This window comes from Donghicola sp. XS_ASV15 (genome assembly GCF_041224595.1).
Taxonomy (GTDB): Bacteria; Pseudomonadota; Alphaproteobacteria; order Rhodobacterales; family Rhodobacteraceae; genus Donghicola.
The window spans coordinates 1-43,806 of sequence record NZ_JBGFGN010000150.1; the positions used below are offsets into that span (position 1 = coordinate 1).

Sequence of the window (43,806 nt, forward strand, 5' to 3'; positions counted from 1 at the left end):
CCTCACAGAATTGGCCTGACGGCCAATGCGCCTTGGACCGGGCTTGCTATATGAGGGCCGCACGCTCCAAGGCGCTCGCCCCAAACTGGCCGACTTTTGCTCCGCCACAATGGCCGAATTTTACTCCGCCGTTGACAGCTCTATACTATGCAAGCAGAGCGTGACCTGCATGATGGCTTGCTTGCGAGCTACGTTGCCAGCCCAGAGCCCGCACCGGCACCCAAAGCCGAAGGGCCCGCATCGAACTTCGATATGTTCGAGACACCTGCCGCAGCTCCTGCACCTGCTGCGGCAAAGGCAGAGGGACCGGATCTAACGGACATTCTGTTCTGATCAGAGCATCAGTTGGTCATCGCGCTTAGCACGGTGACAGGAACCATAGCGGCGGTTGCCATCAAGGCTGCCGCCGTTGCTGCGAATAGCCCATCACGCGTCAAAAGCGCGGTCGCAATCAAGAGTGTGGCAAGGCCCAAGATCGACGACGAAAAAGGGACCAGTTCCAGAAACGGCATAATCCCGCCGCATAGGATGCAGAGAAACTCCAGCAGCTTGCGCATCGGGCCGCGCACCATAAAGAGCAGCCGCCGCTCCGCCTTGTTGTCGAGCCAGTCTGCCGCCTTCCGCATCTTCAACAATGCCGCGCACATTTTCTCGCCGCTTACCGTTTGCCGCATAATGAAGTCCGGCAGCCACAAGTGATCAACGCCCCAGAACATTTGGGCAGAAACAAATGCGATGGTCAGACCACAGAGCGACGAGAACAACGGGATTCCGCTGAGCGGCGAAACGATCAGCAAAGCCACGGCCATAATCACCGATAGGAATGAGGTGGGGCCAAAACCTTCTATCACTTCGCGCAGGGTGACCTGCTGTTTCTCGGCATGCACAGAGAGCCGTTCGACCACGTCGCGCACGGGGCCGTTCGCACTCTCGGGTCGCAAGAATGGCCGAGGGAAATAAACGCGCGAGAATGCCTTGGGGGCCATGAGCCGCTCCAACAAATAAATGCGATGAAAAGGGGAGCAGCCTGTGAGGCCGCCCTCGAGCGCTCTTATTGTTGCGCTTCTTCAGAGGCACTGCTGATGGCTTGGCCAGCATCCTCGATGTCACGGCCGGCGCCCTCGATTGTCTGGCAAGCTGCCAAGCCGAACAGAACCAGAATTGTTGCTGTCACCTTGCTCGAGTTAAACATGAAAAACCCCTTCGTGTTTCGATATAGACTCGAACGCGAAGGGGGTGGTTTTGTTCCCGGATCAGGCTGCTTCGTCCTCGACATCTTGGTCATACATGATGTCAAACGTCACATGAATTCCGTAGCGTTCCGGCAGGTCCTCGATCTCGATCCGCCCCTGCAATTGCGAGGCAAACGACTGAATCAGGCTTCGGCCCAAAGATGGTTCATCCCGAATATCGGTCATCTTCTCCGAGCCTTTGGAGTTCACGATCGAAAAGCAAACCTCGTCATCGCCATTGTCCGCGAGAACCAGCGAAATCCAACCTTCACCGCCCTGCCCTGCGCCAGAGTATTTAACCGCGTTCGTAATCGCCTCGGTCACCAACAAGGAGAGTGGCACGGACTGCTCTGGCGTGATTTCGATAGGCGCGAAATTCGTGCTGATTTTGACGCGGCTATCACGGCGGTCCATGCCTCCGATGACGACCATCTGGCTGATAATATCCTCGAGCAACAAATCGGCTCGCACCATCGACAGCTTCCGCGCGGTATACAGGTAACGGTGTACAGCGGCCAACGCCATCACACGCTCTTGCACGCGGCGCAGCAGCCGCTTGGCCTCGTCGCTGCGGGCGTTGCGCACCTGCATATTCATGATGCTGCAAATGAGCTGGAGGTTGTTTTTCACACGGTGGTGAACCTCTTTCAGCAGGGTTGTTTTTTCGGTCAGGTCTTCGGCGCGTTGACGCTCTTGCTCGCTCAGGCGCTGAGCCATCTCGCGGAAGGCTTGTGCCACGGCTTCCAGTTCCTCGGGCGCGTTGTCCAAGCGGGCACTGCCAACCTCGGATCGGCCCGCCGCATAAAGGCGCATCCACACCCGAAGTCGATGAATATGGCGGATCACCAGTCGATGCGTGCCAAAATAGGCGACAAGAATCCCGATGCCCCACATCAGCAATGGAAAGTACAGCGCCATCACGCGACCCATCAACGGGAATGGCGCTATGTCTTCGGGTTCCCAACTGCCCATTACAAAGGCCTGGTCTTCCATGATTGGCACGACCGCAAACTGACGCTTCTCGGCGTTTTGGTTTGGACCAGTGTACAGCTGCCGGTTCGGCTGCACAAAATCGGACAGGGACCGCCCCTCGGGCAAGAACGAGACCAACTCCTCTTCGGTGAAGTCAGCAGCCAAGACCGCGCCAGTTGCATCAAAGATCACGAGGTCCACATCGTTAGATCCGCTCTGAAGCATGATGTTGGCCAGTGCGTAGGGGATCGAAATCCAGACATAGCCCTGACGTGCGCTCTGGGAACCAACTGGAACAGCGAGGCTAAGTGCCGCCTTGGGGCCCGTGGAGGTGTTGGACCAGAATTCCGCAGCAGGATCGCTCTGTTGGATCTTGGAATACATGTCGCGGCCAACGCGCATGATTTCATCTGTCGCCTCGGACGCGCAGGCAATGCGGCCAGAACTCGTGATGTAGCCTGCCATCGAGTATGTGTTGTCGCCTCGCACAAGGCTCTGCAGCACCCCGTTACACAGGTTGGCATCTTCGACCATCACGATCTCGGTTTCAGCCAAGGCTTTGGCGGCGCCAATCGCTTGCTGGATCAATTCGCGTTCCCGCGATGCAGCGCGTTCTGTCCGATCGAGAAGAACTGTCTCAGATAGGTTGTCAGACTCCTTCATCACTTGGGCGGTTTGATAGAAAGAAATTAACGCCAGCGGGAGGATCGCCAGCGTTAACACACCAATCAGGCGCAGCGCCAACCCACCGGTTGCACTGCGCCTTATCCCAAGCTTTGCATCCATCATGCGGCAGGCTTCCCCGAAAGAACCGCCATTGTTTTGCCGTCTGTCACCTCGAAGGTTTCGTTTTCATCGATCCCCATCAACTCGGCCAGACGTTTGCGCGCACGATTGGTCCGGCTTTTGATCGTGCCCACGGCGCACTCGCACATTTCGGCCGCTTCTTCGTAGGAAAAGCCTTCTGCCCCAACCAGTGTCAGCGCTTCGCGTTGCTCATCGGTAAGCTGCGCAAAAGCTGTCTGGAAGTCACGCATGGCCAAATTGCCATCGTGGCTAGGTTTTACAGAAAGTTGACCCGCCATTACGCCATCGGGGTCTTCGACCTCGCGGCGGCGCTTACGGTGCAGCGAGTAGTAGGTGTTTCGTAGAATGGTAAAGAGCCATGCACGCATGTTGGTACCCGGCTGGAAGCTATCGAAGTTCGACCAAGCTTTCACCAAGGCATCCTGAACAAGGTCATCTGCTGCCGCACCATTGCGCGCAAGACTCAGCGCAAAGGCACGCATCGCCGGCAGGTGGGTTACCAGTTCATCTCTGGGATCACTCATAGAAGCGCTCACGCATCAGCCTCGCTGTTCGGCTTGTCACCCTCTGCTTTGCGCAGCTGGTCGAGAAGCTGGGTGAAACGATCCGGCACGGGCTCGCTTGCGGCGGTTTGATAAACGCGGCGCAAGTTTTCGTCGATTTGCTCGTCCAACCGGTTTTTAGGCTTTTTGGACATCCTGTATGACCTATTAAATTTTTCACTCTGTCGGGAACCAAACTCCGTTCGTTGCATTAGGTTCCAAACAAGATCAGTTTTTTTGAGGACAGAATGACAAGCTCTGCAGCGCCCAACGACATTTCGACTACCATCGCAGCGGACCTCCCTTATCTGCGCCGCTATGCTCGTGCTTTGACCGGCACGCAGAGCACTGGTGACAAGTATGCAATTATCACACTCGAAGCGATCTTGGCCGATCCAGAGATTTTCGACCGCACCACTTCGCCCCGCGTGGCACTGTTTAAAGTGTTCAACTCGATCTGGATGTCGTCGGGTGCTCCTATCGAGCAAAGCGAAACGCCAGCTGGTCCCGAAGCGCGCGCCCAAATGCGCCTGTCCCGCCTGACTGCAAACACACGCGAAGCGCTTCTGCTTCAGAGCATCGAAGGCTTCACAGCCGACGAGATCGGCGAAATTGTCGGTGTCTCTGGCGAAGAAGCCGCGAACCTGCTCGAGATCGCGCGGGAAGAGATGAACAAAGGCATTATGGGCAATGTCATGATCATTGAGGACGAAGCGATCATCGCGATGGATATCTCGGAAATTGTTGCCCAGATTGGACACGAGGTGACAGGCATCGCGCGGACCAAAACTGACGCAGTCGAACTGGCGCGTCAGAGCCCGCCAGACATGATCCTTGCCGACATTCAACTGGCCGACAAATCTTCGGGCATTGACGCGGTGAACGAAATCCTCGCTGAACTCGGAGATCGTCCGGTTGTCTTCATCACAGCCTTCCCCGAGCGCCTGCTCACCGGCGAACGCCCCGAGCCGGCCTTCCTAATCACCAAGCCCTACTCCGAAGATCAAGTCCGCTCTGCGGTCAGCCAAGCGATGTTCTTTACAAGCACAGAGACTCTTCTCGCTTAAGTGATCACTTGATTTAGCAAAACGCCCCGGTGCTTCTGGCACCGGGGCGTTTTTTGTTGCGGGTAACACGTGCGATCACTCGGCAGCGATCGAACGAAGCATCCAAGCCGCTTTTTCGTGAAATGCAGAACGCTCGGTCGCCATGTCCTCGGTCACCGGGTCGCTCGACTTCTCGGAAAGCTCGACCAATGCATGCATGCGATGCGCGACACGTTCGTGGTCTTTGGACAGTTCTTCGACCATTGCGCGCGCGTCAGGCGTGCCCTCGGCATCCTTGATGACGGAACGTTCGCAAATTTCTGCGAGTGTCAGAGGGGCCAGCGCACCCAGAGCACGAATACGCTCTGCCAATTCATCCGCAGCCTCGAATAGGTTCTCGTACTGCTCTTCAGTCAAATGGTGCAACGAGTAAAACAGCGGCCCTTCGACGTTCCAGTGATAGGCATGAGTTTTGTACATCAGGCGGTAGGTGTCCGCCAAAACGTCTGCCAACCCTGTGGCCACAGCTTCGGGATCGCTGACGCCGGTGTTGATCTCTTGGGTTTGCGGTGTGGTTTGCAAAATATCTTTCATGTCTTTTCTCCCGTTAAAATCTTGTCGGAATTGCTCAAAAACAGGGGTGGGCGCGAGGTTAACCGCGCACCAGTCGAGCAATCAAAGTGACGACGAACAGCACAAGGAACAGGAAGAACAGAATTTGCGCGATGCCCGCCGAAGCAGACGCGATACCGCCAAAACCAAAGACTGCTGCAACCAGTGCAACAACAAAGAAAATTACGGCCCAGTAGAGCATTTTTTCATCCTTTCATGGAAAGCAATCAATCTGGCCAATCAACACTCAGCGCGGGAAATGGTTCCAGATTTATCGCCCCCAAAAGTTTTCAGAAGAAAAGTGTTCTGATTGGAACCATTTCAGCATCTGCGCGTTCTACCTCCGAACAATTTACTCACCGTATGAGGTTTCCAATGGCTACCCCCAAAACAGCACCCGACATGCAGGATCTTTCGGCTCAGATCGAAGCTTTGAAAGCGGACATCAGCGCGATTACATCGACCTTGACCGAGATGGGCACCGCACGCAAAGACGCCGCAGTTTCGAGCGCCCGTCAGCAGGCAGAGGACCTGAAGGCCGAGGGCTCACGCCAGTTGGAGATGGCTCAACTCACCGCCGAGGATTATGGCGCACAAGCCGCTGATGCGATCCGCCGCCAGCCAGCCACCGCCGTCGGCATTGCTGTCGCTGCCGGCTTCCTCGCAGGTCTGATGACTGGCCGCAAATAATGTCAGCGATGCTTCACAGCCTGCAGCACTCGGTACGCCGAGCGGCGGGACGCGCAGCGCTTTCTACACTTGCTGGACTGATGGTGGTTGTTGGGCTTGGATTCCTGACAACCGCCCTCTGGATTTGGATCGCCACCACGCACGGTTCGCTTTTCGCCGCCGCGATCATCGGAGCGCTCTATTTTGGCCTTGGACTGATCCTGTTGGCAGTCGGAATGCCCTCAAAGCGCCGACACTACCGGGCCCCTCCTCCGCCGATTGACCCAACGGCCGCCGTCATTGCCCAAGTTACCGAAGGGTTCCTGACAGGCATGAGAGCAGGCCGCGCAACGCGCCGCTAAGTCAGCACCTGCTAACAAAAAAAAGCCCCGCCAAAAGGCGGGGCAGTTCCCGTTTCGGGATTGGGACGAGCCAGTCAAAATCATAGGGATGAAGACCCTGACCGTGGCGGGTACAAGGGATACGCCCGCCGCTCGGAACATTAACGCACCAAACCCCGCTCTGGTTTCATTGATTTTGACATTTTTATCGACGCGACCGCGGACCTGCGATCAACCAGACAATAAAACCAACCACGGGAAGGAGCAGAACCAGCAGAACCCACAGCACTTTGCTGCCCGTTCCGCGGTTCGATCCAACGATTGAAATCAATGCCCAAATATCCAGGACCAGAATAATAAGTCCGCCGATTCCGCTGATTTCCAGCATCTCTTGTCTCCTATCAAAAACCGCCGAAACGCGGCAACAAACGCGCACGACATCGGAACCAAACCAAGCGCTTCACGTTGAGTATTGAATGCTTTCGCAGCCACAAGGTTCCCCCGATGCACATGCAGACTGCTCTCGAAGACACCGAAAATGAACGTGTGGCCACGCCCTCCAGAAGTGAGGATGTGTGCATCATTCTCAACCCAAAATCCGGTAAAAAGCAGACAAAGCCATCAGCCGAAGAGCTATGCAGAATGATGCAGCGGTCGTTCGGCGCAGACTGCACGGTCAAGCAAGTCGGAAAAAACGCATCACCCACAAAGCTTGCAAAAGATGCCCTACAAGAAGGCTACGGAACGATTGTGGCCGCTGGCGGAGACGGCACGATCGCCGGCGTGGCGGCCGCGCTCATGGACACGAATGCGACGATGGGTGTGCTGCCAATGGGAACATTCAACTATTTCTCGCGTGGACTGGGATTGCCAGAGGATTTGAACGGCGCCGTCGAAACGCTGGGACAATCAGAGCCCACACCTTTGCACGTAGGCTGCGCAAACGGCGAAATCTTTTTGAACAATGCGAGCCTTGGGGTGTATCCCCGCATTTTGCGCGAGCGCGAAACGCTCTATCAAAAGTGGGGCCGCAGTCGGATCACCGCATATTGGTCGGTGTTTCTGGGCCTCGCAGGGTTAAAGCGCCCCTATTCCCTGACCGTGACCGTTGATGGCGAGACCACGATCCATAAGAAAACGGCGCTGGCTTTCGTGGCGAACAGCTCCTACCAGCTCGAGGCCTTCGGGCTAGAGGGTGCAGACGACGTCAGACAAGGCAAGCTCGCGCTGTACCTGACCAACGCGCATAGCTGGCGCGAGATGGCAGCGCACGCCATGAACCTGTTCCGGAACACCACGGAAAAAGGGCGCGAGTTCGAGCTGCTGACCGGAGAAGACATCAAGATTACAGTCGAGAAGAAGAAACGCATGTGGATTGCCCGCGATGGTGAGAAAGAGCGTATGACCGCTCCGTTTCATTTCACCCTGCACAAGCGCGCTCTGAATGTGATGATGCCACCAAGCGCATGAAGACCCTCTACCACATCTCCGATCTACATTTCGGCAAAGACCGCCCCGAACTCATCGCACCGCTTCTGAAAGAATTGGAAAAGGCGGATGTCGTTTCTATCTCGGGCGATTTGACCCAGCGCGCGCGCTCCTCGCAATTCTTGGCGGCGCGGAACTTTATCGAGAGTATTCAAGCGCCGACACTCGTCGTTCCGGGAAACCATGACGTCCCACTCCACAACCCGATCCGCCGTTTTTTCACACCCTACCGAAACTACAAGCGCTTCGTGACACAGGATTTCTGCCCAGAAATTTCGTCACCTGAGATGACGATTATGGGCCTAAACACGGTGGCCCCATGGCATTGGCAACAAGGTTCCATTGCACACCGGCACATCCGGCGCCTTTGCCGACGCCTGCCCGAAGCACAGGGTTTGAAGATTTTGGTCGCACACCATCCCTTCGAACAGCCCCCAAACAGTTCAAAGAGCATGATGCGCGGCGCCCGCCAAGCCTTGGGGCGACTGGCCAATGCGGGTTTGGATATGGTGCTGACCGGTCATCTGCACCAGTGGCGCGATGACCCTTTTGTCGCCAAGGACAGCGGTCGCAACGTTATCCAGATCCATGTGGGCACAGGGCTTTCGTCGCGGCTCCGCAACGAGCGGAATGATTTCGCGGTGATCCGGACGGACGGGGATCAGGTAGAGATTACGCGCATGTCCGAAGCGGACGGGAGATTTAAGCCCGCTCTGACCCGCGCGTATCGCAGGTCAGAGCGGGGATGGCAAAGCGCTGACCAGAGCGGCTAAGAGTCAGTGGCAATTCAGCCAGCTTTACCAGAGTTGTCCTATTGGTCTGAATGTATACGGAAGAGCGTCTTTGCAAGTTTCAATAGAGTACAAAAATTTGAAAGCGCTTCTGACATTTTGAATGCTACGCGCAACTTTTGGCACCGGAACTAACAGCCGGAAAGAGAAAGCCCGACCTGTAGTGACAGATCGGGCTCGTCTTTAGAGAAAAGTCGGGAAGAGTCGCTTAGCTGATGCTCTGCGCCGTCTCTTGCCGATCGACACCCAGACGATAGACGACGACCAACGTGATGAGCGTCGAAACCAGAGTTGCGACAAGCACAAGCAGCAGGATCGAGACAAGCCCCTGAAAACCTACAATAATCCCGTAAACGACCAGAACGCTCAACGGGACGTGAATACCAACGAATGCGACCGCCATGAGTTGGAAGGTCACTTTATCAATTCCTTGAATAAGTGATTGCATTGCGGTGGTCTCCCTTGCTGTTATGAACCTACAAAGTTCCTAACGGACCATAGGCTCGCGAATGTATGATCAAGTCTCTCACGAAATCGCCCGCATGGCTACGGGGGAACGCGCGGCACTTGATCGTCTGTATAGAATAACCTCTGGCAAGGTTTTTGCGATACTTTTAAAAATTCTTCGCGATAGGGCTGACGCAGAAGACGCCTTACAGAACGTATACGTGAAAGCATGGCGTGGAGCGCCTCGTTTCGATCCATCACGGAGTGGCGAGGCGTGGATCGCGACCATTGCGCGTAACGTAGCGATTGACCATATCCGCAGCAGTCGGCGGAATGCGTCAGACTCCGAAGGATTAGACATGGTAGCCGACCCGGTGCAAACCTCGAGCGACCAGTGGCAAATGCGCAAAGATCTGGTACACTGTCTGGAGACATTGCCAGAAGAACAAGCTCGCGCCGTTGTCCAAGTCTACCTTCACGGCCTCTCTTACCAAGAGGTCGCTGATATATTGGGGTCACCGTTAAACACGGTTCGTACATGGCTGCGAAGAAGCTTGTTAAAGCTTCGTTCATGTTTAGGAGGCGAAGATGACGACGAATGATCGTCAAATCATGGCTGCTGAATTTGCGATGGGTTTGCTCGATAGCGACGCAGCCTATGACGCTGAGCGCCTGCGCCGAAGTGATCCCGACTTCGACGATGCCGTCTGGTGGTGGGAAGAACACTTGTCCGGAGCCATCTCTGGGGTGAAACCCGTGGCACCGCCCCGCAAATCTCTTGCGGGCATTCACGACACCCTCTTTGGCAAAGAGGTGAAGACACCGCAGACCAAACTGCGTTGGAAACCGATCGTGGGCGGCATTGTCAGCGTCAAAGCCGCTTTGCTGTCTGCTTACCTCGTATCGCGCGCAGTGAACACCGAGAGTTACGTGGTCGAAACGCGGTACGGCGAGGCGACAGTCAGTTGGAATGCGCGCGCCGGAACTCTACAGTTGCGTAGCGATGGCGCGACGACCCTGCACGCATGGAAGAAAACGGCTGATGGCTTCAGCTATCTTGGGGCGAACGGTACCAAGATCACGGCCGGTTTTGTTGCAGGGGATATTATTATCCTGTCTGCGGATGGCCCTCTCTCGGCGGCACCGGAACCGATTGGACAAACCGTCCTCGTACCAGAATAAGAAAGGGGCCCTTTGGCCCCTTTTTCAATTCCAGAGTGCGTCCATCTCATCGAACGCATTTCGCAGAGCTTGGCTCCATCCTTTGGAAAGCGCATCGAACTGTGGGTCATCCGCTTCAATTCGGCGATGGTCCGACACGCAGAATTCTTCGGCGCGCAAAACCGTAAGATCCAAGGGCATCCCGACCGACAGATTCGAGCGCGTAGTCGAATCCATAGAGAGCAGTGCGGCCGTCACCGCCGTCTTCAACGGTGTCTCGCGCGTTATCACACGGTCGATGATCGGCTTGCCGTACTTGTGCTCGCCGATTTGGAAGTATGGGCTATCTTCGGTCGCTTCGACAAAGTTGCCGGCCGCGTAAATGTGGAAAAGACGTTGACGCCCGCCCTTGCGCTGTCCGGCGACAATAATCGACGCCAAGGAACTCTCGCCCATCTGTGCCAATGCTGTGCCGTGACGCTGCTGGATCGTGCGCATCGCATCACCAACAATTTCGGCAACACGGAACATGGACTGCGCTGACAGCAGCGTATCGATCCCGGGCTGGGCTTCGTCGATATTTTCCTGCAACAGACCGATCACAGCTTGGGTGATTGCCAGATTACCAGCAGTCATCAAGCAGATCGCACGATCGCCTGGAATTTCCCAAGTAAAGCTCTTGCGGAACTTTGATATATTATCGAGACCCGCATTCGTACGGGTATCAGAAAGACACACGATACCTTCGTTCAGAAGCATCGCCAGACAGTAGGTCAAAGCAGTTCCTCCAGAGGGACAGACACTCCTTCAAGTATCCGTGCCTATCCCTGTCCACAAGAGGCTCTTTTTAAGGAGCGCATACCTCAATATTGCTAGCGTCGGCTGCGTCCTCTTCGGTTGCATCACGATCAACTTGGGAGAAAAAGCCGTAGCTCTCCCCTAGCGTGTTCGCCAGCTCGTTCGTGGCTACGATCATATCCGTCAGCCATTCGTGCAACCCGTAATCAATGATGGAATGCGCATCAGCTGTGCGCAATTTGTCGCGGTTTTCTCGTGCAATATCAGCGACCACGCGCTGCGCTTTGGTATGGACCCCAATATTGTCCAGATTGTCGCAGATCGCCTCATACGAGTACCGCAGGGAACGGGGCGACTGGCTGTTTACAACCAAAAGATCGACCACGCGCGGCGCGCTGATTTGCTCACGATACACATGTCGGAACGCACGCAGCGCGTTGGCTGCGCGCAAAATCTGCTGCCATTGTAGCAAATCGAGGCCCGCGCCCACTTCATCGGCCTTGGGCAACAGGACGTGGTACTTCACATCCAAGAGCCGCGCAGTCGCATCGGCGCGCTCAATATGCTTGCCTAGCTCGATGAACCACTGGCGCTCGTCGCGCAGCAGTGTCGAATTGATAGCGCCACGGAAGGTGAAGCTCGACGCCAAAACAGTTTCGATAAAGTCGACGTAGCGCCGCTCATCGACGTCAGCCATCGTCTTGGTCCGGAATTCCGCCCAAGTGCTATTTATCGCTGTCCATACCTCAGAGGTTATTGCGCCGCGCATGGCTCGCGCATTTTCTCGCGCGGCGTGGAAGCACGATAGGATGCTAGAAGAGTTTTCCTGATCAAAGGCCAAGTGATACGTTGCCTTCTCCCGATCAGCCTCTTCCAACCCCTCGCCAAAGGTCTCGCGGCAGCCCGCCGCGATGATAATTGATGGCCATTCCGTATTTCCGGCAGCCTCCGCGCCTGGCAGACCTTCGATCCGGCGGCCAGCGTCCAGCAAACGGGCGTTGTTTTCGGCGCGCTCGACGTAGCGCGACATCCAGTACAGTCCTTGTGCGGTACGGCTCAGCATTACAAACGATCCCCTCGCAAAACCCACGTATCCTTAACGCCGCCACCTTGGCTGGAGTTTACCACAAGCGAGCCCTCACGCAGAGCCACGCGGGTCAAACCGCCCGGAATGAGCTCTGTTTTGCCCTTACCCGAGATCACAAACGGGCGAAGGTCCACATGGCGCGGAGCGAGTCCTTCTTCGCTGAGCGAAGGGACGGTCGACAGTGCCAAGGTGGGCTGCGCGATGTAGTTACCGGGGTTCGCCTTGATCAGGCCTTCGAACTTCTCGATCTCGGCCTTGGTCGATTTCGGGCCAATCAGCATGCCGTAACCACCCGAACCGTGGACTTCTTTCACCACCAGTTCAGACAGATTATCCAGCACGTATTTGCACTCGGATTCGTCCGCACACTGCCACGTCTCTACGTTCGGCAAGATCGGCTCTTCGCCAAGGAAGAAGCGGATCATTTCCGGCACATAGACATAAGTTGCCTTGTCGTCCGCTACGCCCGCGCCAGGGGCATTGACGATGGTCACACCGCCGGCCGCATAGGCCCGCATCAGACCTGGCACACCCAGCATACTGTCGGGATTAAAGGCTTCGGGGTCCAAGAATGCATCATCGATCCGGCGATACAGAACATGGATTCGCTCTGGCCCGCGGATGGTCCGCATAAAGAGCATGTCGTTCTCGACGAACAAATCCTGCCCTTCGACCAGTTCGATGCCCATAATATCAGCGAGGAAGCTATGCTCGAAATAGGCCGAGTTATAGTGGCCAGGCGTCAGAATCGCCAAAGTGGGGCGACCGTCGCAATCGTCGGGGGCGACGGACTGCATCGCGGCGGCCAACATATCGCCATAGTGATCGACCGGACGAACCTGTCCGCTGCGGAACATCGACGGCATGATCCGCTGCATCACTTCGCGGTTCTGCAACACATATGAAATGCCGGATGGCGTGCGGCAGTTGTCCTCGAGTACGTTAAATTCGTCAGGTCCGGTACGTACCAAATCGACGCCAATGATATGCGAGAAGATGTCACCGACCGGCTGAATGCCCTGCATAATCGGCTCGTAGGCGGGGTTACCTTCGACCAGACGGGCGGGTATCTTACCGGCTTTGATAAACTCGCGCTTACCGTAAACATCGGTCAAAAAGGCGTTCAGCGCGCGAGCGCGTTGGATCGAACCGCGTTCAATCACGTCCCATTCGCTCGAGGAAAACACGCGGGGCATCAAATCAAACGGGATCAGTCGCTCGGGGTCTCCCCCCTCTCCGTACACCGCAAAAGTAATACCATTTCTTCGAAACAGACCTTCCGCCTCGTTCTGGCGAAGTCGCAGATCCTCAGCGGTTGTCGCCTTGGCCCATTCGGCCACATCGGCATATGCTGGCTTAATTCCTGCGCGGTCTTTCATTTCATCGTAATACGCGACCACATAACCCCCCAATAACTCTAGCTATCCAACTGTGAGTGGTGCAGGTTTACACCAGAACTTCAAGCGTATCGCATACCATTTGCTTACCAAACGTACGGACTGCCTAAAATTATGACAATTACTGTCTCGCTCAAACACCGCACCACTTACTCATATGACAAGCTGGTCGGTCTTGGGGCTCATATCGTCCGCCTGCGGCCTGCGCCTCATACGCGGACACCGATCAAGAGTTACGATCTACAGATCACCCCGTCAGATCACTTTATGAACTGGCAGCAAGATGCGTTCGCGAACTGGCAGGCCCGTCTGGCCTTTCCGGAGAAGGCCAAGGAGTTAAGCGTGACCGTCACGCTGGTTGCCGAAATGGTGGCGATCAATCCGTTCGACTTCTTCCTCGACGACTCTGCAATGGAAATGCCGTTCGAGTACGAGCGGGAGCTGCGCGTCGATCTGGCCCCCTATCTGGCGCAGGTCGATCAGGCGAACGACACAGCCGAGCACCGCGAAGCGTTTGAAAAGGTGATGAAGGATGCGCCCCAGCCCGAGGGCGTGACCATCGATTGGCTCGTGGCTCTGAACAGCTATCTTCAGCAGTCCATCGCCTATACCGTCCGCATGGAACCCGGAGTCCAGAAACCGGGCGAAACGGTCAGCAAAGCGCTCGGCTCTTGCCGCGACAGCGCATGGCTCATGGTCGCGATGCTGCGTCGTTTCGGGTATGCGGCGCGCTTTGTGTCCGGCTACCTGATCCAGCTTGCCGCGGACCTGAAGGCCGTGGATGGCCCCTCTGGGCCAGAAGAAGATTTCACCGACCTGCACGCGTGGTGCGAAGTGTACCTGCCCGGCGCGGGCTGGGTTGGGCTTGATCCGACATCCGGTCTGTTCGCAGGCGAAGGACATATCCCGCTGGCCTGTACGCCCTCGCCCTCGTCCGCAGCACCCATCACCGGCGCGCACGAACCGGCAGAGGTTGCCTTTGACTTCGAGATGTCGGTCACCCGCATCGCCGAACCACCGCGCATCACCCGCCCGCTCACCCCGTCGCAGTGGTCAGAAATCGACCGCGCGGGCAAGATTGTAGACAAAAAGCTACAAGAAAATGACGTGCGTCTGACTATGGGCGGCGAGCCGACCTTTGTGTCAGAAATGAACCGTGACGCCGACGAATGGACCATTGGCGCGGTTGGGCCGACCAAACGCGATTACGCCGACAGACTGATCCGCAAACTCCGCGACCGTTTTGCGCCCGGCGGTGTCATTCAGCACGGCCAAGGCAAGTGGTATCCCGGCGAGCCCCTGCCCCGCTGGGCCTTTGCGCTGATCTGGCGCGGCGATGGCAATCCTGTGTGGTCCGACATCAGTCGCATCGCCGAGGAGAAGCAGACCAATGCCGACCACAAGTCGGCCGAAAACTTTATGAACCACCTGACCCAAGCGCTTGATGTCGAGACCGAGGCAGCCATGCCTGCCTACGAGGATCCGCTCGAGTTCATGGAGATGGAGCACAAGCTGCCTGCCGACCTGTCGCCCGCTGACAACCGGCTGGAAAATCCAGTGGACCGTCAGCGACTGGCCCGCGTCTTTGACAAGGGTTTCAAAGACCCCGTCGCCTATGTCCTACCCCTGCAGCTCGCGCAGGCCGAGGACAAGCGCCCAAAGCGACGTTTCCGCTGGCAAGCCACCCGATGGACAACGCGACGCGGCCAAATTTTCCTGATCCCCGGTGACAGCCCAGCAGGTTTCCGTCTGCCTCTGACTGCACTGAACGCCTATCCGGCGGCTGATCCCGAAATGTATCGTGATCCTATGACCCAGCCCCGCGAGCTGGAGCCGGAAACCGAGAAAGACGTCGATAAAAAAGCCGAGGAAACCTTGCGTCAGATGCGCATCCGGTCCCAGCAGGATTGGGTCGGCTCTGGTTCGCTGGTTTCCTCGCCCGGCAACTACGCGCGCACCGCACTGTCGGTCGAACCACGTGATGGCAAGCTGACGGTCTTCCTGCCGCCGACCCCCTCGGGAGAGGCCTATATCGATCTGATCGAGGCGATCGAGGAAGCCTCGGCAGCCAGTGGCGAACCCATTCGCATCGAAGGCTACGAGCCGCCCCACGATCCGCGCCTGAACGTCATCAAAGTAACCCCCGACCCCGGCGTGATTGAGGTGAACATCCACCCTGCACAAAGCTGGGACCAACTGAGCGAGATCACCGAAGTCCTCTACGAAGAAGCACGTCAGTGCGGGCTGGATTCAACCACCTTCCAGATTGACGGCCGGCCCGTGGGCTCGGGTGGCGGCAACCACATCGTCGTGGGTGGCAACACCCCCGCGGACAGCCCGTTCTTGCGTCGCCCCGATGTTCTGGGGTCGATCATCCGCTATTGGCAGAACCACCCGTCGCTGTCTTACTTGTTCTCTGGCCTCTTCATTGGCCCGACCTCTCAGGCCCCACGCCTAGACGAGGCGCGGCACGATGCGCTCTATGAAATGGAGATTGCGCTCAAGGAACTGGACCGTCTGGGCCAAAACCCGCCCCTGTGGCTGGTGGACCGAATCTTCCGCAACCTGCTGGTGGACAGCACCGGCAACACCCACCGCGCCGAGATTTGCATCGACAAGCTCTACTCGCCCGACGGTCCCACCGGCCGCTTGGGTCTGGTCGAGTTCCGCGGGTTTGAAATGCCGCCCCATTGGCAGATGAGCATGGCCCAAGCCCTGATTATCCGCGGCCTGATCGCGTGGTTCTGGGAAGAGCCTTATCGCGGCTCGCTCAAACCGATGGGCACCCATCTGCATGACAGCTACCTGTTGCCGACCCCGCTATGGGACGACTTCAAAACTGTCCTGAATGACCTGTCCAATGCCCACGGCGTTCCGTTCGACATTGAATGGTACAAGGCGCAGCTAAACTTCCGCTTCCCCGTCGCGGGACAGTCCAAGGTTGGCGACACGACCATGACCATCCGCAACGCCATCGAACCTTGGCTCGTCCTTGGCGAAGAAGGCGTGCCCGGCGGCACCGCCCGCTACGTGGACAGCTCGGTCGAGCGAGTCGAGGTTCAGCTTCAGGATTTCGATGCCAGCCGCTATCAGCTGCTATGCAACGGGGTCGTTGTGCCGGTGACCAAGATGTCTGATGGCTCTCACGTGGCAGGCATTCGGTTCCGGTCGTGGCAACCGTGGAAAGCGCTTCACCCGACGATCCCCGCACATGGGCCCCTACGTTTGGTGATCTACGACCCCTACAATGGTGTCTCCGTCGGCGGCGCGACCTATCACACGTTCCACCCTGGCGGACGGTCGCACGACAATCGTCCGATCAACGCACTCGAGGCTGAAGGCCGTCGTATGGCGCGCTTCTTCCCGGGGGCGGACTTGGCGCCAGGCCAAACGCCATCATTCCTCGGCACGCATCCGGACTTCCCGATGACTCTTGATATGCGTCGCACATAATTTACGCAAAAGCGCCCATGAAATAATCACACCGCCAAGCAACCCGTTGTTTGGCGGTGATTTCACGCAAAGATGAGTGTCGCTTTGCCTAACAGACAGGCAGGACTCGCAGGACTGTCTGACAAAGTGCGAGTGCCATGCCTCCCGAAGCAAGCCCCCTCTCCATCGTGCTGGTTGAGCCGGACAAGAACCGCGCCCTCCAAATTATCGACAGCCTGAAGGCTGCTGGGAACTACGACATCCGCGTCATCGCCGAGAGTACAGGGCTGGCCCGCGCAGTCGCATCCTTTAATCCTGATGTGGTGCTGGTCGATCTGGCCAACCCCTCGCGCGATATCATCGAAGAGTTGTCCGTCGCCTCGACGCCGCTGGAGCGGCCGGTTGCCATGTTCGTGGACCAGTCCGACGACGCCATGACCAAGGCCGCGATCGAGGCGGGTGTCTCTGCTTATGTAGTGGATGGGCTGCGTGCGGATCGGGTCAAGCCGATCCTTGATGCCGCGATCACCCGCTTTCACATGTTCAGTCGTGTCCGCAAAGAGCTGGAGACAACAAAGCGCGCCCTCGAAGAGCGCAAAGTCATCGACCGAGCCAAAGGCTTGCTGATGAAGGCCCGCGGGATTGATGAAGATGCTGCATATAGCCTTCTGCGCAAGACCGCGATGGACCAGAACAAGCGTGTGGTCGATGTCGCCTCTGCCCTTGTTACAGCAGCGGGGCTTCTGGGATGAGAAAAGCTGAGCTCAGTCTGGGGTATATACCGCTCGTGGATTCCGCGCCCTTGCTCGTGGCGCAGGAAATGGGGTTCGCCGCACAAGAGGGGCTGGATTTGAACCTCGAAAAGGCGCCGTCTTGGTCCAGCCTTCGGGATATGGTTGCGTTTGGGCGCGTCCACGCCGCCCACATGCTCGCCCCTGTCCCTGTTGCCTTGGCGCTGGGGCTTGGAGGCGCGCTGCCGCCCCTGCATGCAGCGATGACCACTTCGGTGAACGGCAACGTCATTGGCGTCAGCATTTCGCTGGCGGAAAAGATGCGTAGCAACGGCGCGACGCTCGACTTCCGCGATGCGACCAGCATCGGCCATGCAATGATGAAGTCCAAGGCCGAGCGCCTACGGATCGGTGTGCCCTTCCCATTCTCTATGCACGCTGAGCTGCTATATTACTGGCTCAGCGCACTGGGGTATGCTGCCCCACAAGGGCTAGAGATCAGAACGGTCCCGCCGCCACTGATGGCGAACGCTGTGGCGAGCGGAGAGATTGATGCGTTCTGCGTGGGCGAGCCATGGGGGTCGATCGCAGTGGAACGCGGGTACGGGGAATTGATCCTACCCACCTCTGCGATCTGGAACTTTGCGCCTGAAAAGATCCTCGCTATGCGCAAGGATTGGATTTCGGAACGCCCCGAGTTGGCCCAGCGGTTGACCCGCGCGGTCTGGCGCGCCGGCCGTTGGCTGGCCGACCCCGAAAGCCACACCACGGCTACAGAATTACTCAGCCGAAAAGACGTACTGAACGTTTCACGTGAAGTCATCGACCGCACCCTATCCGGTCAGTTGATCGTGAATCAGCGCGGCGAGGAAAGGCACGTCCCCAACTTTATCGAGTTCCACAAAGGCACGGCAACCTTCCCATGGAAGTCCCAAGCCGCATGGATCGGATACCGCATGGCGACGCGCCTTGGCTTTGAGCCTTCGGGGGCAATGAGCGCGGCCCGCGACGTGTTCCGCACTGATCTTTACCGCAGAGCATTGGCCGAAACGACCGCGGCTCTGCCTGGAGCCTCCGAGAAAGTCGAGGGGGCCATCGACCAAGCAGAACCCGCTGCGAGCGCAAAAGGCACTTTGATTCTTGAGCGGGACCGTTTTTTTGATGGCGCGATTTTCGACCCCTACAAGGAAGACCGCTCATGAATTGTGCAACTGCGGCATTCCTGGGAAATAATCTGCGGCAAAAAGGAACGTTCTGAATATCAGGCCTTCCAGACTCACCAAACAAGGCCCAGTAATGATCCCAGATGCAGCAAAGACGCTACGTCTGATACAGAATTCTCCCATTGATCGGGAAAATCTTTGAGCAAAGCCGCTCGACCCGTCGCGATCCTCCCTTCGCGATGCGTGTCAGCGGCTTTTTGCGTTTTGCCGGAACGAACGGCACCTACCAACAGAGGAAGTAAAGAATGAAGAAATTCGTGATGGCCCTCGCTGCGAGCACCGCCCTGACCGGCGCGGCCTACGCACAGAGCATGGACCTCGAGAAAGACGAACTGACCTTCGGCTTTATCAAGCTGACTGACATGGCGCCCCTCGCGGTAGCATACGAACAGGGCTACTTCCTTGACGAAGGTCTGTTCGTCACTCTGGAAGCGCAAGCGAACTGGAAAGTTCTGCTGGACGGCGTGATCGACGGCAAACTGGACGGTGCGCACATGCTGGCCGGTCAGCCTCTGGCGGCGACCATCGGTTTCGGCACCGAAGCCCACATCATCACCCCCTTTTCGATGGACCTGAACGGCAACGGCATCACCGTTTCCAATGAAATCTGGGAAGAGATGAAGCCCAACATCCCCGTTGGCGACGATGGCAAGCCCGTACACCCCATCAGCGCGTCGGCTCTGAAGCCCGTTGTCGAGAAGTACAAGTCCGAGGGCAAGCCCTTCAACATGGGCATGGTTTTTCCCGTTTCGACCCACAACTACGAACTTCGCTACTGGCTGGCAGCAGGTGGTCTGGAGCCCGGTTACTACAGCACCGACAACATCTCGGGTCAGATCGCAGCAGACGTCCTGCTGTCCGTGACTCCTCCGCCCCAGATGCCCGCGACCCTCGAGGCCGGCACCATCTACGGTTACTGCGTGGGTGAGCCTTGGAACCAGCAGGCCGTGTTCAAAGGGATCGGCGTTCCGGTCATCACCGACTACGAACTGTGGAAGAACAACCCCGAGAAGGTTTTCGGCATCACGAACGAGTTTGCCGAAGAGTACCCCAACACCACCAAAGCGGTTGTGAAGGCCCTGATCCGCGCGGCCATGTGGCTGGACGAGAACGACAACGCCAACCGCCCCGAAGCGGTGGAAATCCTGTCGCGTCCTGAATACGTCGGCGCTGACTACGACGTGATCGCGAACTCGATGACCGGCACCTTCGAATACGAAAAAGGTGACAAACGCGAAGTTCCCGACTTCAACGTGTTCTTCCGTTATAACGCGACCTACCCCTACTACTCGGACGCAATCTGGTACCTGACCCAGATGCGCCGCTGGGGCCAGATCGCCGAAGCCAAGCCTGACAGCTGGTACGACGAAGTCGCGAAGTCGGTCTACAAGCCCGAGATCTACCTCGAAGCGGCCCGCGCGCTGGTCGACGAAGGTCTGGCAAACGAAGCTGACTTCCCCTGGGACAGCGACGGCTACAAATCCGCGACCCCTGCCGAAGACATCATCGACGGCATTCCCTACGACGGCAAAGCGCCTAACGCCTACCTCGAGAGCCTGCCCATCGGCCTGAAAGGCGACCAGAAAGTCGTTGGCACCGAAATCCAAGGCTAACTCCTGAAACTTCAGGGGGCGTTCATCGCCCCCTGCTTTTCTCCCTGTCCACTCATTCCTCTTCTCTTCCGCAGCCGCAGGAGCCCCGCATATGACCATCGCTGATCCTGAGTTTGCAGCCGCACAGGCCCGCGAGGCCCGCCGCGCCAAACTCTTTACCCGCATCAATTCCGCCGACAAATGGCTGACCGTTCTGGGTCTGGGCTGGATCACCCCGATCCTGCGCGCCGCTGCCGGTGACAACCCCCAAGCCCAAGCCAAAGAAATCTGGCGCTTGTTGGGGACCCCAGTTCTGGCCATTCTGGCCTTCCTCGTGCTGTGGGGCACGCTCGCACCTCAGGTTCAGACCTCGCTTGGCGCGATCCCCGGCCCCGTCGCCGTGTGGGAAGAAGCCGTCACCCTGCATGAAGATGCCGAAGCCAAAGCCGCCAAGAAAGCTCAATTCGAAGAGCGTCTGGCCGCCCGCAATGAAAAACTGATCGCCGCCGGTCAGGCCGACAAGGTCAAAGTGATCGAGTACACTGGCGCTCCCAGCTACTACCAGCAGATCTGGACCTCGATCAAAACCGTCTTCTTCGGCTTCCTGCTGGCGACTGTCGTTGCTGTTCCTCTGGGGATCATGGCTGGTCTGTCGCCCTATGCGAACGCCGCGCTGAACCCGATCATTCAGATCTTCAAGCCCGTTTCGCCGCTGGCATGGCTGCCCATCGTGACCATGGTCGTCTCGGCCACCTACACCACCACCGACGGCTGGTTCGACAAAGCGTTCCTGACCTCGGCGATCACCGTGACCCTGTGTTCGCTGTGGCCAACCCTGATAAACACCGCGCTGGGTGTGGCCTCGATCGACAAAGACCTGATCAACGTGTCCAAAGTTCTGAAAATGAACACCTACACCAAGATCACCAAGCTGGTTCTGCCCTCGGCTCTGCCCCTGATCTTCACCGGCCTGCGTCTGTCGCTGGGTGTGGGCTGGATGGTTCTGATCGCGGCCGAAATGCTGGCCCAGAACCCCGGTCTCGGCAAATTCGTCTGGGATGAATTCCAGAACGGTTCGTCCAGCTCGCTCGCTCGTATCATGGTAGCTGTGTTCACCATCGGCATCATCGGCTTCATGCTCGACCGCCTGATGTACGCGATCCAAGCTGCCTTCACCTTCTCGAACAACCGGTGATCGATATGGCTGTCATCGAATTCAAGAATGTCTCCAAAAGCTTCGGCACGGGCGAACACGCCACCCACGTTCTGAAGAGCATCAACCTGAATGTCGAAGAGGGCGAGTTCCTCGTTCTCCTCGGCTTCTCGGGCACCGGCAAGACCACCTTGATCAACCTGATGGCGGGTATCGAAAAGCCCACCACCGGCGGTATCACCTACAAAGGCAAGGAAATTACCGGCCCCGGCCCCGAGCGCGGCGTGATCTTTCAGAACTATTCGCTGATGCCTTGGCTGACTGTGCATGGCAACGTCATGCTGGCGATGGACACCGTCTTCCCCAAGATGCCCAAGGCTGAAAAGGAAGAGAAGGTTGCCCATTACATCAAGATGGTTGGCCTGAGCCACGCAACCACCCGCCGCCCCGCCGAACTGTCCGGCGGTATGCGGCAGCGTGTGAACGTCGCCCGCGCTCTGGCGATGAACCCCGATGTTCTGCTGTTGGACGAGCCTCTGTCCGCTCTGGACGCCCTGACCCGCGCCAATCTGGGGGACGAGATTGAGGCGATCTGGAACGAGGACAAGAAGACCTGTGTTCTGATCACCAACGACGTGGACGAAGCCATCCTTTTGGCCGACCGCATCATCCCGCTGAACCCCGATGGCACCTTGGGCGACGAAGTGCGGGTTTCCATCCCTCGTCCCCGTGACCGGATGGCGATGAACCACGACGAAACCTTCAAGCAACTCCGTATGCAGGTGACCAACTACCTGATGGATGTCGGCATCGAGGCCAAAGTCGAAGGCACCCGCCAACTGCCCGACGTCACACCGATCCACGGCGTTCCGACTGTGGTCAAGGACGCGCAAGAGGGCCTGATCGAAGAGCGTTTTCTCGACTTCAGCCAGCTGCATAAAATCTACCCCACCCCAAAGGGTCCGCTTACCGTGGTCGAGGACTTCGACCTCAAGGTAAACCGCGGCGAGTTCATCAGTCTGATCGGCCACTCGGGATGTGGTAAATCCACGGTTCTGACCATGGCGGCTGGTCTGAACGACATCTCCAAGGGTGCGATTAAACTGGACGGTCGCCACGTCGAAGGCGCCGACCCCGAGCGTGCGGTTGTGTTCCAGTCGCCCAACCTGTTCCCCTGGCTGACCGCCAAGGAAAACGTGGCGATCGGCGTGGACAAGGTCTATCCCCGCGCGTCTCAGGCAGAACGTCAGGACGTGGTCGAGTACTACCTCGAGCGTGTGGGTCTGGCCGATGCGATGGACAAAGAAGCCAGCTCCATGTCGAACGGCATGAAGCAGCGCGTCGGTATCGCCCGTGCGTTCGCATTGTCGCCCAAGCTGCTGCTGTTGGATGAACCCTTCGGGATGCTCGACTCGCTGACCCGCTGGGAACTGCAAGAAGTGCTGATGGAAGTCTGGTCGCGCACCAAGGTGACCGCGATTTGTGTGACCCACGATGTCGACGAAGCAATCCTTCTCGCTGACCGCGTGGTCATGATGACCAACGGCCCGCAGGCCACGATCGGCAAAATCGTCGATGTGGATCTGCCCCGTCCGCGCACTCGCAAGGCTCTGCTCGAACACCCTGACTACTACACCTACCGTCAGGAAGTTCTCGACTTCCTCGAGGAGTACGAGCACGGCGCCAAACCAAAACCCAAAGCGCCAAAGGCGATCGCTGCGGAGTAAAAATGACCCCCTTTGCCATCAGTCTCGTTGAAGAAACCTTTGCCAAGATCGAGCCTCAGTCAGAGGAATTCGCGCGGCACTTCTACGATGATCTGTTTGCTACGGCACCCGAAGTCCGCCCCTATTTCGAAGGGGTCGACATCGAAGCGCAGAGCAAGAAGCTGATGGAGACTTTGTCCTTGATGGTGAAGGGGCTCAACGACCTCGAAACGACCATCCCTATGGTGGAAGAGCTGGCAAAACGGCACGTGGACTACGGCGTACAGCCCGACGATTACGACAAGGTCGGTGCCTCTCTGATGCGAACGATCGCACGCGCTCTGGAAGAAGAGTTCCACCAAGAGGCCGAGATGGCCTGGGATGAAACCTACAGCACCATGGCCACGGTGATGAAGATGGCCGCTTACGACACAAGTGGACGGGGCTTCAAATCCAAGCGCCCCGCTGGACAGAAACCCTTTTGGAAGTTTTGGTGATGACACAAAAACTCGTTGTGATCGGTGCTGGTATGGCCTCTGGCCGTGCACTCGAGCACCTCTTCGAGGCAGGCGCGGACTGGGATGTAACCCTGTTCAACGCCGAGCCCCGCGGGAACTACAACCGCCTGATGCTGAGCCCCGTTTTGTCGGGCGAAAAGACCTACCAAGAAATCGTCACGCACGATGAGGCATGGTACCAACAGCACGGCGTGGACACCCATTTTGGCACCCGCGTGACCGAGATCGACCGCGCTGCCAAAATCGTGCGTGCGGACGACGGCTCCGAAGTCAGCTACGACAAGTTGGTGTTCGCAACTGGCTCTAACCCCTTCATCATCCCAATGCCCGGTCACGATCTGGAAGGCGTCATTGCCTACCGCGATCTCGAAGACACCGAGCGCATGATGAACATGCCCGCAGGATCCAAGGTCGTCGTGATTGGTGGCGGCCTGTTGGGCCTCGAGGCTGCAGCAGGCATGGCCGCGCGCGGCATCGACGTGACCGTGGTGCACATCATGGGCCACCTCATGGAACGCCAGTTGGACGAGCCTGCGGGCTACTTGCTGCGCCGCGCCCTCATGGACAAGGGCATCACCGTCAAATGTCAGGCGAACTCCAAAGAGATCCTGGGTGAAGACGGCAAAGTCCGCGCCCTGCTTCTGGACGATGGCACCGAACTGCCCTGTGACCTGCTGGTCATGGCGGTTGGCATTCGCCCTAACACCAAGCTTGGCGCGGAATGCGGTCTGGCGGTCGGTCGTGGCATCCATGTCGATGACCAGATGATCACCTCTGACCCCGATGTTCTGGCGCTTGGCGAATGTGTCGAGCATAACGGCGCTGTCTTTGGTCTGGTTGCTCCGCTTTATGACCAAGCCAAGGTCGTCGCCAAAACCCTGATGGGCGAAGAGGCTGCCTTCCAGCCCCGCGAAACCTCGACCAAGCTGAAGGTCACCGGTTGCGATCTGTTCAGCGCAGGCGACTTTGCCGAAGGGGACGACCGCGAGGACATCGTGTTCCGTGACCCTGCCCGCGGCGTCTACAAGCGCGTTGTGATCAAGGACAACAAGATCATCGGCGCCGTGATGTATGGTGACACTGCCGACGGCAACTGGTTCTACGGCATGATGAAAGACGGCACCGATATCTCGGAGATGCGAGAGACGTTGATCTTTGGTCCGGCCTACCAAGGGGGCGCCTCTGTGGACCCTATGGCGGCCGTTGCAGCCTTACCGGCTGACGCAGAAATCTGCGGCTGCAACGGCATTTGTAAAGGTCAGATCGTTGACGCAATCAATGCGGGGGCCCAAGACTTGGCGGGCATCCGCGCCACGACCAAGGCCAGCGCGTCCTGCGGGACCTGCACAGGATTGGTCGAACAGGTTCTGGCGGTCACATTGGGCGACGATTTCGTCATGCCCGCGGCGCAGTCGGTTTGTGGCTGTACCGACTTGTCCCACGAGGACGTCCGCCGCCTGATCAAATCGCAGGAACTGCAATCCCAACAAGCCGTCTGGCAGGAACTGGGCTGGAAAACCGTGAACGGCTGCCACGTCTGCCGTCCGGCAATCAACTATTACCTGCTGGCCGACTGGCCGGTGGAGTATCAGGACGACCCACAGTCTCGCTTTGTGAACGAGCGCAACCACGCGAACATCCAGAAAGACGGCACATATTCGGTCGTGCCGCGCATGTGGGGCGGGATCACCACCCCCGACGAGCTGCGCGCCATCGCCGACGCCGCCGAGAAGTACAACGCCAAGACCGTCAAGGTTACCGGCGGCCAGCGCATCGACCTGCTTGGGATCAAGAAAGAAGACCTGCCCGGCATCTGGTACGATCTCAATCAGGCGGGCATGGTCTCTGGCCATGCATACTCCAAAGGTCTGCGGACAGTAAAAACGTGTGTAGGCACCGACCACTGCCGCTTTGGCACACAGGATTCGACCGGTCTGGGGATCAAGCTGGAAAAGGCTCTGTGGGGGTCATGGACTCCGCACAAGGTTAAACTGGGTGTCTCTGGCTGCCCCCGCAACTGTGCCGAGGCGACCTGCAAGGACGTTGGCATCATCTGCGTCGACTCGGGCTACGAGGTCAGCGTTGCTGGCGCAGCAGGCATGGACGTGAAGGAAACCGAACTCCTTGCCAAAGTCCCGACCGAAGAAGAAGCGCTGGAGCTGACCTGCGCCTTTGTCCAGATCTACCGCGAGAACGCGAAATATCTGGACCGCGCCTATAAATGGGTCGCCAAAGTCGGCCTCGATTGGGTCAAGGAACAGGTTGTGGACGATCTAGCCAACCGCAAAGCGCTGGCAGACCGTTTCGAGCTGTCCCAATCCATCTACCGCAAGGATCCGTGGGCGGATCTCGCAGAGCCGCAAAAGGCCGAGCGTTTCGCCCCTGTCGCAGATTTCACCTTGGAGGCTGCAGAATGAGCTGGACCGATATCGCCGCTCTCGAAGACATCCCCGTGCGCGGCGCACGGATCGTGAAAACCCGCGCGGGCTGCATCGCAGTCTTTCGCACTGCGGATGACGAGGTCTTTGCGACCTCGGACCGCTGCCCCCACAAGGGCGGCCCCCTGTCCGAGGGCATCGTGCATGGAAAATCAGTGACCTGCCCCCTGCACAACTGGGTGTTCAGTCTGGAAACCGGCGAGGCTCAGGGCGCTGACGAAGGTCAGATCGCCACCTATCCCGCCCGTGTCGAAAATGGCCGCGTCCTGATGGACCTGAGTGAAATCAAAAAGGTAGCAGCATAATGGATGGTGCAGATCTTCCCCACTCCGTTCCCCGCCGTTCCGGCCCGATGGCGGCTGGCGCGACGGTCTGCACCACCTGCCCCTATTGCGGCGTTGGCTGCGGCGTTCTGGCCACACCCGACACCGCTGGCGGCCTGAGCATCAAGGGGGACCCCAATCACCCCGCGAACCTTGGCCGCCTGTGTTCCAAGGGTTCTGCCCTTGGGGAAACGGTTGATCTGGATGGCCGTCTGCTGGCGCCCAAATTGCACGGCAAAGACGTTCCGTGGAATGACGCTCTCGATCTGGTTGCCCAAAAGTTCAAAGATATAATTGATCGGTATGGCCCTGACTCTGTGGCCTTCTACGTCTCGGGTCAGCTGCTGACCGAAGACTACTATGTGGCCAACAAGCTGATGAAAGGTTTCATTGGCTCGGCCAACATCGACACCAATTCGCGCCTGTGCATGGCCTCTACCGTCGCGGGCCACAAGCGCGCCTTCGGCACCGACACCGTTCCAGGCGTGTACGAGGATCTGGAGCAGTGCGACCTGTTGGTTCTGGTCGGCTCGAACCTCGCGTGGTGCCACCCTGTGCTGTACCAGCGTGTTGCTGCGGCCAAGGCCGAAAACCCGAATATGCGCGTGATCACCGTCGATCCGCGCCGCACGGCGACCTCTGACCTCAGCGATCTGCATTTGGCGTTACAGCCGGGTACCGACGTGGCCCTGTTCAACTACTTGCTTGCTGAGATCGCAGAGCGCGGCGCCGTGGATCAGGACTTTGTGGACAGCCATGTCGAGGGCTTCGACGATGCGCTCCAGTCCGCGATGGCGAACAACCCCGCGATCACGGGCCTGTCCGCCGCGGACCTCAAGGCCTTTGCCGACATGTGGATCGGCACCGAAAAGGTCGTTACCGTTTTCAGCCAAGGCGTGAACCAGTCCTCATCGGGCAGTGACAAGGTGAACGCGATCCTGAACTGCCACCTTGCCACCGGCCGCATTGGCCGCGAGGGCATGGGTCCGTTCAGCGTCACCGGTCAGCCCAACGCCATGGGCGGGCGCGAGGTTGGCGGTCTGGCCAATATGCTGGCCTGCCACTTGGACATCGAAAACGCCGAGCATCGCCATGTGGTGCAGACCTTCTGGAATGCGCCAACCATGCCGGAGAAAGCGGGCCTCAAGGCTGTGGACATGTTCCGCGCCATGTCCGACGGCAAGATCAAGGCGCTGTGGGTCATGTGCACCAACCCCGCCGTTTCCCTGCCTGAAGCTGACGCTGTGGCGAATGCCATCCGCGACTGTGACTTCGTCGTCGTCAGCGACCTGACAGATCAGACCGACACCGCAAAGCTGGCCGATCTGGTCCTGCCCGCCACTGGCTGGGGGGAAAAGGACGGCACGGTCACGAACTCTGACCGCACCATCAGCCGCCAGCGCGCTGTTCTGCCTGCGCCCGGTCTGGCGCGTCACGATTGGGCGATCATCGCCGACGTGGGCCGCCGCATGGGCTACATAGAGGCGTTCGACTACGAATCAGGCGCCGAGATTTTCCGTGAATACGCAGCGCTGTCAGGGCTGGCCGCAGATATGGGCCGCGACTTTGACATCTCTGGCCTGCGCGACATCAGCGACGCCGAATACAACGAGATGAAGCCCCAGCGCTGGCCCGTGACCTCGAACGGCCCGACGGGACGGATGTTCGGTGACGGCAAGTTCTTTACCCCGTCGGGCAAGGGCCGGATGCTGCCGCTGACCCACCGCACGCCGCAGTCGCAGCCGACCGCCGAATTGCCCTTCCGCCTGAACACCGGACGGGTGCGCGACCAGTGGCATACGATGACCCGCACAGGGAAATCGGCGCGCTTGACCCAGCATATCGCCGAACCCTTTGCCGAGTTGCACCCCATGGACGCACAACGTCTTGGCGTTTCGGATGCGGACCTGATCCAGCTGTCCAACCCCAATGGCGAGGCGATCCTGCGCGTTCTGATCACCGACCGCGCACAGCCCGGATCGATCTTTGCCCCCATTCACTGGACCGGCCAGAACGCCCCCACGGGCCGCATCGACCGCTTGGTCACGGCCCATGTTGACCCCGTTTCCGGCCAACCCGAGAGCAAAGCCAGCGTCACCGCCGCCGAGCGTTTCGACGCCACGTGGTACGGCTTCGCGGCCAGCTCGAACGAGTTCACGCCAAATGCCAGCTACTGGGCCTTGGGCCGCAGTAACTCTGGCTACCGCGCGGAACTCGCGGGCCTACAGATCAAGGACGATTGGGAGGATTACGCCCGCGACCTCTTTGGCATGAAGAATGCCGAGGCCGTTGTGTTCGACGATCCGACCAAGGGCATCGCCCGCGTCGCATTAATGGAAGAGGGCCGCGTGCAAGCTGTTCTGTTCGTCGCGCCTGACCCTGTCGCGCTATCTCGCACCCATGTGATTTCCGAATTGGGTAAAGCTGGTCCAGAGTTGTTGGCAGGTCGGCCCGGTGCCGACCAACCCGATCCGGGGGCCACGGTCTGCGCCTGCTTGAACGTGGGCATCAACACGATCCTCAACGCAATCACCGAGCAGGGCTTGACGTCGGTCACTCAAATCGGTGAGGCACTCGGAGCGGGAACAAGCTGTGGCTCTTGTCGGCCAGAGCTGGCACAATTGTTGGCCAAACGTCCCTTTCCGGAGGCTGCTGAATGAACCAACTTGCTCCTTTCGTCCGCATTCTGGGCCGTGGCCCGGGACGCAGTCGCAATCTGACCGCCGAAGAAGCGCAGGAGGCCATGGGCATCATCCTGCGCGGCGAATGCGCCCCCGAGGCGGTCGGCGGATTGCTGATGCTGATGCGGTACAGGGGAGAAGAGCCTCAGGAGATCGAGGGGTTCGTTCGTGCGTTTCGCGCCACGCTGCCGGAATGGCAGGGGGCCCATCCTGCGCTAGACTGGCCGACCTATGCTGCGGGCCGCAGCCGCGGGTTGCCATGGTTCCTGCTATCTGCGCGGATCGTCGCGATGGCGGGCCATTCGGTGCTGCTGCACGGCTGGAACAGCTATCAGGCCGAGGGTGCGGACGTCCGCTCGGCGCTGCCGTTTGTCGGCATCCCGATGGCTGCCGATTACGCGGACGCGAACCGGCTGCTGGCCGAAGGTCACATCGCCTATCTGCCGCTGGAAAACTTCGCGCCCCGTGCGCTGGCGCTGCTGAAACTGCGCGATGTTCTGGGCCTGCGATCCTGCATCAACACCACCTGCCGAGTGATGAACCCTGCGACGGCTGACGCGCAAGTTCAGGGCGTCTTCCACCCGCCCTACCTGACGCTTCAGGCCGAAGCATCCGCCCTGCTAGGGCAACCGCAACTGTCCGTCCTCAAGGGCGGCGGCGGCGAGTTCGAACGCAACCCGGCAAAACCGATCGCTCTGCACGGGTTACGTGACGGTCAGCTGTGGAACAGCACTGCGAAACCGATTCTGGACGTCCATAAGCGGCTGTCCGAAACCGACACCCCGCACGAGGCCGTATACCTGACCAAATTCTGGGAAGGCACCCATGCCGATCCCTACGCCGAAGCGATCGTGTTGGGCACTGCCGCTGTTGCATTGGAAACAGTCGGTGCCGCTGCCGACGGCGAAGGTCTTGCACTGGCACAAGACCTGTGGGCAAAACGCGCGGCAACCGTAGCGGCCTGACTTTTACGATCACTGGAGTGACGCCATGAAATCCTTTCCCATGTTCCTGACGATGGCGGAGCGCCGCGTAGTGATTGTGGGCGGGGACGAGCAGGCCGCTCAGAAGTCCCGTCTGATCCTGAAAACCGAGGCCGAGATTGTTCTCGCCGCGCCAGAGCTAGAGCCGGAACTGGCCGCGCTGGTGGCCGACGGCCGTGCCAGCCACTACGATGGCCCCATCACGCCGGATCTGTTCCGCGGCGCTGCTCTGGTCTTTATCGGCTCGGGCTGTCCGGGCATCGACGCCAGCATCCACGCCATCGCCAAAGAGGCGGGCGTTGTGGTGAATGTGGTGGACCAACCACATCTGTGCGACGCGACCACGCCATCACTGGTGGACCGTGATCCGGTCGTCGTCGCCATCGGGACCGAAGGCACGGCTCCGGTTCTAGGGCGTCAGATCAAGACCCAAATCGAAACCATGCTCGACCCGCGCCTTGGCGGCTTTGCCGCGCTGGCGGGGCGTCTGCGCGATGCCGTTGCCTTCCGCGTCCCCAAAGAGGCGCGGCGCGAATTCTGGCGCCGGACCTTTAGCGGCGCGGCGTGGGACAAGCACCGCTCAGGCGCCGAGCGTGAAGCGGCCCAAATGCTGAAGGCCGAGATCGAGGCTGGCGGTATTCCTGAACCAACCGTGGGGAGCATCGCGCTCGTTGGTGCTGGTCCGGGAGCGCGAGATCTGCTGACGATGCGCGCCGTGGCTCGTCTGCAAGAAGCCGACATCATTTACTATGACCGTTTGGTCGACCCCGAAGTTCTGGAACTGGCCCGCCGCGATTCCGAACGCGTTTTTGTCGGCAAAGAGGTTGGCGCGCACAGCTGGCCGCAGGACAAGATCAACCAAGTCATCGTCGCCAGCGCCAAGCAGGGTAAGAAAGTGGTTCGTCTGAAATCCGGCGATCCTTCGCTCTTTGGACGCAGTACCGAAGAAATGGCTGCAGCTGAAACCGCAGGTATCGAGGTCGAGATCGTGCCCGGCGTGACCTCGGCCAGTGCAGCGGCGGCATCAATCAACCGCGCTCTGACCGAACGTGGACAAACGGACCATGTCGTCTTCTCCACCGGCACCTGCCGTCCCGGCGCGCCGAACCCTGATTGGGGGCGCATGCTGAACGAAGGCGCGACCCTCGCACTCTACATGGCAGTCGCCCGCGCAGACGAGATCGCAGAAACTTTGGTACGGAACGGGGCCCCAGTCGATTGCACGGTCGAGATTGTGACCCGTGCCAGCCATTCTGACGAGAAAATCTGGAAAACCACCTTGGGAGATCTGGCCCGCACTGTGGCCGAGGATGGCGTCGAAAACCCAGCGATCATCATGGTTCGCCGCCCGAAACTCACCGCGCCTGCGTTCAGATGCGCCAAGGGTTGATCAGCCCTTCATCAACGCGTTGCGATCCACAAGGAACTTCTCTGAAAGCGGCAGGCTAGCTGCCCCAAGCGCCCGGGCATCGCTGCCGATTGTGCCTATACGAATATCTGGCAGTTCGATGCCTGCGGTATTGAGCAGGGCAGCTTTGCTTTTCGTACGCTGAACCAAAGCACTTCGTACGGTTTCCGGCATCCAACCGTCGATCATCACACAGCCGAAATCGATCAAAGACGCCGCCGAAGCAATCGCATAGGCCAGACCTTGGCTTGCCTCTTCGATCCAGTGGTCAATGATCTCGGTCGGGGCATCCCAGTTTTTCGGAGAGGACCAGATCGCGTCGGCGGACAGTCCGTTCTTGATCATGGCATCTTCAACGCAGGACAAAGATGCAACGTCAACGAGTTGCGTCAGCTTGTTGCCATTGAAACCGATCGGAACCGAGCCGACCGCTCCGGCATTGCCGGTCTTGCCCGTGTAAACCGTGTTATCCAGCACGAGACCACCGCCAATGAAGAATCCGATAAAGAAATAGAGAAAGTCATGGGGGCGTCCTTCGGTCTCCCCAAAAACGACTTCTGCGCTACATGCCGCCGACGCATCATTCTGCAAGAACACAGGGAAGTCGCAGCGCTCTTCTATTTCTGCACGAATATCGCGGGTCCGCCAGTCGTCCATTTCCTCGTCATCAAGGCCGAGCGTCTTTGCCCAATCCCACAGGCGAAAAGGAACCGCGATGCCCATCCCCGCAACTCGGCCACGTTCTTCTTCGGACAACTCCGCCAAAAGCTGGGAGACCCCATGACGGGCAAACATCACAACGCCATCGGGGCTCGGGAACCGATGAGTGAGTTGAACGCGATTGCGAATGACTCCCAGAAAATCGGTTAATACCAATTCGAGACTCCGGCGCCCCACCTTGAGCCCCAGAAAGAATGCGCCAGTCGGACGAAGCTCAATCGGAACGGATGGCTGGCCGACACGGCCTCGGATCGGCTCTCCTTTGGCAAGTAAACCGTCTGCTTCGAGGGACCGCATGATGACGGAAACCGTTTGAGCAGATAGCCCAGTCAGTCTGGCGATTTCTGCTTTGGCCAGAGGACCTTGCTGGCGAATGAGGGTCAGAACCAAACGCTCGTTGTGGGCACGTACACCTGTTTGGTTGGAGCCGCGCACCCGCGATACCGTCTTATTGCTAGTGGCGTCGATTGTCGGACCGTTCATTCTATCCCCCTCAGACGCCTCTCGTACGCCGCCTGCTCATCGGTAACAAGCTTGTAAATGCGAAGCGATCTGTCAATACTAAATCAACTTGATTTATTTATTGACGAATGAATGTGAATCAGTTTTCTTTGCGCCAAGAGAGGCCGAAATGCCGATCCGTCGACCGAGAGGACGGTCGAGATTTACTTGGGAGGAAGACCTATGAAGACCATCAAGACAGCACTTTTGACTGGTGCAGCCATCGCCGTTTCCATGGCAGCAGCCCCCGCAATGGCAGCGGGCCACGAAGTTGGCGCATGCCTGATCACCAAAACTGACACCAACCCGTTCTTCGTGAAAATGAAGGAAGGCGCGGTTGCTGGTGCAGAAGCCAACGGCATCAACCTGCAAACATTTGCCGGCAAGATTGATGGCGACGTCGAAAGCCAGGTCTCTGCTGTTGAAACCTGCATCGCATCGGGTGCCAAGGGCATCCTGATCACCCCTACCGACAGCCGCGCTCTGGCACCTGTTGTGACCCAAGCGCGTGAGAACGGTTTGCTGGTTATCGCACTGGACACCCCGTTCGAGCCCGCAGACACCGCGGATGCGACCTTTGCCACCGATAACTTCAAAGCTGGCGAGATGATCGGTCAGTGGGCCAAGGCCAAGATGGGTGACGACGCAGCGAACGCGAAGATCGCAATGCTCGACCTGAACCCCTCGGAAATCTCGGTTGACTACCTGCGTAACCAAGGCTTCCTGCAGGGCTTTGGTGTCGACATCAAAAACCCCACCGACATCGGTGACGAAGACGATCCGCGTATCGTTGGCAACGACGTAACCAACGGTAACGAAGAAGGCGGCCGTACCGCGATGGAGAACCTTCTGCAGAAGGATCCCGAGGTGAACGTTGTCTATACCATTAACGAACCCGCAGCAGCTGGTGCCTATGAAGCGCTGAAGTCCATGGGCCGCGAGAACGACGTTCTGATCGTATCAGTCGACGGCGGCTGCCCCGGTGTCCAGAACATCGCAGACGGCGTCATCGGCGCAACCTCGATGCAGTTCCCGCTGCTGATGGCGTCCAAAGGCATCGAAGCGATCAAGCAGTTCGCTGAAACCGGAGAGAAGCCCCAGAACACCGAAGGTCTGGACTTCTACAACACCGGCGTCGAGCTGATCACCGACGAGCCTGTAGACGGCATCGAAAGCCTGTCCTCGGAAGAGGGTCTGGGCAAGTGCTGGGGCTAATTAACGGGTAACCGCCATTCCGGGGGGCGGATATTCCGCCCCCCGATTTGTTTGTAAATTTCTCTCCCAACACACCATCCAACCAAAGCTGTACAGACTGGCAGCGAAGGAGGAGCCGCATGAGCGACGAGAGCCAATCCCGGCCGCGAGGTCAGGATTTTGAATCATCCCTCGACAAGAGCGACAAAACCGTCGCCGCGTTCGAGCACACCAGCAAAGGCGTGATGGACCACATCCAGAAAGCGCTGCACGGCAACCCGACTCTGGTCCCCGTGATTGTTCTGGTGATGTCTGTCATTGTCTTTGGCTTTATCGCCGGTGACCGCTTCTTTTCGGCCTTCAACCTGACACTAATCATGCAGCAGGTGTCTATCATCGGCCTGTTGGCAGCAGCGCAGTCGCTGATCATTCTGACCGCAGGCATCGACCTGTCGGTGGCCGCGATCATGGTGCTGATGAGTGTTGTGATGGGCAATCTGGCCGTGTCGTTCGGCGTGCCGACCTTCTTTGCTCTGATCATCGGCTTTGCTGGTGGCGGCGCGGCCGGTTTCCTGAACGGCCTGATGGTCACCCGCCTAAAGCTGCCCCCGTTCATCGTGACCTTGGGCACTTGGAACATCTTTTACGCCTTGAACCTGTGGCTGTCGGGCGCGCAATCGATCCGCAGTCAGGACATCGATGCAAACGCGGGCGCGCTGAAGTTCTTTGGCGAGGCGTTCAACATCGGCTCGGCGCGGATCACCTTTGGGTCCATCCTGATGATCGTCGTCTTCTTTGCTCTTTGGTTCCTACTGAACAAAACAGCCTGGGGCCGCCACGTCTACGCCATCGGCGATGACAAAGAGGCCGCTGAACTGGCTGGCATCCGCACCGACCGCACTCTGACCCAAGTCTACATGCTGGCAGGCGTCGTCTGCGCCATCGCCGCCTGGAGCAGCGTGGGCCGCATCGGCTCGATTAGCCCCCAAGCGTTCTACGAGGGCAACCTGCAGTCCATTACCGCGGTTGTGATTGGGGGCATCTCTCTGTTCGGTGGTCGCGGTTCGATCCTTGGCGCTCTGTTTGGCGCGCTGATCGTGGGCGTGTTCCAGTCGGGCCTGAAGCTGGCCGGTGTGGACGTGCTCTGGCAAGTGTTTGCAGTGGGTTGGCTGATCATTCTCGCTGTTTCGATTGACCAATGGATCCGGAAGGTGTCGGCATGATGACCCAAGAACCCATTCTCAAAGCCCGTGGTCTGGTAAAGCGCTACGGCAAAGTCACCGCCCTGAACCAAGCCGATTTCGATCTGTACCCCGGCGAGATCCTCGCTGTGATTGGCGACAACGGTGCGGGCAAGTCGAGCTTGATCAAAGCCATCTCGGGCGCCGTAATCCCCGACGAAGGCGAGATCACTCTCGAAGGCAAAAAGATCCAGTTCCAATCGCCGCTCGAAGCGCGGGAATCTGGCATCGAGACCGTGTACCAGACGCTGGCGCTGTCCCCTGCCCTATCGATCACCGACAACATGTTCGTGGGCCGTGAACTGCGCAAACCCGGCTTCGCTGGGAATGTTCTGCGGATGCTGGATCACAAGGCGATGGAAGCCTTTGCCCGCGAGAAGCTGAACGAGCTGGGTCTGATGACCATCCAGAACATCAACCAAGCGGTCGAAACCCTGTCCGGTGGTCAGCGCCAAGGTGTTGCCGTGGCCCGCGCGGCTGCGTTCGGCTCCAAGGTGATCATCCTTGACGAACCGACCGCTGCGCTAGGGGTCAAGGAAAGCCGCAAGGTTCTGGAACTGATCCAGGACGTCCGGTCGCGCGGTATCCCGATTGTCCTGATCAGCCACAACATGCCGCACGTGTTCGAGGTCGCAGACCGCATCCACGTGCACCGCTTGGGCCGTCGTCTCTGCACGATCAACCCCAAGGACTACACCATGTCCGACGCGGTGGCGTTTATGACGGGCGCAGCCGAGCCGCCCGCCGAAGCGGCCTAACCTCTCCCAGCAAAGGGCACGCCTCCCCCTTTTTGTCCTTTGCTTAATGCGCGGGTTGGTTCTGAACCAGCCCGCGCTTTTTTGTGCCCTGCGTCTGTGCCGCGCTTGCAGCATCAATGGGACCGCGTTACCCCGATAGAAAATTTCGATGACGCCCCCTCAGATATCGGAGAGCATTCATGACCGCTGACCGTCTCGGCTTTGCCGTCTCTCTCGCCCGCAAGGCTGGCGCTTTGGCCCAGTCCATGCGCGATCAGGCCGGAGGGCTGGACTACACGATCAAAGCCCCCGAAGACTACGCCACCGACGCCGATTACGCGGTCGAGGCTCTGATCCGCCAGCGCATCGCGGAAACTTATCCCGAGGATGGCGTTCTTGGCGAAGAAGACGGCCTGCAAGGCCGCGTGAACGGCTGCTGGATCGTGGACCCCATTGACGGCACCATCAACTTCAGCCGCGGCATGGACGATTGGGGTATTTCCATCGGCTACTTCAACGGGACAGAATTCGAGCTGGGGGTCATTTTCGCCCCCGACAAAAACCTGATGGCCAGCGGTCAAGCCGGACGTGGAGCCTTTGTGAATGGCAAGCCCGTGACATTCGGCCAAGGTCATCCCAGCCAGACAAAGCTTATCTCTATCGGCTATTCCGACCGACAGCCCATGCAGGAGTACACCGACCGGATCGCCCGCATCCGCGCGGCCGGGATGGACCACCGCCGCCACGGCGCGGCGACTATCGGTTTCCTCGGTGTGCTTTCGGGCTGGTTTGACGCCTACTACGAGCGTGCCCTGAACATTTGGGACGCGGCTGCTGGTCTGGCGATGATCAAGGCAGCTGGCGGTGTGGTGGAGCATGGCCCCTTTGACACCTTCGTGAAAGAACCGACACGAGTGCTGGCCCACAACGGCCGCATCCCCGAGGTCGGTCGGATCGTGGACCCAGCCCAAACGCAGGCTGCCGAATAACGAAAACGCCACCCCATCACAGGGCGGCGTTTCCTATTTCAGAACCTCATTGAGATCACGCAGTCTTTTTCTTGCGCCCCGTAGCCTGGCGCACGATCACGTAGAAGGCAGGCACCATGAAGACGCCGATAAACGTCGCCGTGGCCATACCCCCCAGCACACCGATGCCGATGGCGTTCTGGGCCGCAGCGCCCGCACCGCTCGCAGTCGCAAGGGGCACAACCCCCAGCATGAACGCGAGCGAGGTCATGAGAATCGGGCGCAGACGCAGGCGTGCGGCCTCCATCGTGGCTTCGATCAGCTCTTTGCCCTGCGCTTCCAGATCTTTGGCAAATTCGACGATCAGAATGGCGTTCTTGGCCGCCAAGCCGATGGTCGTCAGAATGCCCACCTTGAAGTACACATCGTTTGACTGGCCGAACAGATAGGCAGCCGCAAGAGCGCCGAGGACACCCACCGGCACCGCCAGCATCACCGAAAACGGAACCGTCCAGCTTTCGTAGAGCGCGGCGAGACACAGGAACACAACAAGAACCGCAAGCGCATAGAGATAGGGCGCTTGGTCGCCAGATTGGCGTTCCTGATAGCTGATACCTGTCCACTCGACGCCGTATCCGCCGTCAATCGTGGTCGCCAGTTCTTCCATCGCGTCCATGGCCGCACCGGACGAGGCGCCATCGCTATTACTGCCCGAAATCTCGATCGCATCCGCACCCGAGTGGCGGGACAGCTTTGGCTGAACCGAGACCCATTCCGTGGTCACGAAGCTCGAAAATGGCACCATCTCGTTCGAGTCGTTGCGGACATACCAGCTTTCGATGTCCTCGGGCTGCATCCGGTGTTCGGGCGCGGCCTGTACGATCACGGGACGCAGGTTACCTTGCAACACAAAATCGTTCACTTCGGACCCGCTGAACACTACCGACAGCATCGAGTTCACGTCAGACAGCGACACACCAAAAGCGTCGATCTTCTGCTGGTCGATGTTGATCCGAAGGGCGCTTTCGGCATCCACGCCAGACACACGCACGTTGGTCAGACGCGAGTCCTCACCGGCCTTTTCCACCAGTTCGTTCGCGGCTTCGATCAGGGAGTCGTATCCGTTGCCCCCATTGTCCACAAGGTACATCGAGAAACCGTTGGTATTGCCCATCCCAGGGATGGCCGGCGGCTGCATAAAGAAGATCTGGCCCGCACGGTGCGCCCCAAAGCGCATGTTGGCACGAGTGGCCAAGGCACCCGCTGCGGCCTCCGCCGCGGTCCGGTCGTCAAAGTCGTGCAGCTTAATGAACAGCATCGCATTGTTCTGACCCGAGCCACCAAATCCGAAACCAAGCGCCGCGAACACGCTGTCCACCGTCTCGGTTTCTTCGTTCAGCAGGTAATCCTCGATTTCTTCGACGACAGACAGGGTTTGCTGGGTGGTCGAACCTTCGGTCAACTGCACCATGGTCATCAGCATACCCTGATCTTCGGTCGGCAAGAAGGACGAGGACAGGCGCTCATAGATCTGCCATGCGCCAACACCGATCCCGACCAGAACCAGCAGCATGATGATAGGTTTGCGCAGGATGCGGCCCACGGTCCGTTCATAGCCACGGTTAAAGCGATCGAAGTTGCGGTTAAACCAACGAGCGGGGGCAATCCCCTCTCCGTGGCTGCGCTTCAGGATGCTGGCACAGAGCGCGGGCGTCAGGACCAGCGCCACGATCGCAGAGAGAACCATCGCGGTGATGATCGTGACCGAGAACTGTCGGTAGATTACACCGGTCGACCCACCAAAGAACGCCATCGGCAGGAACACAGCCGACAGCACCAAGGCAATACCGATCAGCGCGCCGGTAATCTGGCCCATGCTACGCTCGGTGGCGGGCATCGGTTCCAGATTGTCTTCGTCCATCACGCGTTCGACGTTCTCCACCACCACGATAGCGTCATCCACCAACAGGCCAATGGCCAGAACCATCGCGAACATGGTCAGTGTGTTGATCGAATACCCCAGCGCCGCGAGCATCGCGAAGGTCCCCAGCAGGACCACAGGCACCGCAATGATCGGGATGATCGTCGCGCGCCAGTTTTGCAGGAAGACAAGGATCACGAGGAACACCAGAACGACCGCTTCGATCAGGGTGTGGTAGACCTTTTCAATCGACAGCTCGACAAAGGGCGAGGTGTCGTAGGCGTATCGGATTTCAACGCCCTCGGGCAGAGCGGGTTCGAGGCTGGTCAGCACCTCGCGCACGGCTTCGGCGGTGTCCACCGCGTTCGCACCTGTCGCAAGGTTCACACCGAAACCGGCCGCATTCAGACCGCTGAAGCGGCTGTCGCCCCCATAGCTTTCCTGACCGACTTCGATTTCCGCTACGTCGCCAAGGTAAACGGCGCTGCCGTCCTGTTCACTCTTCAGCAAGATGCTTTCGAACTCTTCGACACTGGTCAGCTGGCTTTGCGCGGTGATGGTCGCTGTAAACTGCTGGCCTTGGACCGTGGGCTGGCTGCCCAGGTTGCCAACAGACACCGTGGTATTCTGCGCCTCAACCGCGCTGGTGATATCTGCCGGGGTCAACTGGTACTGCACCAACTTCAGCGGGTCGAGCCAGATGCGCATGGCATAGCCAGAGCCAAAGGTATTGATGCCGCCGACGCCCTCGGTTCGCTGGACCGGACCTTCGATGGTTTGGTCCAGAATATCGCCAAGCTGTACAGGGTTGTAGCTGCCATCGACAGAAACGAGCGCCCCCACCATCAGGATCGAACTGGTCGACCGGCGCACAGTGACACCCGCTTGCTGTACGCGCTCGGGTAATTGGGATTCAACCTGACGGACCTTGGTCTGTACTTCGTTCTGGGCATCGATCCCTTCGACACTTTCGTCAAAGGTCAGTGTGATGCTGCTAGAGCCTTCGCTGGAATCCGAGACCATGTAGAGCAAGCCATCAAGGCCGGTCATCGAATCTTCAATGGTAGAGGTGACAGAGTTCTGAACAGCTTCGGCAGTTGCGCCGGTATAAGTGGCGGAGACCCGGACGGTGGTCGGCGCGATGTCAGGATACTGGGAGACGGGCAACTGGGTTAGAGAAAATGCCCCTGCGAGCATTGTCACAATCGCCAGAACCCACGCAAAAACAGGACGGTGAATAAAGAAATCGACCAATGCGCTTACTCCGCTTCGGCGGGGGTGGCCGCATCAGAGACAACACCATTTTCGTCGATGGTCACAGCAACAGTTTCAATATCTGCACCAGCGCGCAGATTGCGCAGGCCGTCGACGATCAGCATGTCACCCTCGTCAATCCCGTCGGTGACGACCCACGCGTTCTGGTAGGTGCCTTCGGAGATGAGAGTCACTTGCTTGGCCTTGCCATCCGCAGCGACAAAGGCGGTCAGATCGCCGGTCGCACTCCGGTCTGTGGCGCCTTGGGGGACCAGAACAGCCTCGGTCTCGCCCACTGTCACCTGCGCCCGCAGGAACATACCGGGCATAATCAGCTGGTCGGGGTTGTCAAACTGCATCCGGAACTCGACGCCGCCAGTGGTCGAAGACACCAGCGTGCCGGGGCTGACCAGCGCACCTTTGCTGTCGTAGGATTGACCGTTCTCCAAAGTCAAAGACACATCCAGACGCTCTCCCATCATCAGTTGGCCTTCGGCAATGCGTTCACGGGTCTGCAGCAGACGCGCACTGGATTCGGTCAGGTCCACATAGATCGGGTCCATGCGGGTCAGGGTCGTCAGGGCGTCGGATTGGTTCGCCGTGACGAGCGCCCCGATCGAGAATTCCGAAACCTCTGGGATGCCCTGAATGGGTGCGCGGATTTCTGTGCGGTCCACGTTTAGCTGCGCGGTTTGCAGGGATGCTTCGGCAGCACGTTCGTCCGCTTCGGCTTGCATCAGGGCCACCTCGGCGCTTTCCACACTCTCGCGGGTCACTCCCACCCCGTCGAGTTTGCGGTAGCGATCCACAGTGGCCTGTGCCGATTGAACGCTGGCCTTGGCGCCGGCCAAGGACGCTTCGGCTGCGGCGAGTTCAGCGTCATAGGAGGCCGCTTCGATCCGGTACATCAGGTCGCCAACTTCCAGCGGCTGACCGGGGGTGTAGACGATCTCTTCGATCACACCTTCGACCCGAGGGCGAATGTCGGTTTGTTCAAAAGCAACAGCGCGTCCGGGCAACGTAACCTGATAAGGCACCATGGCCGAGGTCATTTCGATTACACCAACTTGCGTGGCCGAAGGGGCCCCGCCGGGCGCTTGCTGTGCCAGAGCAGAGGTCGCGCAGGTCAAAAGCACTGCAGCACCGAACGCTAGGTCACGAGCTCGAAAAAGGGAGGGGAGTGGGGTCATAAGGGGACTCGATCTCGGGTTATAGAAGTGAAATGGCGACGGAAATCGCGTTCATGTAATAAACGTTTAGGTATGTCTTTTTCTGTCGCTCTCCGATGCTGCAGTAGCAAAAATCACGGGAATGTCAGCGCAAACACGCACGCGAAGCGAAGTTTTCAGGCCCAATTCCACATCTGCGCAGGGTTTTATCCGCATTTCAGCAGAGAACCGGACCACAGTCTTTGCCTTAGCAGCACTTTCGCTCTAATGGGAGAAGATCAAGAGAAGCACGACCATGACAAAAATCCCGCCAAGCACCGAGTCCGCCTTCGATCGGCTGATGGCCGAAAAGACCCCCGCCGACAGCCGTCAGGCGCGGCAATTGGCACGACGCAAGATGATCACAGAGGCCGTGATGGCCGAGGGCACCATGCGGATCGAGGATCTGACTGACCGGTTTGGCATCAGCCTGATGACCGTCCACCGCGATCTGGACGAACTGGTGAGCCTTGGGCTGCTGCGCAAAACCCGCGGGATCGTCTCCGCTGCGCCGACCAACCTGATCGAATCCAGCGATATCTACCGCTCCTCCCGTCAGGTCGCCGAGAAACGTGCAATCGCGGCCAAGGCGATGGAGTTCATCGAACCCGGTCAGGCCGTCTTCCTCGACGATTCCACCACCGTCTGGCAGATGGTTGAATTGCTAGAGAGCAAGGCGCCGCTGACCGTACTGACCAATTCGCTGCTGATGATCAACGAGTTAAAAGAGGTTCGCGATATTGCCCTGATCGCTTTGGGCGGGCAGTTTTACAACTGGTGCAACGCCTTTATGGGCCGGATGACCCGCAGCCAGATCGCGCAGGTCCGTGCGGATACGGTGTTCGTATCAATGTCTGCGATTGCGAATGACGTGGTCTACCACCAGTCGCCCGAGATGGTCGAAACCAAGCGTGCGATGCTGGAATGCGCGGACAAGCGCATCCTCTTGGCGGACCACACAAAGTTCAACCATCGCGCGCTGCACAGCTTTGCGTCGCTGACCGAATTTGATGCAGTGATCGTAGACGACAACATCGCCCCCGAGGACCTGCGCCGCATGCAGGACAAGGGCATCAACGTCGCCATCGCAGAGGTGGGCAAGACCAAACCCAAGACCGTCCGGACGTTGGAATCCTCTGACGAGGAAGAATAAAAAGAGGGGGCCCGTCGGCCCCCTTGAGTGCACGGAAACCTGTGCGGTAACTCGTTAATCTACAATCGTCGCTTCCGTGGCGGCGCGCAGTTCGTCTTCGGTTACGCCCTCTGCACATTCCACGATCTTCAGGCCGCCTTCGACCACGTCCAGAACACCGAGGTTGGTGATAACGCGGTCCACAACGCCCTTGCCGGTTAGGGGCAGGGTGCAGGATTTCAGCAGCTTCGACTCGCCATGCTTGTTGGTGTGGTCCATGACCACGACCACGCGGCCCACGCCAGCCACCAGATCCATCGCGCCGCCCATGCCTTTGACCAGCTTGCCGGGGATCATCCAGTTCGCCAGATCACCGTTTTCAGCCACTTCCATGGCCCCCAGAATCGCTGCTGCGATCTTGCCGCCGCGGATCATGCCAAAGCTGGTGGAGCTGTCGAAATAGCTGGTTTCGGGCAGTTCGGTGATGGTCTGCTTGCCGGCGTTGATCAGGTCGGGGTCTTCGTCGCCCTCATACGGGAACGGGCCCATGCCGAGCATACCGTTTTCCGACTGCAGCATCACGTTGACGCCTTCGGGAATGAAGTTCGGAACCAGCGTCGGGATGCCGATGCCGAGATTCACATAGGTGCCGTCTTCCAACTCTTTTGCCGCGCGTGCGGCCATTTGATTGCGATCCCAGGGCATATCAGGCCTCCTTCTGACGCACGGTGCGCTGTTCGATCCGCTTCTCGTGTTCGCCTTGGATCAGGCGGTGCACATAGATGCCGGGCAGGTGGATGTGGTCGGGGTCAAGGCTGCCAGCGGGGACGATTTCCTCGACCTCCATGATGCAGACCTTGCCGCACATGGCTGCGGGCGGGTTGAAGTTGCGGGCGGTCTTGCGGAACACAGCATTGCCAGTCTCGTCGGCTTTCCACGCTTTGACGATGGAAATGTCGGCGAAAATGCCTTCTTCCATGATGTATTCTTCGCCGTTGAAGACCTTTACGTCTTTGCCTTCGGCAATCACGGTGCCCACGCCGGTCTTGGTATAGAAGCCGGGGATGCCCGCGCCGCCAGCGCGCATGCGCTCGGCCAAGGTGCCCTGCGGGTTGAACTCCAACTCCAGCTCACCGGACAGATACTGGCGCATGAATTCCGCGTTTTCGCCCACGTAGGACGACATCATCTTCTTGATCTGGCGGGTGTCCAGCAGTTTGCCCAAGCCAAAGCCATCCACACCGGCGTTGTTCGACGCAACGGTCAGACCTTTGACCCCGCTTTCCACGATCGCATCAATCAGCAGTTCGGGAATCCCGCACAGGCCAAAGCCCCCTGCCGCGATCAGCATG

General features: G+C 58.8%; 42 protein-coding genes. 25 read left to right on the plus strand and 17 right to left on the minus strand.

Annotation, left to right across the window (positions count from 1 at the left end):
• The first annotated feature begins 147 nt into the window (after nucleotides 1-147).
• Nucleotides 148-333: a hypothetical protein gene (locus AB9K37_RS12355; protein ID WP_369839123.1), complete on the plus strand. Its 186-nt coding sequence runs from the start codon at nucleotides 148-150 to the stop codon at nucleotides 331-333.
• A gap of 8 nt (nucleotides 334-341) precedes the next feature.
• Here the strand turns inward: AB9K37_RS12355 and AB9K37_RS12360 are convergent, their stop codons facing one another.
• The 5 genes from AB9K37_RS12360 to AB9K37_RS12380 all read right to left on the minus strand — a co-directional run bounded on the left by AB9K37_RS12360 (nucleotide 342) and on the right by AB9K37_RS12380 (nucleotide 3,708).
• Entirely contained in the window at nucleotides 342-986 is a 645-nt protein-coding gene (locus AB9K37_RS12360) for an exopolysaccharide biosynthesis protein (RefSeq protein WP_369839126.1), read from the minus strand.
• Between the two features lie 65 nt (nucleotides 987-1,051).
• Nucleotides 1,052-1,192 carry an entericidin A/B family lipoprotein gene (locus AB9K37_RS12365; RefSeq protein WP_369839129.1) on the minus strand — a complete coding sequence of 47 codons (141 nt, stop codon included), beginning with the start codon at nucleotides 1,190-1,192 and terminating at the stop codon, nucleotides 1,052-1,054.
• A 61-nt stretch (nucleotides 1,193-1,253) separates the two neighbouring features.
• On the minus strand, nucleotides 1,254-2,993 hold the full coding sequence (locus tag AB9K37_RS12370; RefSeq protein ID WP_369839132.1) for a sensor histidine kinase: 1,740 nt from the start codon (nucleotides 2,991-2,993) through the stop codon (nucleotides 1,254-1,256).
• Nucleotides 2,990-3,535, minus strand: coding sequence for an RNA polymerase sigma factor (locus AB9K37_RS12375; protein WP_369839135.1), 546 nt, complete (start codon nucleotides 3,533-3,535; stop codon nucleotides 2,990-2,992). Before AB9K37_RS12375 ends, AB9K37_RS12370 begins: the two co-directional genes overlap by 4 nt.
• Nucleotides 3,536-3,543: 8 nt before the next feature.
• Nucleotides 3,544-3,708, minus strand: a complete 165-nt coding sequence (locus AB9K37_RS12380) for a NepR family anti-sigma factor (RefSeq protein ID WP_369839137.1) — start codon at nucleotides 3,706-3,708, stop codon at nucleotides 3,544-3,546.
• A gap of 93 nt (nucleotides 3,709-3,801) precedes the next feature.
• On the opposite strand from AB9K37_RS12380, the gene AB9K37_RS12385 reads away from it, so the two are divergent.
• The gene (locus tag AB9K37_RS12385; protein WP_369839140.1) at nucleotides 3,802-4,620 is read left to right on the plus strand and encodes a response regulator; all 819 of its coding nucleotides are present in this window, start codon (nucleotides 3,802-3,804) and stop codon (nucleotides 4,618-4,620) included.
• 75 nt (nucleotides 4,621-4,695) lie between these two features.
• Here AB9K37_RS12385 and AB9K37_RS12390 read toward each other — a convergent pair whose 3' ends face one another.
• Both AB9K37_RS12390 and AB9K37_RS12395 read right to left on the minus strand, forming a co-directional pair.
• Nucleotides 4,696-5,193, minus strand: a complete 498-nt coding sequence (locus AB9K37_RS12390) for a Dps family protein (RefSeq protein WP_369839143.1) — start codon at nucleotides 5,191-5,193, stop codon at nucleotides 4,696-4,698.
• Nucleotides 5,194-5,251: 58 nt separating this feature from the next.
• Nucleotides 5,252-5,413: a DUF1328 domain-containing protein gene (locus AB9K37_RS12395; protein WP_106267607.1), complete on the minus strand. Its 162-nt coding sequence runs from the start codon at nucleotides 5,411-5,413 to the stop codon at nucleotides 5,252-5,254.
• A gap of 173 nt (nucleotides 5,414-5,586) precedes the next feature.
• Between AB9K37_RS12395 and AB9K37_RS12400 the strand changes: the two genes are divergently transcribed.
• The gene (locus AB9K37_RS12400) at nucleotides 5,587-5,901 is read left to right on the plus strand and encodes a YqjD family protein (protein WP_369839146.1); all 315 of its coding nucleotides are present in this window, start codon (nucleotides 5,587-5,589) and stop codon (nucleotides 5,899-5,901) included.
• A complete protein-coding gene (locus AB9K37_RS12405; RefSeq protein ID WP_369839148.1) occupies nucleotides 5,901-6,242 on the plus strand; it encodes a phage holin family protein in 342 nt (113 codons plus the stop codon). The genes AB9K37_RS12400 and AB9K37_RS12405 overlap by 1 nt, the downstream gene beginning before the upstream one ends.
• A gap of 184 nt (nucleotides 6,243-6,426) precedes the next feature.
• Here the strand turns inward: AB9K37_RS12405 and AB9K37_RS12410 are convergent, their stop codons facing one another.
• The gene (locus tag AB9K37_RS12410) at nucleotides 6,427-6,609 is read right to left on the minus strand and encodes a PLDc N-terminal domain-containing protein (protein ID WP_369839150.1); all 183 of its coding nucleotides are present in this window, start codon (nucleotides 6,607-6,609) and stop codon (nucleotides 6,427-6,429) included.
• Nucleotides 6,610-6,731: 122 nt separating this feature from the next.
• Here AB9K37_RS12410 and AB9K37_RS12415 point away from each other — a divergent pair, with 122 nt between their 5' ends.
• Together AB9K37_RS12415 and AB9K37_RS12420 are read left to right on the plus strand one after the other, a co-directional pair.
• Nucleotides 6,732-7,691, plus strand: a complete 960-nt coding sequence (locus AB9K37_RS12415) for a diacylglycerol kinase family protein (RefSeq protein ID WP_369839222.1) — start codon at nucleotides 6,732-6,734, stop codon at nucleotides 7,689-7,691.
• A complete protein-coding gene (locus AB9K37_RS12420) occupies nucleotides 7,688-8,482 on the plus strand; it encodes a metallophosphoesterase (RefSeq protein WP_369839153.1) in 795 nt (264 codons plus the stop codon). The genes AB9K37_RS12415 and AB9K37_RS12420 overlap by 4 nt, the downstream gene beginning before the upstream one ends.
• 226 nt (nucleotides 8,483-8,708) lie before the next feature.
• On the opposite strand, the gene AB9K37_RS12425 is transcribed toward AB9K37_RS12420, so the two are convergent.
• Nucleotides 8,709-8,948 carry a hypothetical protein gene (locus tag AB9K37_RS12425; RefSeq protein ID WP_369839156.1) on the minus strand — a complete coding sequence of 80 codons (240 nt, stop codon included), beginning with the start codon at nucleotides 8,946-8,948 and terminating at the stop codon, nucleotides 8,709-8,711.
• Nucleotides 8,949-9,042: 94 nt separating this feature from the next.
• Between AB9K37_RS12425 and AB9K37_RS12430 the strand changes: the two genes are divergently transcribed.
• Both AB9K37_RS12430 and AB9K37_RS12435 read left to right on the plus strand, forming a co-directional pair.
• Entirely contained in the window at nucleotides 9,043-9,549 is a 507-nt protein-coding gene (locus tag AB9K37_RS12430; RefSeq protein WP_369839225.1) for a sigma-70 family RNA polymerase sigma factor, read from the plus strand.
• Nucleotides 9,536-10,129 carry a hypothetical protein gene (locus AB9K37_RS12435; protein ID WP_369839158.1) on the plus strand — a complete coding sequence of 198 codons (594 nt, stop codon included), beginning with the start codon at nucleotides 9,536-9,538 and terminating at the stop codon, nucleotides 10,127-10,129. Before AB9K37_RS12430 ends, AB9K37_RS12435 begins: the two co-directional genes overlap by 14 nt.
• A 24-nt stretch (nucleotides 10,130-10,153) precedes the next feature.
• Here AB9K37_RS12435 and AB9K37_RS12440 read toward each other — a convergent pair whose 3' ends face one another.
• The 3 genes from AB9K37_RS12440 to AB9K37_RS12450 form a co-directional block, all read right to left on the minus strand.
• Entirely contained in the window at nucleotides 10,154-10,885 is a 732-nt protein-coding gene (locus AB9K37_RS12440) for a peptidase (RefSeq protein WP_369839161.1), read from the minus strand.
• Nucleotides 10,886-10,955: 70 nt separating this feature from the next.
• Entirely contained in the window at nucleotides 10,956-11,969 is a 1,014-nt protein-coding gene (locus tag AB9K37_RS12445; RefSeq protein WP_369839164.1) for an alpha-E domain-containing protein, read from the minus strand.
• The gene (locus tag AB9K37_RS12450) at nucleotides 11,969-13,372 is read right to left on the minus strand and encodes a circularly permuted type 2 ATP-grasp protein (protein ID WP_072709906.1); all 1,404 of its coding nucleotides are present in this window, start codon (nucleotides 13,370-13,372) and stop codon (nucleotides 11,969-11,971) included. The genes AB9K37_RS12445 and AB9K37_RS12450 overlap by 1 nt, the downstream gene beginning before the upstream one ends.
• Before the next feature lie 132 nt (nucleotides 13,373-13,504).
• On the opposite strand from AB9K37_RS12450, the gene AB9K37_RS12455 reads away from it, so the two are divergent.
• The 12 genes from AB9K37_RS12455 to cysG all read left to right on the plus strand — a co-directional run bounded on the left by AB9K37_RS12455 (nucleotide 13,505) and on the right by cysG (nucleotide 31,560).
• Entirely contained in the window at nucleotides 13,505-16,843 is a 3,339-nt protein-coding gene (locus AB9K37_RS12455; protein WP_369839166.1) for a DUF2126 domain-containing protein, read from the plus strand.
• Between the two features lie 137 nt (nucleotides 16,844-16,980).
• Nucleotides 16,981-17,574, plus strand: a complete 594-nt coding sequence (locus tag AB9K37_RS12460) for an ANTAR domain-containing response regulator (RefSeq protein ID WP_369839169.1) — start codon at nucleotides 16,981-16,983, stop codon at nucleotides 17,572-17,574.
• Nucleotides 17,571-18,755: a CmpA/NrtA family ABC transporter substrate-binding protein gene (locus tag AB9K37_RS12465; protein WP_369839172.1), complete on the plus strand. Its 1,185-nt coding sequence runs from the start codon at nucleotides 17,571-17,573 to the stop codon at nucleotides 18,753-18,755. Before AB9K37_RS12460 ends, AB9K37_RS12465 begins: the two co-directional genes overlap by 4 nt.
• A gap of 266 nt (nucleotides 18,756-19,021) precedes the next feature.
• Nucleotides 19,022-20,389, plus strand: a complete 1,368-nt coding sequence (locus AB9K37_RS12470) for a CmpA/NrtA family ABC transporter substrate-binding protein (RefSeq protein ID WP_369839174.1) — start codon at nucleotides 19,022-19,024, stop codon at nucleotides 20,387-20,389.
• Between the two features lie 91 nt (nucleotides 20,390-20,480).
• Nucleotides 20,481-21,563 (plus strand): ABC transporter permease, encoded by a 1,083-nt coding sequence (locus tag AB9K37_RS12475; RefSeq protein WP_369839177.1) that lies wholly within the window; start codon nucleotides 20,481-20,483, stop codon nucleotides 21,561-21,563.
• Between the two features lie 5 nt (nucleotides 21,564-21,568).
• On the plus strand, nucleotides 21,569-23,248 hold the full coding sequence (locus AB9K37_RS12480) for an ABC transporter ATP-binding protein (protein WP_369839180.1): 1,680 nt from the start codon (nucleotides 21,569-21,571) through the stop codon (nucleotides 23,246-23,248).
• Between the two features lie 2 nt (nucleotides 23,249-23,250).
• Entirely contained in the window at nucleotides 23,251-23,724 is a 474-nt protein-coding gene (locus AB9K37_RS12485; protein WP_369839183.1) for a globin domain-containing protein, read from the plus strand.
• Nucleotides 23,724-26,162, plus strand: coding sequence for a nitrite reductase large subunit NirB (nirB, locus tag AB9K37_RS12490; protein WP_369839186.1), 2,439 nt, complete (start codon nucleotides 23,724-23,726; stop codon nucleotides 26,160-26,162). The genes AB9K37_RS12485 and nirB overlap by 1 nt, the downstream gene beginning before the upstream one ends.
• Nucleotides 26,159-26,488: a nitrite reductase small subunit NirD gene (gene nirD / locus AB9K37_RS12495; protein WP_369839189.1), complete on the plus strand. Its 330-nt coding sequence runs from the start codon at nucleotides 26,159-26,161 to the stop codon at nucleotides 26,486-26,488. Before nirB ends, nirD begins: the two co-directional genes overlap by 4 nt.
• Nucleotides 26,488-29,166 (plus strand): molybdopterin-dependent oxidoreductase, encoded by a 2,679-nt coding sequence (locus AB9K37_RS12500; protein WP_369839192.1) that lies wholly within the window; start codon nucleotides 26,488-26,490, stop codon nucleotides 29,164-29,166. Before nirD ends, AB9K37_RS12500 begins: the two co-directional genes overlap by 1 nt.
• Entirely contained in the window at nucleotides 29,163-30,152 is a 990-nt protein-coding gene (locus tag AB9K37_RS12505; protein WP_369839195.1) for a glycosyl transferase family protein, read from the plus strand. The genes AB9K37_RS12500 and AB9K37_RS12505 overlap by 4 nt, the downstream gene beginning before the upstream one ends.
• Before the next feature lie 25 nt (nucleotides 30,153-30,177).
• Nucleotides 30,178-31,560 (plus strand): siroheme synthase CysG, encoded by a 1,383-nt coding sequence (gene cysG / locus AB9K37_RS12510; protein WP_369839197.1) that lies wholly within the window; start codon nucleotides 30,178-30,180, stop codon nucleotides 31,558-31,560.
• Here cysG and AB9K37_RS12515 read toward each other — a convergent pair whose 3' ends face one another.
• The gene (locus AB9K37_RS12515) at nucleotides 31,561-32,781 is read right to left on the minus strand and encodes an ROK family protein (RefSeq protein ID WP_369839200.1); all 1,221 of its coding nucleotides are present in this window, start codon (nucleotides 32,779-32,781) and stop codon (nucleotides 31,561-31,563) included.
• 201 nt (nucleotides 32,782-32,982) lie between these two features.
• Between AB9K37_RS12515 and AB9K37_RS12520 the strand changes: the two genes are divergently transcribed.
• From AB9K37_RS12520 to AB9K37_RS12535, 4 genes are all read left to right on the plus strand, one after another.
• Entirely contained in the window at nucleotides 32,983-34,014 is a 1,032-nt protein-coding gene (locus AB9K37_RS12520; RefSeq protein ID WP_369839203.1) for a sugar ABC transporter substrate-binding protein, read from the plus strand.
• A 119-nt stretch (nucleotides 34,015-34,133) separates the two neighbouring features.
• A complete protein-coding gene (locus tag AB9K37_RS12525) occupies nucleotides 34,134-35,216 on the plus strand; it encodes an ABC transporter permease (RefSeq protein ID WP_369839206.1) in 1,083 nt (360 codons plus the stop codon).
• Nucleotides 35,216-35,992, plus strand: coding sequence for an ATP-binding cassette domain-containing protein (locus AB9K37_RS12530; protein WP_072710006.1), 777 nt, complete (start codon nucleotides 35,216-35,218; stop codon nucleotides 35,990-35,992). The genes AB9K37_RS12525 and AB9K37_RS12530 overlap by 1 nt, the downstream gene beginning before the upstream one ends.
• A gap of 179 nt (nucleotides 35,993-36,171) precedes the next feature.
• Nucleotides 36,172-36,960 carry an inositol monophosphatase gene (locus AB9K37_RS12535; RefSeq protein ID WP_369839209.1) on the plus strand — a complete coding sequence of 263 codons (789 nt, stop codon included), beginning with the start codon at nucleotides 36,172-36,174 and terminating at the stop codon, nucleotides 36,958-36,960.
• Nucleotides 36,961-37,015: 55 nt separating this feature from the next.
• Here the strand turns inward: AB9K37_RS12535 and AB9K37_RS12540 are convergent, their stop codons facing one another.
• Together AB9K37_RS12540 and AB9K37_RS12545 are read right to left on the minus strand one after the other, a co-directional pair.
• Nucleotides 37,016-40,114: an efflux RND transporter permease subunit gene (locus AB9K37_RS12540; protein ID WP_369839212.1), complete on the minus strand. Its 3,099-nt coding sequence runs from the start codon at nucleotides 40,112-40,114 to the stop codon at nucleotides 37,016-37,018.
• A 5-nt stretch (nucleotides 40,115-40,119) separates the two neighbouring features.
• Nucleotides 40,120-41,304 (minus strand): efflux RND transporter periplasmic adaptor subunit, encoded by a 1,185-nt coding sequence (locus AB9K37_RS12545; RefSeq protein WP_369839215.1) that lies wholly within the window; start codon nucleotides 41,302-41,304, stop codon nucleotides 40,120-40,122.
• Nucleotides 41,305-41,578: 274 nt separating this feature from the next.
• On the opposite strand from AB9K37_RS12545, the gene AB9K37_RS12550 reads away from it, so the two are divergent.
• Nucleotides 41,579-42,475, plus strand: coding sequence for a DeoR/GlpR family DNA-binding transcription regulator (locus tag AB9K37_RS12550; protein ID WP_369839217.1), 897 nt, complete (start codon nucleotides 41,579-41,581; stop codon nucleotides 42,473-42,475).
• A 54-nt stretch (nucleotides 42,476-42,529) separates the two neighbouring features.
• On the opposite strand, the gene AB9K37_RS12555 is transcribed toward AB9K37_RS12550, so the two are convergent.
• Both AB9K37_RS12555 and AB9K37_RS12560 read right to left on the minus strand, forming a co-directional pair.
• Entirely contained in the window at nucleotides 42,530-43,159 is a 630-nt protein-coding gene (locus AB9K37_RS12555; RefSeq protein WP_072705711.1) for a 3-oxoacid CoA-transferase subunit B, read from the minus strand.
• Between the two features lies 1 nt (nucleotide 43,160).
• Nucleotides 43,161-43,805, minus strand: a complete 645-nt coding sequence (locus tag AB9K37_RS12560; protein ID WP_369839220.1) for a CoA transferase subunit A — start codon at nucleotides 43,803-43,805, stop codon at nucleotides 43,161-43,163.
• Nucleotide 43,806: the final 1 nt, after the last annotated feature.

Excerpts from the sequence above, each read along its gene's own strand:
- AB9K37_RS12355 (WP_369839123.1), top strand. The coding sequence starts at position 148 with ATGCAAGCAGAGCGTGACCTGCATGATGGCTTGCTTGCGAGCTACGTT.
- AB9K37_RS12360 (WP_369839126.1), bottom strand. The coding sequence starts at position 986 with ATGGCCCCCAAGGCATTCTCGCGCGTTTATTTCCCTCGGCCATTCTTG.
- AB9K37_RS12365 (WP_369839129.1), bottom strand. The coding sequence starts at position 1,192 with ATGTTTAACTCGAGCAAGGTGACAGCAACAATTCTGGTTCTGTTCGGC.
- AB9K37_RS12370 (WP_369839132.1), bottom strand. The coding sequence starts at position 2,993 with ATGATGGATGCAAAGCTTGGGATAAGGCGCAGTGCAACCGGTGGGTTG.
- AB9K37_RS12375 (WP_369839135.1), bottom strand. The coding sequence starts at position 3,535 with ATGAGTGATCCCAGAGATGAACTGGTAACCCACCTGCCGGCGATGCGT.
- AB9K37_RS12380 (WP_369839137.1), bottom strand. The coding sequence starts at position 3,708 with ATGTCCAAAAAGCCTAAAAACCGGTTGGACGAGCAAATCGACGAAAAC.
- AB9K37_RS12385 (WP_369839140.1), top strand. The coding sequence starts at position 3,802 with ATGACAAGCTCTGCAGCGCCCAACGACATTTCGACTACCATCGCAGCG.
- AB9K37_RS12390 (WP_369839143.1), bottom strand. The coding sequence starts at position 5,193 with ATGAAAGATATTTTGCAAACCACACCGCAAACCCAAGAGATCAACACC.
- AB9K37_RS12395 (WP_106267607.1), bottom strand. The coding sequence starts at position 5,413 with ATGCTCTACTGGGCCGTAATTTTCTTTGTTGTTGCACTGGTTGCAGCA.
- AB9K37_RS12400 (WP_369839146.1), top strand. The coding sequence starts at position 5,587 with ATGGCTACCCCCAAAACAGCACCCGACATGCAGGATCTTTCGGCTCAG.
- AB9K37_RS12405 (WP_369839148.1), top strand. The coding sequence starts at position 5,901 with ATGTCAGCGATGCTTCACAGCCTGCAGCACTCGGTACGCCGAGCGGCG.
- AB9K37_RS12410 (WP_369839150.1), bottom strand. The coding sequence starts at position 6,609 with ATGCTGGAAATCAGCGGAATCGGCGGACTTATTATTCTGGTCCTGGAT.
- AB9K37_RS12415 (WP_369839222.1), top strand. The coding sequence starts at position 6,732 with ATGCAGACTGCTCTCGAAGACACCGAAAATGAACGTGTGGCCACGCCC.
- AB9K37_RS12420 (WP_369839153.1), top strand. The coding sequence starts at position 7,688 with ATGAAGACCCTCTACCACATCTCCGATCTACATTTCGGCAAAGACCGC.
- AB9K37_RS12425 (WP_369839156.1), bottom strand. The coding sequence starts at position 8,948 with ATGCAATCACTTATTCAAGGAATTGATAAAGTGACCTTCCAACTCATG.
- AB9K37_RS12430 (WP_369839225.1), top strand. The coding sequence starts at position 9,043 with ATGGCTACGGGGGAACGCGCGGCACTTGATCGTCTGTATAGAATAACC.
- AB9K37_RS12435 (WP_369839158.1), top strand. The coding sequence starts at position 9,536 with ATGACGACGAATGATCGTCAAATCATGGCTGCTGAATTTGCGATGGGT.
- AB9K37_RS12445 (WP_369839164.1), bottom strand. The coding sequence starts at position 11,969 with ATGCTGAGCCGTACCGCACAAGGACTGTACTGGATGTCGCGCTACGTC.
- AB9K37_RS12450 (WP_072709906.1), bottom strand. The coding sequence starts at position 13,372 with ATGAAAGACCGCGCAGGAATTAAGCCAGCATATGCCGATGTGGCCGAA.
- AB9K37_RS12455 (WP_369839166.1), top strand. The coding sequence starts at position 13,505 with ATGACAATTACTGTCTCGCTCAAACACCGCACCACTTACTCATATGAC.
- AB9K37_RS12460 (WP_369839169.1), top strand. The coding sequence starts at position 16,981 with ATGCCTCCCGAAGCAAGCCCCCTCTCCATCGTGCTGGTTGAGCCGGAC.
- AB9K37_RS12465 (WP_369839172.1), top strand. The coding sequence starts at position 17,571 with ATGAGAAAAGCTGAGCTCAGTCTGGGGTATATACCGCTCGTGGATTCC.
- AB9K37_RS12470 (WP_369839174.1), top strand. The coding sequence starts at position 19,022 with ATGAAGAAATTCGTGATGGCCCTCGCTGCGAGCACCGCCCTGACCGGC.
- AB9K37_RS12475 (WP_369839177.1), top strand. The coding sequence starts at position 20,481 with ATGACCATCGCTGATCCTGAGTTTGCAGCCGCACAGGCCCGCGAGGCC.
- AB9K37_RS12480 (WP_369839180.1), top strand. The coding sequence starts at position 21,569 with ATGGCTGTCATCGAATTCAAGAATGTCTCCAAAAGCTTCGGCACGGGC.
- AB9K37_RS12485 (WP_369839183.1), top strand. The coding sequence starts at position 23,251 with ATGACCCCCTTTGCCATCAGTCTCGTTGAAGAAACCTTTGCCAAGATC.
- nirB (WP_369839186.1), top strand. The coding sequence starts at position 23,724 with ATGACACAAAAACTCGTTGTGATCGGTGCTGGTATGGCCTCTGGCCGT.
- nirD (WP_369839189.1), top strand. The coding sequence starts at position 26,159 with ATGAGCTGGACCGATATCGCCGCTCTCGAAGACATCCCCGTGCGCGGC.
- AB9K37_RS12500 (WP_369839192.1), top strand. The coding sequence starts at position 26,488 with ATGGATGGTGCAGATCTTCCCCACTCCGTTCCCCGCCGTTCCGGCCCG.
- AB9K37_RS12505 (WP_369839195.1), top strand. The coding sequence starts at position 29,163 with ATGAACCAACTTGCTCCTTTCGTCCGCATTCTGGGCCGTGGCCCGGGA.
- cysG (WP_369839197.1), top strand. The coding sequence starts at position 30,178 with ATGAAATCCTTTCCCATGTTCCTGACGATGGCGGAGCGCCGCGTAGTG.
- AB9K37_RS12515 (WP_369839200.1), bottom strand. The coding sequence starts at position 32,781 with ATGAACGGTCCGACAATCGACGCCACTAGCAATAAGACGGTATCGCGG.
- AB9K37_RS12520 (WP_369839203.1), top strand. The coding sequence starts at position 32,983 with ATGAAGACCATCAAGACAGCACTTTTGACTGGTGCAGCCATCGCCGTT.
- AB9K37_RS12525 (WP_369839206.1), top strand. The coding sequence starts at position 34,134 with ATGAGCGACGAGAGCCAATCCCGGCCGCGAGGTCAGGATTTTGAATCA.
- AB9K37_RS12530 (WP_072710006.1), top strand. The coding sequence starts at position 35,216 with ATGACCCAAGAACCCATTCTCAAAGCCCGTGGTCTGGTAAAGCGCTAC.
- AB9K37_RS12535 (WP_369839209.1), top strand. The coding sequence starts at position 36,172 with ATGACCGCTGACCGTCTCGGCTTTGCCGTCTCTCTCGCCCGCAAGGCT.
- AB9K37_RS12545 (WP_369839215.1), bottom strand. The coding sequence starts at position 41,304 with ATGACCCCACTCCCCTCCCTTTTTCGAGCTCGTGACCTAGCGTTCGGT.
- AB9K37_RS12550 (WP_369839217.1), top strand. The coding sequence starts at position 41,579 with ATGACAAAAATCCCGCCAAGCACCGAGTCCGCCTTCGATCGGCTGATG.
- AB9K37_RS12555 (WP_072705711.1), bottom strand. The coding sequence starts at position 43,159 with ATGCCCTGGGATCGCAATCAAATGGCCGCACGCGCGGCAAAAGAGTTG.
- AB9K37_RS12560 (WP_369839220.1), bottom strand. The coding sequence starts at position 43,805 with ATGCTGATCGCGGCAGGGGGCTTTGGCCTGTGCGGGATTCCCGAACTG.